Source organism: Pseudomonas sp. Sample_10, assembly GCF_004321495.1.
Taxonomy (GTDB): Bacteria; Pseudomonadota; Gammaproteobacteria; order Pseudomonadales; family Pseudomonadaceae; genus Aquipseudomonas.
Window position 1 is genome coordinate 115,129 of record NZ_RCOE01000063.1, and the last position, 57,671, is coordinate 172,799.

50 protein-coding genes and 1 pseudogene (2 of these 51 only partly in view) are annotated in these 57,671 nt (G+C 58.1%); 26 read left to right on the forward strand and 25 right to left on the reverse strand.

What is annotated here, in order from left to right; genetic code table 11:
* Together D8U18_RS05715 and D8U18_RS05720 are read right to left on the reverse strand one after the other, a co-directional pair.
* Positions 1 to 1,247 carry the 5' portion of a type II toxin-antitoxin system HipA family toxin gene (locus D8U18_RS05715; protein ID WP_131107252.1) on the reverse strand. 22 nt of this gene lie to the left of the window's left edge, so only the first 1,247 of its 1,269 coding nucleotides appear in the window; it begins with the start codon at positions 1,245 to 1,247; the stop codon falls past the left edge of the window.
* Positions 1,240 to 1,557: a helix-turn-helix transcriptional regulator gene (locus tag D8U18_RS05720; protein ID WP_056855396.1), complete on the reverse strand. Its 318-nt coding sequence runs from the start codon at positions 1,555 to 1,557 to the stop codon at positions 1,240 to 1,242. The genes D8U18_RS05715 and D8U18_RS05720 overlap by 8 nt, the downstream gene beginning before the upstream one ends.
* A gap of 294 nt (positions 1,558 to 1,851) precedes the next feature.
* Here D8U18_RS05720 and D8U18_RS05725 point away from each other — a divergent pair, with 294 nt between their 5' ends.
* Complete coding sequence (locus tag D8U18_RS05725) at positions 1,852 to 4,029, forward strand: ATP-binding protein (RefSeq protein ID WP_131107253.1); 2,178 nt, start codon at positions 1,852 to 1,854, stop codon at positions 4,027 to 4,029.
* 73 nt (positions 4,030 to 4,102) lie between these two features.
* Here the strand turns inward: D8U18_RS05725 and D8U18_RS28985 are convergent, their stop codons facing one another.
* The gene (locus tag D8U18_RS28985) at positions 4,103 to 4,348 is read right to left on the reverse strand and encodes a KGG domain-containing protein (protein ID WP_347237897.1); all 246 of its coding nucleotides are present in this window, start codon (positions 4,346 to 4,348) and stop codon (positions 4,103 to 4,105) included.
* 24 nt (positions 4,349 to 4,372) lie between these two features.
* Positions 4,373 to 4,534 (reverse strand): annotated as a pseudogene (locus D8U18_RS28990) (general stress protein); the annotation flags it as partial.
* Positions 4,535 to 4,778: 244 nt separating this feature from the next.
* Here D8U18_RS28990 and D8U18_RS05735 point away from each other — a divergent pair.
* On the forward strand, positions 4,779 to 5,357 hold the full coding sequence (locus D8U18_RS05735) for an ATP-dependent Clp protease proteolytic subunit (RefSeq protein ID WP_082557618.1): 579 nt from the start codon (positions 4,779 to 4,781) through the stop codon (positions 5,355 to 5,357).
* Positions 5,358 to 5,390: 33 nt separating this feature from the next.
* Here D8U18_RS05735 and D8U18_RS05740 read toward each other — a convergent pair whose 3' ends face one another.
* The 3 genes from D8U18_RS05740 to D8U18_RS05750 all read right to left on the reverse strand — a co-directional run bounded on the left by D8U18_RS05740 (position 5,391) and on the right by D8U18_RS05750 (position 8,590).
* Entirely contained in the window at positions 5,391 to 6,320 is a 930-nt protein-coding gene (locus D8U18_RS05740) for a ZIP family metal transporter (RefSeq protein WP_131107254.1), read from the reverse strand.
* A gap of 292 nt (positions 6,321 to 6,612) precedes the next feature.
* On the reverse strand, positions 6,613 to 7,785 hold the full coding sequence (locus tag D8U18_RS05745) for a PAS domain-containing sensor histidine kinase (RefSeq protein ID WP_131107255.1): 1,173 nt from the start codon (positions 7,783 to 7,785) through the stop codon (positions 6,613 to 6,615).
* The gene (locus D8U18_RS05750) at positions 7,775 to 8,590 is read right to left on the reverse strand and encodes an alpha/beta hydrolase (protein ID WP_131107256.1); all 816 of its coding nucleotides are present in this window, start codon (positions 8,588 to 8,590) and stop codon (positions 7,775 to 7,777) included. Before D8U18_RS05750 ends, D8U18_RS05745 begins: the two co-directional genes overlap by 11 nt.
* A 298-nt stretch (positions 8,591 to 8,888) precedes the next feature.
* Between D8U18_RS05750 and mexE the strand changes: the two genes are divergently transcribed.
* The 3 genes from mexE to D8U18_RS05765 are packed head-to-tail and all read left to right on the forward strand — an operon-like array spanning position 8,889 to position 14,767.
* Positions 8,889 to 10,142 (forward strand): multidrug efflux RND transporter periplasmic adaptor subunit MexE, encoded by a 1,254-nt coding sequence (gene mexE / locus D8U18_RS05755; protein ID WP_056855403.1) that lies wholly within the window; start codon positions 8,889 to 8,891, stop codon positions 10,140 to 10,142.
* Between the two features lie 15 nt (positions 10,143 to 10,157).
* A complete protein-coding gene (locus D8U18_RS05760; protein WP_056855404.1) occupies positions 10,158 to 13,346 on the forward strand; it encodes an efflux RND transporter permease subunit in 3,189 nt (1,062 codons plus the stop codon).
* Positions 13,346 to 14,767, forward strand: a complete 1,422-nt coding sequence (locus D8U18_RS05765) for a TolC family protein (RefSeq protein ID WP_056855405.1) — start codon at positions 13,346 to 13,348, stop codon at positions 14,765 to 14,767. The genes D8U18_RS05760 and D8U18_RS05765 overlap by 1 nt, the downstream gene beginning before the upstream one ends.
* A 202-nt stretch (positions 14,768 to 14,969) precedes the next feature.
* On the opposite strand, the gene D8U18_RS05770 is transcribed toward D8U18_RS05765, so the two are convergent.
* From D8U18_RS05770 to D8U18_RS05780, 3 genes are read right to left on the reverse strand one after another with little or no spacing between them, the layout of a single operon-like run.
* Positions 14,970 to 15,944, reverse strand: coding sequence for an HlyD family secretion protein (locus D8U18_RS05770; RefSeq protein WP_056855406.1), 975 nt, complete (start codon positions 15,942 to 15,944; stop codon positions 14,970 to 14,972).
* Between the two features lie 4 nt (positions 15,945 to 15,948).
* Positions 15,949 to 16,149, reverse strand: a complete 201-nt coding sequence (locus tag D8U18_RS05775) for a DUF1656 domain-containing protein (RefSeq protein WP_056855407.1) — start codon at positions 16,147 to 16,149, stop codon at positions 15,949 to 15,951.
* Positions 16,139 to 18,274, reverse strand: a complete 2,136-nt coding sequence (locus D8U18_RS05780; protein ID WP_131107257.1) for an FUSC family protein — start codon at positions 18,272 to 18,274, stop codon at positions 16,139 to 16,141. The genes D8U18_RS05775 and D8U18_RS05780 overlap by 11 nt, the downstream gene beginning before the upstream one ends.
* 154 nt (positions 18,275 to 18,428) lie before the next feature.
* On the opposite strand from D8U18_RS05780, the gene D8U18_RS05785 reads away from it, so the two are divergent.
* The 3 genes from D8U18_RS05785 to D8U18_RS05795 all read left to right on the forward strand — a co-directional run bounded on the left by D8U18_RS05785 (position 18,429) and on the right by D8U18_RS05795 (position 22,808).
* Entirely contained in the window at positions 18,429 to 19,484 is a 1,056-nt protein-coding gene (locus D8U18_RS05785) for a tetratricopeptide repeat protein (RefSeq protein WP_131107258.1), read from the forward strand.
* Positions 19,485 to 19,638: 154 nt separating this feature from the next.
* Positions 19,639 to 21,141, forward strand: a complete 1,503-nt coding sequence (locus D8U18_RS05790) for an ATPase domain-containing protein (RefSeq protein ID WP_056855410.1) — start codon at positions 19,639 to 19,641, stop codon at positions 21,139 to 21,141.
* A complete protein-coding gene (locus D8U18_RS05795; protein WP_131107259.1) occupies positions 21,141 to 22,808 on the forward strand; it encodes an ATP-binding protein in 1,668 nt (555 codons plus the stop codon). Before D8U18_RS05790 ends, D8U18_RS05795 begins: the two co-directional genes overlap by 1 nt.
* Positions 22,809 to 22,826: 18 nt before the next feature.
* On the opposite strand, the gene D8U18_RS05800 is transcribed toward D8U18_RS05795, so the two are convergent.
* The 5 genes from D8U18_RS05800 to D8U18_RS05820 all read right to left on the reverse strand — a co-directional run bounded on the left by D8U18_RS05800 (position 22,827) and on the right by D8U18_RS05820 (position 29,369).
* Complete coding sequence (locus D8U18_RS05800) at positions 22,827 to 23,204, reverse strand: response regulator (RefSeq protein ID WP_056855412.1); 378 nt, start codon at positions 23,202 to 23,204, stop codon at positions 22,827 to 22,829.
* Between the two features lie 77 nt (positions 23,205 to 23,281).
* The gene (locus tag D8U18_RS05805; RefSeq protein WP_056855413.1) at positions 23,282 to 24,463 is read right to left on the reverse strand and encodes a hybrid sensor histidine kinase/response regulator; all 1,182 of its coding nucleotides are present in this window, start codon (positions 24,461 to 24,463) and stop codon (positions 23,282 to 23,284) included.
* Complete coding sequence (locus D8U18_RS05810) at positions 24,457 to 25,050, reverse strand: chemotaxis protein CheB (protein WP_056855414.1); 594 nt, start codon at positions 25,048 to 25,050, stop codon at positions 24,457 to 24,459. Before D8U18_RS05810 ends, D8U18_RS05805 begins: the two co-directional genes overlap by 7 nt.
* Positions 25,047 to 25,880: a protein-glutamate O-methyltransferase CheR gene (locus D8U18_RS05815; protein WP_056855415.1), complete on the reverse strand. Its 834-nt coding sequence runs from the start codon at positions 25,878 to 25,880 to the stop codon at positions 25,047 to 25,049. The genes D8U18_RS05810 and D8U18_RS05815 overlap by 4 nt, the downstream gene beginning before the upstream one ends.
* The gene (locus tag D8U18_RS05820; protein WP_131107260.1) at positions 25,881 to 29,369 is read right to left on the reverse strand and encodes a response regulator; all 3,489 of its coding nucleotides are present in this window, start codon (positions 29,367 to 29,369) and stop codon (positions 25,881 to 25,883) included.
* A 257-nt stretch (positions 29,370 to 29,626) separates the two neighbouring features.
* On the opposite strand from D8U18_RS05820, the gene D8U18_RS05825 reads away from it, so the two are divergent.
* The 11 genes from D8U18_RS05825 (at position 29,627) to D8U18_RS05880 (ending at position 41,773) form a co-directional block, all read left to right on the forward strand.
* Positions 29,627 to 29,998 carry a response regulator gene (locus D8U18_RS05825; protein WP_130905586.1) on the forward strand — a complete coding sequence of 124 codons (372 nt, stop codon included), beginning with the start codon at positions 29,627 to 29,629 and terminating at the stop codon, positions 29,996 to 29,998.
* A 129-nt stretch (positions 29,999 to 30,127) separates the two neighbouring features.
* On the forward strand, positions 30,128 to 31,432 hold the full coding sequence (locus tag D8U18_RS05830; protein WP_131107261.1) for a glycosyltransferase: 1,305 nt from the start codon (positions 30,128 to 30,130) through the stop codon (positions 31,430 to 31,432).
* A 23-nt stretch (positions 31,433 to 31,455) separates the two neighbouring features.
* Entirely contained in the window at positions 31,456 to 32,361 is a 906-nt protein-coding gene (locus tag D8U18_RS05835; RefSeq protein WP_130907277.1) for an AraC family transcriptional regulator, read from the forward strand.
* Between the two features lie 326 nt (positions 32,362 to 32,687).
* Positions 32,688 to 33,998 carry a sugar ABC transporter substrate-binding protein gene (locus D8U18_RS05840; RefSeq protein WP_130905589.1) on the forward strand — a complete coding sequence of 437 codons (1,311 nt, stop codon included), beginning with the start codon at positions 32,688 to 32,690 and terminating at the stop codon, positions 33,996 to 33,998.
* Between the two features lie 199 nt (positions 33,999 to 34,197).
* Positions 34,198 to 35,097, forward strand: a complete 900-nt coding sequence (locus D8U18_RS05850; RefSeq protein ID WP_236708491.1) for a sugar ABC transporter permease — start codon at positions 34,198 to 34,200, stop codon at positions 35,095 to 35,097.
* An 8-nt stretch (positions 35,098 to 35,105) separates the two neighbouring features.
* Positions 35,106 to 35,936: a carbohydrate ABC transporter permease gene (locus D8U18_RS05855; RefSeq protein ID WP_007936731.1), complete on the forward strand. Its 831-nt coding sequence runs from the start codon at positions 35,106 to 35,108 to the stop codon at positions 35,934 to 35,936.
* Positions 35,937 to 36,065: 129 nt separating this feature from the next.
* Positions 36,066 to 37,169, forward strand: coding sequence for a sn-glycerol-3-phosphate ABC transporter ATP-binding protein UgpC (gene ugpC, locus D8U18_RS05860; RefSeq protein WP_056855423.1), 1,104 nt, complete (start codon positions 36,066 to 36,068; stop codon positions 37,167 to 37,169).
* 16 nt (positions 37,170 to 37,185) lie between these two features.
* Positions 37,186 to 38,658: a mannitol dehydrogenase family protein gene (locus D8U18_RS05865; RefSeq protein WP_131107262.1), complete on the forward strand. Its 1,473-nt coding sequence runs from the start codon at positions 37,186 to 37,188 to the stop codon at positions 38,656 to 38,658.
* A gap of 205 nt (positions 38,659 to 38,863) precedes the next feature.
* On the forward strand, positions 38,864 to 40,360 hold the full coding sequence (xylB, locus tag D8U18_RS05870) for a xylulokinase (protein WP_131107263.1): 1,497 nt from the start codon (positions 38,864 to 38,866) through the stop codon (positions 40,358 to 40,360).
* A 13-nt stretch (positions 40,361 to 40,373) separates the two neighbouring features.
* The gene (locus D8U18_RS05875) at positions 40,374 to 41,312 is read left to right on the forward strand and encodes a carbohydrate kinase (protein ID WP_056855426.1); all 939 of its coding nucleotides are present in this window, start codon (positions 40,374 to 40,376) and stop codon (positions 41,310 to 41,312) included.
* A 191-nt stretch (positions 41,313 to 41,503) separates the two neighbouring features.
* Positions 41,504 to 41,773, forward strand: coding sequence for a DUF2790 domain-containing protein (locus D8U18_RS05880; protein ID WP_130930947.1), 270 nt, complete (start codon positions 41,504 to 41,506; stop codon positions 41,771 to 41,773).
* A 93-nt stretch (positions 41,774 to 41,866) separates the two neighbouring features.
* Here D8U18_RS05880 and D8U18_RS05885 read toward each other — a convergent pair whose 3' ends face one another.
* Positions 41,867 to 42,139: a DUF1652 domain-containing protein gene (locus D8U18_RS05885; protein WP_130905595.1), complete on the reverse strand. Its 273-nt coding sequence runs from the start codon at positions 42,137 to 42,139 to the stop codon at positions 41,867 to 41,869.
* 291 nt (positions 42,140 to 42,430) lie between these two features.
* Between D8U18_RS05885 and eco the strand changes: the two genes are divergently transcribed.
* Positions 42,431 to 42,913, forward strand: coding sequence for a serine protease inhibitor ecotin (gene eco / locus D8U18_RS05890; protein WP_130930946.1), 483 nt, complete (start codon positions 42,431 to 42,433; stop codon positions 42,911 to 42,913).
* Between the two features lie 149 nt (positions 42,914 to 43,062).
* Here eco and D8U18_RS05895 read toward each other — a convergent pair whose 3' ends face one another.
* Positions 43,063 to 43,986 carry a magnesium transporter CorA family protein gene (locus D8U18_RS05895; RefSeq protein ID WP_056855430.1) on the reverse strand — a complete coding sequence of 308 codons (924 nt, stop codon included), beginning with the start codon at positions 43,984 to 43,986 and terminating at the stop codon, positions 43,063 to 43,065.
* Positions 43,987 to 43,993: 7 nt separating this feature from the next.
* The gene (locus D8U18_RS05900; RefSeq protein ID WP_131107264.1) at positions 43,994 to 45,592 is read right to left on the reverse strand and encodes a RimK family protein; all 1,599 of its coding nucleotides are present in this window, start codon (positions 45,590 to 45,592) and stop codon (positions 43,994 to 43,996) included.
* A gap of 92 nt (positions 45,593 to 45,684) precedes the next feature.
* Between D8U18_RS05900 and rimI the strand changes: the two genes are divergently transcribed.
* Complete coding sequence (gene rimI, locus D8U18_RS05905; RefSeq protein ID WP_131107265.1) at positions 45,685 to 46,779, forward strand: ribosomal protein S18-alanine N-acetyltransferase; 1,095 nt, start codon at positions 45,685 to 45,687, stop codon at positions 46,777 to 46,779.
* A 79-nt stretch (positions 46,780 to 46,858) separates the two neighbouring features.
* Here the strand turns inward: rimI and D8U18_RS05910 are convergent, their stop codons facing one another.
* Together D8U18_RS05910 and D8U18_RS05915 are read right to left on the reverse strand one after the other, a co-directional pair.
* Entirely contained in the window at positions 46,859 to 48,010 is a 1,152-nt protein-coding gene (locus D8U18_RS05910; RefSeq protein WP_131107266.1) for a PQQ-dependent sugar dehydrogenase, read from the reverse strand.
* A gap of 52 nt (positions 48,011 to 48,062) precedes the next feature.
* The gene (locus D8U18_RS05915) at positions 48,063 to 48,416 is read right to left on the reverse strand and encodes a hypothetical protein (protein ID WP_130905601.1); all 354 of its coding nucleotides are present in this window, start codon (positions 48,414 to 48,416) and stop codon (positions 48,063 to 48,065) included.
* 189 nt (positions 48,417 to 48,605) lie between these two features.
* Between D8U18_RS05915 and D8U18_RS05920 the strand changes: the two genes are divergently transcribed.
* Positions 48,606 to 49,466, forward strand: a complete 861-nt coding sequence (locus D8U18_RS05920) for a Ku protein (RefSeq protein WP_056855593.1) — start codon at positions 48,606 to 48,608, stop codon at positions 49,464 to 49,466.
* Between the two features lie 69 nt (positions 49,467 to 49,535).
* Here D8U18_RS05920 and lpxO read toward each other — a convergent pair whose 3' ends face one another.
* A complete protein-coding gene (gene lpxO, locus D8U18_RS05925; protein WP_130907271.1) occupies positions 49,536 to 50,435 on the reverse strand; it encodes a lipid A hydroxylase LpxO in 900 nt (299 codons plus the stop codon).
* A gap of 371 nt (positions 50,436 to 50,806) precedes the next feature.
* Between lpxO and D8U18_RS05930 the strand changes: the two genes are divergently transcribed.
* Positions 50,807 to 52,393: an ABC-F family ATPase gene (locus D8U18_RS05930; protein WP_033044478.1), complete on the forward strand. Its 1,587-nt coding sequence runs from the start codon at positions 50,807 to 50,809 to the stop codon at positions 52,391 to 52,393.
* Positions 52,394 to 52,581: 188 nt separating this feature from the next.
* Positions 52,582 to 53,772 (forward strand): MFS transporter, encoded by a 1,191-nt coding sequence (locus tag D8U18_RS05935; protein WP_056855436.1) that lies wholly within the window; start codon positions 52,582 to 52,584, stop codon positions 53,770 to 53,772.
* Positions 53,773 to 53,789: 17 nt separating this feature from the next.
* Here D8U18_RS05935 and D8U18_RS05940 read toward each other — a convergent pair whose 3' ends face one another.
* Together D8U18_RS05940 and D8U18_RS05945 are read right to left on the reverse strand one after the other, a co-directional pair.
* Positions 53,790 to 54,827, reverse strand: a complete 1,038-nt coding sequence (locus D8U18_RS05940; RefSeq protein ID WP_056855437.1) for a dienelactone hydrolase — start codon at positions 54,825 to 54,827, stop codon at positions 53,790 to 53,792.
* 167 nt (positions 54,828 to 54,994) lie between these two features.
* Positions 54,995 to 55,606: an FMN-dependent NADH-azoreductase gene (locus D8U18_RS05945; RefSeq protein ID WP_056855438.1), complete on the reverse strand. Its 612-nt coding sequence runs from the start codon at positions 55,604 to 55,606 to the stop codon at positions 54,995 to 54,997.
* Positions 55,607 to 55,738: 132 nt separating this feature from the next.
* Between D8U18_RS05945 and D8U18_RS05950 the strand changes: the two genes are divergently transcribed.
* Both D8U18_RS05950 and D8U18_RS05955 read left to right on the forward strand, forming a co-directional pair.
* Positions 55,739 to 56,647, forward strand: a complete 909-nt coding sequence (locus tag D8U18_RS05950; protein WP_056855439.1) for a LysR substrate-binding domain-containing protein — start codon at positions 55,739 to 55,741, stop codon at positions 56,645 to 56,647.
* Entirely contained in the window at positions 56,644 to 57,003 is a 360-nt protein-coding gene (locus D8U18_RS05955; protein WP_056855440.1) for an MmcQ/YjbR family DNA-binding protein, read from the forward strand. Before D8U18_RS05950 ends, D8U18_RS05955 begins: the two co-directional genes overlap by 4 nt.
* Here the strand turns inward: D8U18_RS05955 and D8U18_RS05960 are convergent.
* Complete coding sequence (locus D8U18_RS05960) at positions 57,000 to 57,428, reverse strand: DUF1294 domain-containing protein (RefSeq protein WP_131107267.1); 429 nt, start codon at positions 57,426 to 57,428, stop codon at positions 57,000 to 57,002. The two genes, D8U18_RS05955 and D8U18_RS05960, sit on opposite strands and share 4 nt — an antisense overlap.
* On the reverse strand, positions 57,425 to 57,671 hold the 3' end of the coding sequence (locus D8U18_RS05965; RefSeq protein WP_056855442.1) for an undecaprenyl-diphosphate phosphatase. Its footprint extends 584 nt past the window's final position; 247 of the gene's 831 nt are visible here — the last part of the coding sequence; the start codon falls outside the window, past its right edge — the gene reads right to left on this strand; its stop codon occupies positions 57,425 to 57,427. The genes D8U18_RS05960 and D8U18_RS05965 overlap by 4 nt, the downstream gene beginning before the upstream one ends.

The following is a 57,671-nucleotide window of genomic DNA, read 5'->3' on the forward strand; positions in this document are numbered from 1 at the left end:
GCTACGTTCTGATCGATGCGGTCTTGGATCGTGCGCAAGGTGTCTCGAGTAATAACCTGTGGATACAGGTTCTCGGCGATGCTTTCAAACTGGCTCGCCACATCACAAATGCCATCAATCATTCTGCCTGCAATCTCCGGGGGCACCTCGGCTTCCTCGGCCAGCCGAAGCATTTGCGTGCGGGAAATCGACAGTGCTTCCCCCATCACATCCATCTGGTGATATCCACTTGGCCCCTCGCAGAAGGTCACGTCGTAAGCCGGTGACAGTCTCCACTGACCGTCTTGCGACATGATGTAGGCGAAGTTCTTGGGATGATCGTCTCTGTTGTTGAACGCAACGTTGAAGACTGCACGTTCGAACGCCCGCGCCATTTCTCGCACGTCGTTGGTACACATCTGTGTTGCCCGCAGGAAGTTGACGTAGTCCAACACTCCCGGGGAGCGGTAATTTGCCCCCGTAAACGCCGCGAGGCTTTGCATGGGTACGCGTAGACCATCCCGACGGTCAAATCGCTTACTGGCGAACGCCGCCAACCCATCAGGCAGATTGAAATACTGCGTGTCAGGGGTCTCGATACCGCACATGCGCAGGCATTCGGCGTAGACCATTTCGACAGCGCACACTTCGGCATGTTCTTCTTTGGCCGGGAACTTGATCAACCATGCTTCAAAGCCCGGCGTGGCGGCAGTGGTAAATCCGCCAGTTTCTGGATCGCGATAGACGAGGGCCTTAGGCCTTGCGCCTTGAGGCGAGCCGCCCACCAGCAGCAACGTCTGCAGGAACTCGCCACCGTCTCCATGGAGGACTTTCTGTACTTCGGCGGCAAGCTGCTGCAGCGGGATGTGGACGTCAGATTCCTGCCCTTCGGGTGCCACGGGCTCAAACGTCATGGCCCCCATTGCATTGCTACCAATGTAGGCCAGCCGTTCCAGTGAACCGATGCGTGCTGTGGTGAGCCCGCGACGCCTGAACAAACGGTCCATCAGCAACATGCCCCACCCATCCGGCAAGGCGTCGTAAACAGGCCCTGGCAAGTACAGTTGGTGCTCTGGAAAATCTCGGCGCAAGTTAGCCCCCCCCAACGGCAGCGTGTAGGAGGACAGTTCCAAGCCCCTTTGCCTGGCTTCATTGCTGTACTCGAACACGATCAACGGGCGACCGGTAAGGGCAGTCGTGGAGACCAGCGTGCCCCATTGCCATCGATCACCCCATCCCTCGTAGAAGACGTTCACCTGCTCAAGCATTGCCGGACTTCCTTTTTGTACGGAGACGATTGGCGCTGTTTTCGTAGCGCCGAATGTCCTCGATGCTGTCCAGTCTAGGCAGAAACAGGCCTTCCAGTTCCTTGGTTCGGCCAAGAGCCATCGCCACCCGAACGACGTTCTCGAATCCGACATTGCGCCCGGCTTCAAGGTTGGAGACTGTATTTGTGCCGATGCCGGCACGTCCGGCCAAGTCGGCTTGTGTCATATCCTGCGCCAAGCGCTCTGTGCGCAAGCGATCGCAGAGGCGCTTGACGACCTCGCTCGGCTTGCTGAAGCTTAAATCCAACATAGAGTGCACCAAGCCTGTTCTGTGCCAGTTAATTCCCAAAATTATAGAATTAACGCCCAGCCCTATCAAGCAACTTAATTCCCTGAAGTTGTGTCTTATCGCCTAATTTCTAGCTTTAGACACAGTTCAAAGGATTTACATATCACCTGTGATCGGCCTGTTGAACTCGCCTGAGATCCCTGTCTGGTTTGACTGAACGCACTGCAGGAAGCAAAGACAAACTGCGTTTGATCACATCGTTTGAACCTAGGCCAGTGCCCGACCCTCGGATACTAAAACCCCATAGGTGATGACATGGCAATCGAGGAGACGCTTCTGCGCCAGCGCAAGGTGCTTGCCAAATTTGGCGAGCTGGCCTTGGCGTCAGATGATTTGGAGCAAATTCTCGATGAAGCTTGCCGCTTGGTCGGCGACGGGCTCGGAACCAACATGGCGAAATTCATGCTGTTGTTGGAAGACGAGATCACTTTTTTTGTGCGAAATGGTGTGGGCTGGGCACCCAATGTCGTCGGGAAGGTGAAAGTAAAAGCCTGCGAGGGAACCCCTGAACGTCACTCTCTGGACACGAACGGCCCGGTCATTTCAACGGATATTGCAACGGAAACCCGCTTTCGCTATCACGATTTTCAAATCGAAAACGGCGTTAAAGCGTTCGTCAATGTACTCGTGCACGGTGCCGATGGAGAACGTCCATTCGGCATTTTTGAGGTGGATAGTCGAATACCTCGCCAGTTCACCGACAGCGATATCGATTTTCTTCGCGGTTACAGCAATTTGCTTGGCGCAGCTTTAAAGCGTTTCAAAACCATGCAAGCCATGCGTTTGACCGAAAAGAAACTACGCGAAAGTGAAAGGCACTATCGAATAGCGGCTGAACTCAATCCGCTCTGGCCCTGGACGGCCAACAAGAACGGCAATCTCATTTCCATCGATCATCGCTGGTATGAATACACCGGCCTGACACCTGAGCAAACGTTGGATCGTCAATGGTCCAACGCGGTGCATCTTGAGGACAAGACGGCGTTGATTGTGCTCTGGGATCAATCATTGACCACCTTGCAGCCTTTCGACTCTCAAATCCGCTTACGCAAAGGCACCGGAGAATATCGTTGGTTCCGCGTCCGCGCGTTGTGCAGCCTCGGTATCGACGGTCATTGCGAGCAGTGGTACGGCACCATTGAAGACATCGACGATCGGGTTCAGCTAGAGAACGCATTGCGAGATTGGAACGAGCTGCTGGAGGACCGAATCAATCAGCGCACTCAGCAGTTGGAAGCCGAACAACATGAACGGGCGATGGCGGAGCTCAAGCTTCGGCAGAGCCAGAAAATGGAAGCGGTAGGTCAATTGACCGGTGGCATCGCCCATGATTTCAACAACCTGTTGGCGGGCATTATCGGTAACCTGGAACTGATGCAGCGTCGAATTGATGCCGGTCGCCATGACAAACTGGCCCGTTACAACTCGATTGCCATGACCGCAGCGTCTCGCGCAGCCGCCTTGACGCAACGTCTGTTGGCGTTTTCGAGACAGCAATCACTTAACCCCGAAATTATCGAACCTCGCAAAGTAGTGGCCGATTTTGAAGACATGATCCGCCGTTCGGTCGGGCCGAGCATTGTAGTGGGGTGCTCGTTCAAGACCAGTGATCGTATCAAGTGCGATCTCAATCAGCTGGAAAATGCCCTGCTCAATCTTGCCATCAACGCAAGAGATGCCATGCCTAATGGCGGTACGCTGGATCTTTCGGTCGACCGATGCGTGATCGATGATGCGTCGTCTTCCGAGAAAATGATGCCTACAGGATCCTATGTGAGCATATCCGTGACAGATTCCGGCACCGGGATCAAACCGGAACTGTTGTCGCGCATTTTCGATCCGTTTTTTACCACCAAGAAAATCGGCGAAGGTACCGGTCTGGGTCTTTCAATGATCTATGGATTTACCCAACAATCCGGTGGGCAGGTGCGGGTCCACAGCAGCGTCGGCGTCGGCACCACCGTAACCCTGTATTTTCCAGTGGACAATTCTGAACCCGATAAGACCCAAGCCCATTCCGAATCAGGTTCGACGGAGCCAGTGGGGAACGGCGAAACTATTTTGCTGGTGGATGACGAAGCTGCGGTACGCCAGATGGCCTCGGAATTATTGAGCGAAACAGGTTACTGCGTAGTAGAGGCGGTCGATAGCGTATCGGCAATAAAGCAGGCAGAAAAGCTCGGTCACCTGGATTTGCTCCTGACTGACATTGGTCTGCCCGGCATGATGAACGGGATCAGCCTGGCGGCTGAACTGAAATTGAAATTCCCGCAAATGAAGGTGCTGTTCATCACCGGTTTCGCAGGTGGCTCCAGCCTGATTTCTGTCGATGCCACTACCAAGGTGCTGACCAAACCCTTCAGCCTGAATGAACTCAGTTCGCGTGTTCATGCTTTGATTCAGGTGAGTGCGGCAGACAGTGGTGCTTCGTAAATAAAGATCAGAGGGTCACCTGGGAAACTTTAGACCAAGCCCCGAAAAATCGGGGCTTGGTGATTAAAAGGCATCAGGACTGACGCCCTCCGCCACCATTGTTTTCTCCTCCTTTGCGGCCTGCTTCAGACGCCTTGTCCCTGTCATCGGCAAAATTGCCGCCGCGTCCACTTTGCTGACCACCACCGGTGGATTGATCAGCCTCGTTGGATTGCCGTCCACCCGATGCCTGTCCGCCTTTCTGTCCAGGCTTGTTCATGTCCTCCATGTCATCGGTGAACTCTCCACCGCGTTGGGTACCCTGCCCGCCTCCGGACATACGATCAGCATCTCTCGATTGTTGTCCACCTGATGCCTGGCCACCTTTTTGGCCGGCTTCAGATGCTCGTTGTGGATCATTGGCGAAATTACCGCCTGAAGCTTGGCCACCTTTCTTGCCAGCTTCGGATGCCTTATCTCGGTCATTAGAAAAATTGCCGGGATTGTTATTTCCTGTATTGGCCATTTCAATCACCTCTGAATCGTTGACACGAGCAGTCGCCCGTTTAATTCGGATGGCATGGGAAATCGAAAGTTTGAACAAAAAAAAGGCTTCGCGACCAGTGGATTTACGACGTTAGTTCAATGAAAAATAAAGACTTTCGACTGACGGAACAGGCACTCAAAAACCGGTTGATAAAGTCGAATATTTCGCTAACGAAAGGTCAATATTTACTAGACTGCATAGCGCATACGCAGCTTTACAAATAATGGATTTCGGAGGTCGGGCCATGACCGAACATATCGTGCATTTTCATTGCCAGATCGACCAGGCAACCACCGAGCGTTTCAGGGATTGCTGTCTCGAAGCCATTGATCAAGGTGCCACGTCTTTACTGTTGAACCTGTCCACATCCGGGGGCAGTACCAATTTCGGTTTCACGCTTTATACCTTCCTGAAATCGCTGCCAGTGCCATTGTGTGCAATCAATGCGGGGAACATCGAATCGATGGGCATCATCATGTTCCTGGCCGCAGGGCGCCGGATCACCTCTCCCCACTCGCGCTTTCTGATCCACCCGATGAATTGGTATTTCAGTCAGAAATCCGTTGATCACCAACGTCTGCGTGAATACCTGTCGAGTCTCGACAATGACCTTGCGCGCTACGTGCAGATTTTCGCGCTGGAAACCGCTGAAGCGCAGACCAAACTCGATATCTTCCATTGCTTGTCCGCGGAGGAAAAAGTCATCGCAGCCCATGAGTCTCTCGCATACGGCATTGCTCACGAGATGAGGCAAATGGTGTTTGCCGATGATGTTAAACACTGGAAAGTCAGTGGCGGATGATCTGGCCAATGCAGAAACAATAACGCGAGTGTTTTATCCCAGCGCAGTATCGAGAAACATCATGACGCCAAAGCCCAGCATCAGGCCCAGTGTTGCCGGTGTTTCATGACCATTGCGATGGGTCTCGGGAATGACTTCATGGGACACCACAAAGATCATGGCGCCGGCGGCAAGGCCGAGTGCGATGGGGTAGCCAAGGGCAAAGCTGTTGGAAATACCGAGGCCGACCAGGGCGCCAAAAGGCTCCATCAAGCCTGATCCGACGGCAATCAGCGCCGCGCGCAGTGCCGTAATACCGGTCACTCGCAAAGCCATTGCAACCGCCAGGCCTTCGGGTATGTCCTGAAGGGCGATCGCCGTGGTCAGCGGTATTCCCACCTGCATGTCGCCTGTTGCAAAGCTGACACCGATCGCCATGCCTTCGGGCAAGTTGTGCAACGTGATGGCCAGGACGAACAGCCATACCCGATTGATCCGTTTGGCTTCTGGGCCGCGCCGGCCGCTTTTTTCGTGCTCGTGAGGCACAAATCGATCAAGACCGATCATCAAGGCAACGCCCAGTGCCAAACCCAATACGACAATACCGGCTGCCAGTAACCCATTGCCGCTCAGTTGCCGAGCCGCCTCGATGCCAGGAAGAATAAGCGAGAAAGAGCTGGCGGCCAGCATCATCCCGGCAGCAAAGCCGAGCATGATGTCCTGGGTGCGAGCCGCAATGTCGCGAAGCGCAATCGCCACCACTGCGCCGAGCGCCGTTGCGCCGAATCCGGACAATCCCCCGAGTAAAGCGAAACGCAGATTGTCCTTGCTGCCCCCGACAACAGCGCTGTAACCGCTAACCAGCAGCAACGCCATCACACAGGCCAACACCAGCCAAAACGCCATGCCTCCCCGCCCAGAACGGGTCAACTGTGTAAAGAAAGCACGCAGAGGAGCTACCAATGAAGAAGTCGACTGAGCCATGCAAGCCCCTTGGTTTTAAACACCGCGCGCTCTACAGCACGCGGTAAACATGTCGGATGGCACTCGATAGTAAAAGCAGCCCGGATGCCAGGCCACATTTATCTGAAACAAATGCATCGGGTTGATTTCAACACCCTGCCCCCAATGACAACCCGGTACAGCCTGGCCTTTGCTGTGCTCCGTGGAGCTCGGGCCTTGGTTGATCCCGCGGGGTCCTGCGATTCGCCAAACAATCAATCGAAACTCTGGAACACAACACCACGTCGATCATTGGTAATTTGTTGACCGGCCCTTATTCAGGATGGGGAAGATGCACGCTGAACCGAGTGCCCTCCTCGGCCGTCGAGCTGACCGCAACCTCCCCGCCATGGGACCTGGCTATTTCTCTGACGATGAACAAACCAAGCCCCACGCTTCGCCCATCACTGTCGGTTTCGGTGCCACGGGTCATGGGTTCGAACAGAGCGGCCACTAATGCATCCGCAATTGCCGGGCCGTGGTTATGGACCGAGATCACCGATTGATCGTCACCCCATTCGGAAACAATAGTGATCGGATGCGCCAGATCACCATACGCCACGCTGTTGGCGACCAGATTGCCAATGACCTGCTGCACCCGGTCAGCATCCAGATAAGCGCGGCCAGAACCGTTGGACGTGTGCAAGAGTGTGGCTTGCGGAAAAGCGACACGCAGTTCATCAATGCTTTGGCTGATGAATCGATGCAAATCCAGCCAATCGGGATTGACCGCTATACCCCGCCCAATGCGCGCCAGGGCAAAGTCCAGCAAATCTCCGATCATGCGCTCGGCGCGGTCGGTCGAGCGACTGATGTGCTCGAGCATCTTGCTTTCTTTTGCGCTGCGCTCGGATTGGGCGAGGATGTCGGAAGCCATTCTGATAGCCGTCAAAGGGTTCTTCAGATCGTGGCTGACAATCGCGACCATTTGTTCGGCGAATGAAGCGCGGCGCTGGGATTTTTCGTAAGCGTCGTTCAACGCTGTTTGCGCCTGTTGCAGGGCCGTTTCGGCTGCTGTTTTTTCCCGCAGCAAAGCTTCTGCAGTTCGCCGGGCGTTGAGCAATTCGCGCTCGTACTTGTCGCGATCGGTGGTGCCGAACAGCGCCAGTTCATAAAACGCGCCACTTTCGTGCTCTCGTCGCACGCCGTTGAGCAGCATAGTGATGATGCGTTTGTCTCGGTGCAGCAGATCGAGCTTCACTTCGGCCACCGAACCCTGCATCTGCATCAGGGGCGCCCAGTGGGTCTGGTGGAAAATCCGCCCACCCATCGTCAACAGGTCCTGGAAACGCCGACCGACCAAATCAGGGGCATCGCAGCCGATCCAATGGCTGAAGGTCTGATTGCTACGCACAATGGTGCCATCTTCCCTGGTGACGACCAGCCCGCAGGGAGCCCCGTCGAACAGTACTTGCGGATCGAGCAAAAACGGTATGTCAGCCGGCATTGGCAGCCGTCCACGGCAACAAGAAGTTGTCGATAGCTTCAGTACAGGCGCTAGGTACACTCATGTGCGGGCAATGACCGACGTTGGCGACGATGCACAGTGTGCTGTTGGGCATTACGGCTTCCAGGTACTTGCCGACCGCAATGGGGGCGATCAGATCATCGGTCGATTGCAGAATCAATGTCGGGGTGGTCAATCCGGCAACATCCTTGCGATTGTCGGACATGAACGTCACCCGTGCGAACTGCTTGGCGATCTCAGGCTCGGTACGACAAAAGCTGTTGGTCAACTCTTCGCTCAGCGCCGGCTGGCCGGGTGCGCCCATGATGACCGGGGCCATGGTGCTGGACCAGCCCAGATAGTTGCTGTCCAGGGTATCAAGCAGCGAGTGAATGTCTTCAAGCTTGAAGCCACCCACGTAGTTGTCGGAATCGATATAGCATGGCGACGGGCCGATCATCACATGCGCGTCGATTTTCCCGGGGGACATGCGGTCAGCCAGGACACCGATCATACTGCTGACGGAGTGGCTGACCACGATCACTGGCCCGCAGGCATACTCATCAATGATGTCACCCAGATCCTGAGCGTAGCCCGCCAACGAGTCGTATTTTTGGCGATCATAGGCCCCGAGGTCCGATTGACCCGCGCCTACCAGATCGTACAGCACGACTTTGAAATGCCCGGTGAAGTGATCGACGAGATAACGCCACATGGTCTGGTCGCAGCCAAAGCCATGGGAAAAAATGAGCGTCGCCGAGCCCTCACCGATCACTTTTACATTGTTGCGACTTTGAAGGGACATGCTTGTTATCCAGGGCGGGCCGGAATCAACTCCGATAGCGGGCAGTGTAGATACTCGACAGTGTCCGGTCACGCTTAACTGCCTGCCGGTGGCGTTGACTCATGCCCTTTGATGCATTTTCGGCAACACTGAATTGCTATTGACTCAATTGATAGTCCGCTGATCAGAGGTGCATGCTAGAGGGCTGCATGGAGCCTCATATCATTCCGGATGATAGTTACCTTCGGCTCATTCGATTCGTGCCATACAACCTCGCCGAGCATCATTCGCCAATCTAAACACATTGGCGGATGCATCCATGGAACAGTCATTCAAACATTTGCGCTTCCCGTTGGCTTTATTGGCCATGGTGGTGATCAGCGCTTGCGGCAAGGCACCGGAAACGGCCGCTACGATGCCGGCGGCGAAAGTCAGCGTCGCCAAGGTGCTCGAGCAGCCGGTCAACGAGTGGGACGAGTTCACCGGGCGCCTTGAGGCACCGGAAACCGTAGAGATCCGCCCACGGGTCTCCGGCCAGATCGATGAAGTGGCGTTCACCGAGGGTGCCCTCGTCAAGAAAGGCGACCTGTTGTTCCAGATTGACCCGCGCCCGTTCCAGGCCGAGGTTCGCCGCCTCGAAGCGCTGGTCTCTCAGGCCCGCGCCACCGCCACCCGCAGCGAAAACGAAGCCCAGCGCGGTGAGCGCCTGCGTACCAGCAATGCGATTTCCGCCGAACTGGCCGATTCGCGAACCAGTGCCGCCCAGGAAGCCCGCGCCGCAGTCGGCGCCCTGCAAGCTCAACTGGACCTGGCCAAGCTGAACCTCAGCTTTACCCGCGTCACCGCGCCGATCAGCGGTCGCGTCAGCCGCGCCGAGATCACCGCCGGTAACCTGGTGACCGCCGATACCACCGCGCTGACCAGCGTGGTGTCCACCGACAAGGTCTATGCCTACTTCGACGCTGACGAGCGTGTGTTCCTCAAGTACACCCAACTCGCACGCCAGGGTAAACGCGGCGCCACCACCCCGGTTTACATGGGCCTGTCCAACGAAGACGGCAACCCGCACCAGGGCGTGATGAACTTCGTCGACAACCAGGTCAACCCGAAAACCGGCACCATCCGTGGTCGCGCCGTGTTCGACAACAGCGACGGCAGCTACACCCCGGGCCTGTATGCACGCCTGAAACTGGTAGGCAGCGGCACCTACAACGCCATGCTGATCAATGACGAAGCAGTCGGCACTGACCTTGGCAAAAAGTTTGTGCTGGTGATGGATGCCGACAACAAGACCGCCTACCGCGCCGTTGAGCTGGGGCCGAAGATCGAAGGCTTGCGCATCGTGCGCAACGGCTTGAACAAGGACGACACCATCATCGTCAAGGGCCTGCAACGGGTACGCCCCGGTTCGCCAGTCACCCCTGAAGTGATCCCGATGGCCAGCGAACAAACGCTCGCGGCCCTCGCACAACAACGACAAGCGCTGGAAGCCAGCAACCTGCCACAAGTCGCACCTGCCAAGGTTGCGCCGGGCACGGCTGTGAAACTGGCTGCAGCGACCCCACGCGGTTAAGGGATAACGACTCCGATGAATTTCTCCCAATTCTTCATTTCACGGCCGATCTTCGCAGCGGTGCTTTCGCTGCTGATCCTGATCGCCGGTGCGATCTCGCTGTTCCAGTTGCCGATCAGCGAATACCCGGAAGTGGTGCCACCGACTGTTGTGGTTCGTGCGAACTTCCCGGGTGCCAACCCGAAAGTCATCGGTGAAACCGTAGCCGCTCCCCTGGAGCAAGCGATCACCGGCGTCGAGAACATGCTCTATATGTCCTCGCAGTCGACCGCCGACGGCAAGATCACCCTGACCATCACCTTTGCGCTGGGCACTGACCTGGACAACGCTCAGGTGCAGGTGCAGAACCGCGTGACCCGGACCGAGCCGAAACTTCCCGAGGAAGTGACGCGCATCGGCATCACCGTGGACAAGGCGTCGCCCGACCTGACGATGGTGGTGCACTTGACCTCGCCGGACAAACGCTACGACATGCTCTACTTGTCCAACTACGCCCTGCTCAACATCAAGGATGAGCTGGCGCGTCTTGGCGGTGTCGGCGACGTGCAACTGTTCGGCATGGGCGATTACTCGCTGCGGGTGTGGCTCGATCCGAACAAGACCGCTTCGCGCAACCTGACTGCAACGGATGTAGTGACCGCGATTCGTGAACAGAACCGCCAGGTAGCGGCCGGTGCCCTGGGCGCCCCGCCTGCGCCGAATGCCACCGCGTTCCAGCTGTCGGTCAACACCCAAGGTCGTCTGGTTTCCGAGGAAGAGTTCGAGAACATCATCATTCGCTCGGGCGACAACGGTGAAATCACTCGCCTTAAAGACATCGCTCGGGTCGAGCTGGGTTCCAGCCAATACGCCCTGCGCTCGTTGCTCAACAACCAGCCGGCGGTGGCGATCCCGATCTTCCAGCGTCCGGGTTCGAACGCGATCGAAATCTCCAACGAAGTGCGGTCGAAAATGGCCGAGCTGAAGAAGAGCTTCCCCGAAGGCATGGACTTCAGCATTGTCTATGACCCGACGATCTTTGTACGCGGTTCCATCGAGGCAGTGGTGCATACCCTCTTCGAAGCGCTGATCCTCGTGGTGCTGGTGGTGATCCTGTTCCTGCAAACCTGGCGCGCATCGATCATTCCGTTGGTGGCGGTGCCGGTATCGTTGATCGGTACGTTTGCGGTGATGCACTTGTTCGGATTCTCGCTGAACGCCCTGTCGTTGTTCGGCCTGGTATTGGCGATCGGTATCGTGGTCGACGATGCGATCGTGGTGGTGGAGAACGTCGAGCGCAACATTGAACTCGGACTGACGCCGGTCGAAGCGACCAAAAAAGCCATGGGCGAGGTCACCGGCCCGATCATCGCCACGGCGCTGGTGCTGTGTGCGGTGTTCGTACCGGCGGCGTTCATTTCTGGCCTGACGGGTCAGTTCTATAAGCAGTTCGCCTTGACCATTGCGATTTCGACGGTGATTTCGGCCTTCAACTCGCTGACCCTGTCGCCGGCACTGGCTGCGGTATTGCTCAAGGGCCATGACGCACCGAAGGATCGTTTCTCCAAGGTGCTGGACAAGATGTTTGGCGGCTGGTTGTTCCGCCCGTTCAACCGTTTCTTCGAAAAGGCCAGCCACGGTTATGTTGGCACCGTTGCCCGTGTGATCCGCTCAAGCGGTATCGCCCTGCTGCTGTATGCCGGCCTGATGGTCCTGACCTTCTTCGGTTTTTCCAGCACCCCGACCGGTTTCGTACCCGGCCAGGACAAGCAATACCTGGTGGCCTTCGCGCAATTGCCGGATGCGGCGAGCCTGGACCGTACCGAAGACGTGATCAAGCGCATGTCCGACCTGGCGCTGAAACAGCCTGGCGTGGAAAGTGCCGTGGCCTTCCCTGGCCTGTCGATCAACGGTTTCACCAACAGCCCGAACGCCGGCATCGTGTTCGTGACCTTGAAACCGTTCGACGAGCGCAAAGACCCGAGCATGTCCGCCGGTGCCATCGCCGGTGCCTTGAACGGCCAGTACGCCGGGATTCAGGAAGCCTACATGGCGATCTTCCCGCCACCACCGGTACAAGGCCTGGGCACCATCGGCGGTTTCCGCCTGCAGATCGAAGACCGGGGCAACCTGGGCTACGAAGAGCTATACAAAGAAACCATGAACATCATCAACAAGAGCCACAGCGTGCCGGAACTGGCCGGGTTGTTCACCAGCTACACCGTGAACGTGCCACAGGTCGATGCCGCCATCGACCGTGAGAAAGCCAAGACCCACGGCGTGGCCGTCAGCGACATCTTCGACACCCTGCAGATCTACCTGGGTTCGCTGTATGCCAACGACTTCAACCGCTTCGGTCGCACCTATCAGGTCAACGTTCAGGCCGAACAACAGTTCCGCCTCGAATCCGACCAGATCGGCCAGCTGAAAGTGCGCAACAACAAAGGCGAGATGATCCCGCTGGCGACCTTCATCAAGGTCAGCGACACCTCGGGACCTGACCGCGTGATGCACTACAACGGTTTCATTACCGCTGAAATCAACGGTGCGGCAGCCCCCGGCTACAGCTCCGGCCAGGCCGAAAAAGCCATCGAGAAACTGCTCAAGGAAGAACTTCCGAACGGCATGACCTACGAATGGACCGACCTGACCTACCAGCAGATTCTGTCCGGCAACACCGCGCTGTTCGTGTTCCCGCTCTGCGTACTGCTGGCGTTCCTGGTGCTCGCCGCACAATACGAAAGCTGGAGCCTGCCACTGGCGGTGATCCTGATCGTACCGATGACCCTGCTGTCGGCCATCACCGGGGTGATCGCCTCCGGTGGCGACAACAACATCTTTACCCAGATCGGTTTGATCGTACTGGTGGGGCTTGCCTGTAAGAACGCGATTCTGATCGTCGAGTTTGCCAAGGACAAACAGCTCGAAGGCATGAGCCCGCTGGCGGCGGTACTCGAAGCGTGCCGTCTGCGTCTGCGGCCGATCCTGATGACCTCCTTCGCGTTCATCATGGGTGTGGTGCCACTGGTGTTCTCCAGCGGTGCCGGTGCCGAGATGCGTCATGCGATGGGTGTGGCGGTGTTCTCCGGGATGCTCGGGGTGACCTTCTTCGGTCTGCTGCTGACGCCGGTGTTCTACGTACTGATCCGTAACTTCGTCGAACGCGGTGAAGCGCGCAAAGCCGCCAAGGCGCTGAAACTGCAAAATCAGCTGGAGTCGCATTGATGAGTTTGAAAGCTTTCCTGCCGAGCCTGCTGGTACTGGCACTGAGCGCCTGTGCCGTCGGCCCGGACTACAAGACCCCAGCCACAGAACCGGCCAACATCACCACCGCCACCGACGGTGCGGCCGGTCAGAAGAATTTTGACCGCTCGCGTTTCGAAGGCATCTGGTGGCAGCAGTTCGAAGACCCGACCCTCAACCAGTTGGTGACTGAATCGCTCAAGGGCAACCGCGATCTGCGCGTTGCCTTCGCCCGCTGGAAAGCGGCGCGGGCGATCCGTGACGACGTCAGCAATGACGCGATGCCGACGATCACCAGCCGGGTCAGCAGTGACCTGGGCAAGGGCCAGATCCCTGGCGAAACCACTGACCGGGTCAATAGCGAACGCTACGACCTGGGCCTGGACATGGCCTGGGAGATCGATCTGTTTGGCCGCATCCAGCGCAATCTGGAATCGGCCAACGCCGAGCAACAGGCACTCGAGGCTGATCTGTACCAGCTGCAAGTGACCATGATCGCCGAACTGGTGGATGCTTACGGTCAACTGCGCGGTGCCCAGCTGCGGGAAAAGATTGCCCTGGCCAACCTGGAGAACCAGCAGGAATCGCGCAAGATCACCATCAGCCTGCGTGATGCCGGTGTTGGCGATCAGCTCGATGTCGAGCGCGCCGATGCGCGCCTGGCCTCGGTCGAAGCCAGCGTGCCGCAATTGCAGGCGGAGCAGGTGCGGCAGAAAAACCGCATCGCTACCCTGCTCGGTGAACGCCCGGACAAGCTGACTGTGGACCTGAGCCCCAAAGACCTGCCGGCGATTGCCAAGGCGCTGCCGATTGGTGATCCGGGTGAACTGCTGCAACGCCGTCCGGATATTCTCAGTGCCGAACGCAAACTGGCCTCGGCCACGGCGCGCATCGGCGTGGCCAAGGCGGATTTGTTCCCGCGTGTCAGCCTCAGCGGCTTCCTCGGCTTCACCGCCGGGCGCGGTTCGCAGATCGGCTCCTCGGCGGCCAACGCCTGGGCGCTTGGCCCGAGCATTACCTGGGCGGCCTTCGATCTGGGCAGCGTGCGTGCCCGTCTGCGCGGCGCGGATGCCGATGCCGAAGGCGCACTGGCGACCTACGAGCAACAAGTCTTGCTGGCCCTGGAAGAGTCGGAGAATGCCTTCAGCGATTACGGCAAGCGCCAACAGCGGCTTATTTCGTTGATTCGCCAGAGTGAATCCAGCCGCTCCGCAGCCGATCTCGCCGAGATTCGCTACCGCGAAGGCACCGCCGATTTCCTCGTGCTGCTGGATGCGCAGCGCGAACGTCTGGCGGCTGAAGATACCCAGGCCCAGGCTGAGGTCGATCTGTATCGCGGCATCGTCGCGATCTACAAGGCCCTGGGCGGTGGCTGGCAGCCGGAGACGGTCGCCAGCAAGTAATTCGGTTTACTAAAGAGCTCCTTTGGTTGGCCGCAACCAACCAAATTTTTTGCCCCGCGTATCATTCGGTCGCGGGGCTTTTTTTTGCATTTTTTCAGCCAAACAACATGGATCCTGTAGGAGCTGAGCTTGCTCGCGATGACGGTCGCAACTTCAACATTGATAGTGGCTGACATGACGCTATCGCGAGCAAGCTCGGCTCCTACGGGGGGTAGCGCTGGTCTTCGGAATTTTGGGATTGCTGCACGGTCACGGTGGCTGTTGTTCCGGCGCGCAGTTTGTCCTTGCCCGCATAATCCTCGTCGATCCGTATCCGCACCGGCACCCGCTGCGCCAGTTTCACCCAGGTATAACTGGGGTTGATGTTGGCCAGCAAACGCCCGCCCGGCAGGTTTTCACGGTCGGCGATGGCGAAGGCGATGCTTTGCACGGTGCCGCCAAATCGCTCGCCACTCATCAACTCGATAGCGACCCGGTCGCCCTCCCCGATTCGCGGCAATTTGGTTTCTTCGAAGTAGCCGCTGATATAAAACGAATCGCTGTCCACCAGCGCTACCAAGGGTCCACCCGCCGTTGCATAGTCACCCTGGCGGGTCAGCAGATTGGTGACGTAGCCGCTGACCGGCGACTCGACCCGGGTGCGTTCAAGATCATGTTCAGCCTCGGCCAGCGCAGCAATCGCCAGTTGCACGTTGGCCTGGGCAAACCCCAGATTGGCCTGGTTGCGCAGCAAGTCAGCTTCTGCCACCGATACATCGGTGTTGGCTTTTTCCCACTCTTCGCCGGAGATTGCCGAGCGTTCCTTGAGGGTCCGCCGACGGCGTTCTTCGCTCTGGCGCTGGCGAAGCAGTGCCTGGCTGGCGACAATCGTCGCTTGCGATTGCCCCAGTGAGGCCTTGGACACCTCCACCGCGCGCTTGGCGTGTTCCACTGCCAGGGTGTAGCGCGAGGGATCGATCTCCAGCAGCAACTGGCCCTTGTCCACGTGCTGGTTATCCTGCACGTTGAGTTTGACGATGCGTCCGGCGACATCAGCGGACAACGTCACCACATCGGCACGTACCCTGGCGTCCCGGGTCCACGGCGCGCGCGTGTAATGCTCCCAGGCAAACCAGCCGAGCACAAACGCCAGCGCTACCACGGCTAACGTCGAGAGTCGGGCAAGAATCGTCTTCAAGGCATCAGGCTCCCATCCACAGAATCAGTGTCGCGCACACGCAGGCGTACAGCGCGCCTTCGAACAACGCTTCATGCCAGACCAACCGCAGCACGCCGAGGCGGCGCAGCAGCCAGTCCAGCAGCAAAAATATCGGCAGCCCCAGCAACAGTGCCTGGGCAATCGGCGGCAGATAAACACCGCCTATTTCCAGATCAATGGGCAAGTGTCGGTTCTCCTTGGGGTGCTGTGGATTCAAAGTGGCCGCGGTGTCGTTCCAGGAATGACACGACGATCAGCAGCGCTACGCGCATGCGGAACACCGACCATAAATGTTCATGCACGCTTGAATGCAACGCGTCCAGTTCATCACCCAAGCTGTGCAGGCTGCCTAGCACGCGATCGACATCGATATTGGCCCGGCCGGCGACCAGGCGCCCGGTTTCCCGAACCGTGGCGAACAAACGCTCCTGCGTCTGCGGGCTCAACAACACGTTGTTTTGCCCCTGCTGCCTGAGCTGATTCAAGGCAATGCCCAGGGCCATACTGCCAAGGCTGACTTCGAACAGTTCCCGCGAAGACGAGTCCTCGATGGCTGGCAACAAGCCCAGCATCATGGTCAGGCGATCGACCATGCGGCTTTCGAAAGCAAACTGGTTTTCATCGGTGGCCGCAGCTTTCAGCAAGGCGTAGACCTGTTCGCAGTTTTCCTGGTGCAACCGACGCATGCGCAGGCCGGGCCTGAAGGGGAAAATCAAGGCATAGACACTCAAGGCAAGAGCGGCAGCGCACACGTAAGCACCGGCAAATTCGAACCATTGAATCGCGGTGTTCTGGCCCAAACCGGTGTTTTGCGGACCTAACAGCAAAAACGTGGTCAGCCCCAGACCGATCCCGGTCCCTGTGGTCGGCGGGCTGGACAACCCGACGGCGACCGCATACAGCAATGGCCCCAATAACAAAGCGAGCAATTCGAAGCTGCTGATCATCGGTACCAGGGCGAACTGAAGCACCGCCGACACGACCAACGCCAACCCCAACCCTCTGGCGTAACTCTGGACTGCCAGCAATGGCCGGGGAAATGTCGCCATCAACGAACAGAGAATGCCGGTCACGATCATCCCGCCCCGCGCGCCGTCCCAGCCGGTTTCGATCCAGATCAGGCCCGCGACCATCAGCGCGCTGTAGGCGCGGATAGCGTTCATCGCCGCCAGCGTGTAATCCAGATGCAAGGGATTCTTCTGCCCACGAAACATGCTGCTGGCGCCGCGCCCGCTCTGGATCGCGTCGCTCAACTCAAGGATGGTTTCCAGCTGCTGCAGCATTCGCGCCTGTTCCCAGCGCAAAGACCATGATAGCGAGCGCAATGTCGCCTTGAGCGGTTCGGTGAGCTGTTCCGAGCGATAAGCCAGCGCATCAAAACGCTTTTGCAATACCGCAAACTGCCGTCGTTGCTCAGCCGGAAGTGCGCGCCCTTGCCGGGCCAATTCATCGAGAAACTCCAGTTCTTCGGTGAGCAACTGCCGAATCTCCAAGGGAATCTCACCCTCCCAGCGCTCCAGCAACAATTCGCGCTGATGGCGCAACGCAGTCAGCCGTGCCGTCAACAGCACCAGTTGGTTGCCCAACAATTGCACCAGATCGTCGGCACTGCGCAACCGCGGCGCGTCGTAATAGAGGTGTCGGCGTACGCCTTCCAATGCACCAATCTGCGCAAGCAGCTGCATTTGTCGCCGATGGAACTCGGCCTCGCTTTCTTCGGTCCGGATGACGGCGCTGGCGTGCGTGGCCAGCAGCTTGATCACTTGATCGATCCGCGCGAAGTAATCCTTGGCCACGGCTTCCGGGCGTGCGGTCAATAGACTCACCACGCAAACACAGGCCACCGCGAGCAATGTTTCGGTGACACGGGTGACGGCCAGCAAAAATGTGCCGTCAGGTTCCGGCACGGCCAGCAAACCGACGACCACCGCCGTATACCCGCTGAGTACGAATGCCTGCGAACTGGTGTAGCGCAACAAGGTGCCACCGGCAGTACACAACGCCAGCCACAGGGACAGCGTGATAAGAAACGGCACCGGCGCCTGGGGGAAAATCGCCATGATCAGCACCGCCACAGCCGCGCCAAGCGTAGTGCCGATGACCTGGCCGAAACTGCGGGCCAAGACCATGCCGGCCAAGGGCTGGCTAATGATGACCACGGCCATGATCGACCATTTGGGTTGCTCAAGATCGAACACAAATGCCAGGTACAGCGTCAGCAACCCGGCCGCAATGGTTCGCAAGGCAAACAGCAACACCCCGGGGCCGGGGTGAAGGATCGCCTTGAAGTACTGCAAAAACGGCTGCATGGAACGCTCGTTGATTGCTATTCAGCAAGCGTAGACACTGCTTCGCAACCTCGACAACCTGAAGAAAGCGCTTTGCAAGCGCCCAAGGTTTGACTCACAGCCCTGCCTGACCGAAGCTGATCACTTTGCAAAAGCTTGCCAGCCCGGATTCTGCATGCCCAAGTCCCGCCGTTACCTGCTAATCAGCCTCTGTGTCCTGTTCGCCATCGGTCTTGCGTGGGCGTTTCTGCGCAGTACAACCCCTGTGATACCAGAGGCCATCAAGCGTGGTTACAGCGAAGCTCTGGAAAAGGCCCGGGCCGGCCAACCGGGTGCGGCACGGGTGCTTTACCAGCAACTGGCCCGGCCTGACATTTCGCCGAAACGACGCGTCTGGCTGCATGCCGAACTGCCCAACTATCCGAGCTCCGTCGCGCTGAAACTGGCTGATGCGGATTTGCAGCATGAATCAGCGGACGTGCGTATTGCCGCGATCAAAAGCATCAGCGGGCTGGTGTCCAGTGGCCAACGCACTCTGTTGCTGGGGCCATTGCTCGATGACCCCGAGCAAAGCGTACGCCTGGCCGCGGTCAACGCATTGCTCGGGCTTTCACCGGATGACCTTGGTCTGTATTTCGCGCCGCTGGAGCAGGCCATCGATGCCTGGCAGCAAACGCTCAAAAGTGCGCCGCAGAGTGCCGAAAAACAATATCAATTGGCGCGGTTGTATCTGCACAATGCCCAATTCAAAGAAGCCCAGCAGGCTCTTGAAAATACTTTGCGCCTTGCCCCGGACAATTTGCCGGCGCTGGTGATGCAGATCGAGGTGCTGGATAAACTTGGTCAGAACGACGCCGCTCGCCAGTTGCTGGCCAAACAACTGAAGGCGCAGCCCGATTCAGCTTATTTGCAACATGCACTGGGGATGTGGCTGTTGCATCACGGACAAAGCGAGTTCGCCCTGCTCGGACTGTCCAAGGCCGTGGAGCTTGAACCGGACAACAAGGATTACCGCTATGACCTGGCCACCACGCTGCACGGTGAACAGGAACTGGCAGCGGCGCAGAAGCAATTGCAGGATATCGTGCAGCGACACCCCAACGATCGCCGGGCGCGGGTGCTGCTGATCAACTACTGGAAGGAAAGCGGCCAGTTGCAAAACGTACAGATCCTGCTGGCCCAACTCGAACAGCTCAATCCGGATGATCCGGCCTTGCAGCAAGGTCTGTAAGGACGCGCTCTCTGCGGTGTTTCCTTATACGCATCAACCGCCCATAGCAGAAAAGGTTGAACCGTCGTCTCAACAAAGGGTCAAGTGAAACAGGCAGCCTATAATGGCCATCGTGCCAGCAGCCTCGTTTCCCCTATTCAAGAGAGGGCATTATTTGTCTATATCCAACGAGTTGATCAGCACAAAAGCGGCCACAGGTATTGAAGGCCTGGATGACATCCTCAATGGTGGATTGTCCCGCGGCCATGTGTTTTTACTTGAAGGCGAACCAGGTACCGGCAAGACCACTGTCGCATTGCATTTCCTCATGGCTGGCGCTGAAGCCGGCGAGCGTTCGTTGTACATCACCCTGTCTGAAACCGAACACGAGTTGCGCCAGGGTGCCCGTTCCCACGGTTGGGAGCTGGGCGAAAACGTCCATATCTTCGAACTGACGCCGCCCGAAAGCGTGTTGAACGCCGAGCATCAGCAATCACTGCTGTATTCCTCCGATCTGGAGCTGGGTGAAGCCACACGACAGATCTTCGAAGTGGTCGAGCGGGTCAAACCGACCCGCGTAATCCTCGACAGCCTGTCTGAAATCCGCTTGTTGGCGCAGAGTTCACTGCGCTACCGCCGCCAGATCCTGGCGATCAAGCATTACTTCGTGCGCTACGATGCCACGGTGTTGTTGCTCGACGACCTGACCACCGAATCTTTGGATAAAACCGTGCACAGTGTGGCCCACGGTGTGATTCGCCTGGAGGAGTTGACGCCCAATTACGGTGCCGAGCGCCGCCGTATCCGCGTAGTGAAATACCGCGGCCAGAAATACCGTGGCGGTTTCCATGACTTCACGATCATGACCGACGGCGTGCACGTGTTCCCGCGCCTGGTGGCCGCCGAACATCGCGGCAACTACGTCCGGCGGCAGTTGACCAGCGGCATTGCCGAAATGGACGCGCTGCTCGGTGGCGGCATCGAAACGGGTTCCAGCACGCTGATTCTCGGCCCGGCCGGCACTGGCAAATCGCTGATTTCGATGCTGTTCGCCGCCGCCGCAGTGGCTCGGGGCGAGAAAGCAGCCCTGTTCATCTTCGACGAAGAGCTTGGATTGCTGTTCGAGCGGATGAAGAACATCGGTATCGATCTGCAGGCGTTGCAGGATGGCGGGAACCTGCTGATCGAGCAGGTGGATGCCGCCGAACTGTCCCCTGGCGAGTTTTCCCACCGGGTGCGGCGATGCGTCGATCAAGGCAACATCAAGACCGTAGTGATCGACAGCATCAACGGCTATCAAGCGGCGATGCCAGAGGAGAATGCCCTGGTACTGCACATGCACGAGTTGTTGCTTTACCTCAACCGCAAAGGCGCTGCGACCTTCATGACCGTTGCCCAGCATGGACTGGTCGGCGACATGCAGGCCCCGGTGGACATTACCTACCTGGCCGACTCAGTGATTCTATTGCGCTACTTCGAAGCCTTGGGCAAAGTCCGCCGGGCCATTTCAATCATCAAGAAACGTACCGGCAGCCATGAAGCAACTATCCGCGAATACCGCATCAGCGCCAAAGGCATGACCATCGGCGAACCGTTGGAAGCCTTCCAGGGCGTACTGCGCGGCGTGCCGACCTATATGGGCGCGAGCATTCCATTGCTTGGGGATGAAGGCCTGTGATGACCCAAGCTGCGACATCCGAACGCGCAATCATTCTCGCCCCGCTGGGGCGAGACAGTCAGATTGCGATGATGTTGCTCAAAGAAGCAGGGTTCGACGGGATCATCAGCCAGGATTTACCGCAACTGTGCAGCGAACTGGAGCAAGGCGCCGGTTTGCTGCTGATCTCTTCCGAAGCGCTGTTGCGCAGTGATCTGGGTCCGCTGTTGACCCTCATCGATCAACAACCGGCCTGGTCGGACTTGCCGATTGTTTTGCTGACGCACCACGGTGGCCCGGAACAGAACCCCGCTTCGCGCTTCGGGCCGCAGTTGGGCAACGTCACGTTCCTGGAACGTCCTTTTCACCCGGAGACATTGATCAGTCTGGTGACCACCGCCTTGCGCGGCCGTCGACGACAGTACGAAGCCAGGGATCGGCTGGTCGACTTGAGCCAAAGCGAACTGCGCCTGCAAAACACCCTGGAAACCCTGGAACAACAGGTCGAAGAGCGCACCGCGCAATTGCGCCACAACGAAGAAGCTTTGCGTCAATCCCAGAAGATGGAAGCGGTTGGCCAACTCACCGGCGGTATCGCCCATGACTTCAACAACATGCTCACCGGCATCATCGGCAGCCTTGAGCTGCTGCGCCGGCGCCTGGCCCGCGGCCGCATCGAAGACCTGGACAGCCTGATCGATCTTGGCGTGACCTCGGCCAACCGGGCCGCCGGCTTGACCCATCGCCTGCTGGCGTTTTCTCGCCGGCAGTCGCTCGATTCCAAACCCGTGGAAATGAATACGCTGGTGGTTTCCATGGGTGAACTGTTGCAACGCAGCATCAATGAGAGCATTCGCCTGGACATGCAGTTGAGCGAACAACTGTGGGTGGCCGAGGCCGACCCCAATCAACTGGAAAGCGCCCTGCTCAACCTGGTCATCAATGCCCGCGACGCCATGCCCAACGGCGGCAAACTGGTGGTGACCACCTCGAACCAACATCTGGAAAACACCTTTACCGACCTGCACAGCAATCTCGAACCCGGTGATTACGTGACGCTCAGCGTCACCGACAATGGCTGCGGCATGCCGCAAAGCACCATCAACCGCGCGTTTGACCCTTTCTTCACCACCAAGCCGATCGGCCAAGGCACCGGCCTTGGATTGTCGATGATCTATGGCTTCAGCAAACAATCGCGGGGCCACGTCGCCATTCAAAGCGAAGTGGGTGAAGGCACCACGGTGAGCATTTATCTGCCGCGTTACGGTGGTGATCTGCCGCAGGATCCGCCGGTGGACAGTCACCACCCGCTCTTCGCGCAGAATGGCGAAACCGTCCTGATCGTTGAGGACGACCCGGCTGTACGGGTGCTGGTCAGCACGGTGCTCAGTGATTTGGGCTATGCCTTCGTCGAAGCGTGCGATGCCGACAGCGCCCTGCCGATCTTTGAATCCGCGCAACGCATCGACCTGTTGATCAGCGATGTCGGACTGCCCGGCATGAACGGCCGGCAACTGGCAGAAATCGGCCGGCAGTTCCGGCCCGGCCTGAAAGTCCTGTTCATCACCGGTTATGCCGAACACGCGGCCGTACGCGGCGGATTCCTCGATCCGGGCATGCAGATGATCACCAAGCCATTCACGTTTGACCTGTTGACGGCCAAAGTGAGGGAGATGATCAGCGCCTGAAGCGGCTTCTGCCGGGATTCAGGAGAGCATGTCCTGCATGATTTCCTGTAACACGTCCAGGTCGAATGGCTTGGCCAGTATCGGTGCCGAGCGGGTGATCGGGCTGTCTGTTTCACGGATTTCCTGCGGGTAGCCGCTGATGAAAATCACCTTCAGCTCCGGTCGCAGTTTTACCGCGGGCTCGGCGATCTGCACGCCGGAAATCCCACCCGGCAGGCGGAAGTCAGTGATCATCATGTCCAGGTGCGGCTTGCTGGCGAGAATCTCAAACGCTTGCTCGCCATTCTCGGCCTGCAACACCCGGTAGCCCTCCCCCGACAGATAGGCCGACAGGACCATCAGAATCGAGGGGTCATCTTCGACGATCAGTACGACGTCTTGTGCATCTTCACTCATGGGAAGCCTTTGTTCGGTCAATAGCTGCTGATACGACCGTAGGGTCGATCAGAGGTTGCGTTTATCGGGCTGTTTTCCTACAGCGGCAGACAAACGCGAAACAGGGCGCCTTCGCCAATCCGGCTTTCGACGGTAATGGTACCGCCATGGGCGGTGACAATCTGTTCGGAAATAAACAATCCCAAACCCAGTCCGGCGACGGCGTGCTTGGCCGACACCCGCTCGAACTGCTGGAAAATCCGTTGCTGGTTTTCTTCACTGATGCCGATTCCGCAATCACGGACTTCTATCCGTGCTTCGCCGTGCTCACTGTACACCTTGACGCTGATCGGACTCTTGGCGCCGTAGCGCAAGGCATTGGTCAACAGATTGGAAACTACCTGCTCAATGCGGAATTCGTCCCAATTGCCGACCACCGGTTGTTCGGCTTCAAGTGTCACGGTCGCTTCGGCGGCTTCGATCTGTTGGGCAAAATTTTCCAGCAGGGCGCGCACCAGGGCCGAAAGATCAAACCGCGTGGGGCGAATCGACAATTTGCCGGTGCGGATGCGTGACACATCGAGCATGTCTTCGATCAACCGGATCAGGCTTTTGATCTGCCGTTCGTCGCGATCGACCATGGCGTGCATTTTGTCGAGGGTGAATGCGGAGGCGTTATCCCGGGCCAGGTGCATCTTGCGCAGTTGGGTTTCGAGGATCAGGCCGTTGAGCGGCGTGCGCACCTCATGGGCGACAATCGACATGAAGTCATCGCGCATGCGTACCGCCTGTTGCAATTCCAGCTGGGTGCTCTGCAATTGCTTGAGCAGCGCTTCCTGCTCGCGGCGACTTTGCTCGAGTTCTTCAACTTGCTGTTTCATCGCCTTGCTCTGGCGGAACAGCTCGACGAAAACGTTGACCTTGCTCTTGACCGCATGGATGTCCAGCGGTTTGTGCAGGAAGTCCACAGCGCCGCTTTCGTAGCCCTTGAACGCGTAATTGAGCTCACGACCGGCGGCACTGACAAACACGATTGGAATGTTCTTGGTTTTTTCCGTACCGCGCATCAACTCGGCCAGTTCGAAGCCATTCATCCCGGGCATCTGTACATCGAGAATGGCCATGGCGAATTCGTGTTGCAGCAACAGCGACAAGGCCTCGTCGGCAGATTGCGCTTTGTAGACGGTACGGTCTTCACGCTTGATCAGCGCTTCGAGTGCCAACAGATTCTCCGGCAGATCGTCCACGATCAGCAGTTTGGCCTGGATATTACTTAGCATGCGATTCGTTCCAGCTCGACAAGCAGACGGCCGATGCCGCGGATAGGGAGAATGTGGTCAGGTTGGTGAATATCCAATGCTGCCTGGGGCATGGTTGCAACCTGGGCTTCCTGCGGGTCTTGCACGATGGTCAGACCGCCGCGCTGCTTGACCTGCGCCAGACCGTTCGCACCGTCACGGTTGGCGCCCGTCAGCAAGACTGCCGCCAGGCTGGGACCGTAGGCGTCGGCGGCAGACTCGAACAGGTAATCGATGGCCGGCCGCGAATGATGAACGCGGTCTTCCAGGCTCAGGGAAAAGCTGCGGTCCTGCTCCACTGACAAGTGATAGCCGGGCGATGCGAAATACAGGGTGCCGGACACCACCGGAGTCTTGTCGCTGGCTTCCTGAACCGGCAGCGACACTCGCCGGGCGAACACTTCCGCCAGATGGCTGCGACGCTGTTCCGGCAAGTGCAACACGACAATGATCGGCAACACGAAGCCTGCACGCAGCGGGCCGAGAATACTCAGCAGCGCCTCGACCCCACCGGCCGAAGCGCCGATCACGATCGCTTCTACTGAAGGCAAACCCGTTGCGCTGTTCATGATTTGCGATAAATCCGTTCTTGTTTGACCAGCGGTTCGAACTGGTTGCCGAAGGCTGAAAAATCCGGGGTTTCCTTGCTGCCCAGCACCAGGAAACCACGGTGGCACAGCGACTCATGAAACAAACCGAAAGCCCGATCCTGAAGTTTTTTATTGAAATAGATCAATACGTTACGACACGAAATTAATTGTGTTTCTGAAAATACACTGTCGGTAGCCAGGCTGTGGTCGGCAAAGGTCACGTTCTCGCACAGCGACTTGTCGAAAATGGCGTAGCCATACGCCGCCGTATAGTAGTCGGCGAACGAGCGTTTACCACCGGCTTGCTGGTAGTTGGAAGTGTAGGCGCGGACATTCTCCATCGAGAATATTCCCTGCTTGGCCTTGTCCAGCGAGCGCGGATTGATGTCGGTTGCATAAATGATGGTGCGCTCAAGCAAGCCCTCTTCACGCAGGAGGATGGCCATCGAATAGACCTCCTCCCCCGTGCTGCAGCCAGCAATCCAGATCTTGATCGACGGGTACGTCTTGAGGAGCGGCACCACTTCCTGGCGGATGGCCAGGAAGTGCGAAGGGTCGCGGAACATTTCACTGACCGGAATCGTCAGCAATTGCAGGAGCTGCATGAAGGCCATCGGGTCATGCAGGACTTTTTCCTGGAGGGCCGAAATGGTGTTGCATTCGAACTGACTCAGCGCATGGCTCACCCGGCGCTTGATGGAAGCGCCTGAATAATCACGAAAATCGTAGCTGTACTTGAGGTAGATGGCCTCGATCAACAACCGCAACTCTATCTCGCTGATTCGTTCCCCTGAATAATTGCGCTCCACTTAGATACGTTCCATCTTTGGCAACCACACACGGATCAACGAAAACAACCGATCCAGGTCGATGGGCTTGGCCAGATAATCATTGGCGCCTGCTTGCAGGCAGCGTTCCTGATCGTCCTTCATGGCCTTGGCCGTCACCGCGATGATCGGCAACTTGCGCCAGCGCGGGTCCTTGCGGATCTCGATGGTGGCTTCAAAACCATCCATCTCCGGCATCATCACGTCCATCAACACCAGATCGATGTCTTCCACTTCATTCAATCGCTCAATCGCTTCCCGGCCGTTACGGCCGATGACCACGACCGCACCTTTATGCTCCAGCGCGCTGGTGAGGGCGAAGATGTTGCGTACATCGTCGTCCACCAACAGCACTTTGCGTCCCTCGAAGACTTTGTCGCGGCTGCGGGCAGTCTTGAGCATCTTCTGTCGCTCATGGGACAACCGCGATTCGACTTTGTGCAGAAAAAGTGTCACCTCATCCAGTAAACGCTCGGGCGAGCGCGCGCCCTTGATGATGATAGAGCGCGAATACTTGCGCAGTTCCGCCTCTTCATCCCGGGTGAGGTTGCGTCCGGTATAGACAATCACCGGCGGAAACGAGCAGATATCTTCGGTAGACATGCGCTTGAGCAAGTCATTGCCGAGCATGTCCGGAAGCTTCAGATCGATGATCATGCAATCGAACACCGTGCTTCGCAGCAACTGCAGAGCATCCTGGGCCAAGCCGACCGCGGTGATCTCGATGTCATCGTCGCCAATCAACCGGGAAATACTGTCACGCTGCAAATCGTCGTCTTCAACCAGCAAGACGCGCTTGACCTTCTGGGTCAGTTTGGCTTCCAGACGCGAAAACACGTCCTTGAGTTCTTCACGGGTGGTCGGTTTGACCGCATAACCGATCGCGCCCATGTGCATCGCCGCTTCGACCCGGTCCTCGACCGAAATCACGTGCACAGGAATGTGCCGGGTTTCGGCGTGTTCCTTCAAACGTTGCAGCACGGTCAAGCCGGAATGGTCCGGCAGGCGCATATCCAGCAGGATGGCATCGGGAATGAACTCCCGGGCCAGGTCGTAACCTTCGTCGGCACCGTGAGCCACCAGGCAGTGGTAGCCCAGTTCATGCGCGAGATCGAAGAGGATGTGCGCAAAGTTCGGCTCGTCTTCCACCACCAGGATGCAACGCGAGGTGAACGGCGCCTTCTGCCGGTCATCATTGAAACGCGGAATATCCTGCGCCACCACCGACGCCACGGTAGCTGGCGCAACATAAGGTGCAATCGCCACCGGCGCGGCACGCATCGGTTCGACGGGTTCTTCTCCGGGCTCAATGTACTGCTGCGGCAAGACCAGGGTGAATACACTGCCCTGCCCCGGCGTGCTGCTCACGCTGATGGAGCCACCGAGCAGGGCCGCCAGGTCGCGGGAGATCGACAGCCCCAGACCGGTTCCGCCGTATCGCCTGTTGGTGGTGCCGTCGGCTTGGCGGAACGCTTCAAAAATGCTTTCGTGCTGATCGGCGGCAATGCCGATGCCGGAATCACGGACGCTGAAGGCTATGCCATTGTTCGGCGCTGCGGCGACGCTCAGGCTCACGCTGCCTTTTTCGGTGAACTTCACCGCGTTGGACAACAGATTCTTGATCACCTGCTCCAGGCGCTGACGGTCGGTGAACATCATCGCGGGCACGCCGTCCTGCAAATCGACATGGAATTGCAGCTGCTTGTCCGTTGCCAACGGCTGGAACATTCCGCGCAGGCCGTCCACCAGACGCGCAACACTGGTGTTCTCCGGGCGAATCTCGAGCTTGCCGGCCTCGACCTTGGAGATATCGAGAATGTCGTTGATCAGGTTGAGCAAATCGTTGCCGGCGGAGTAAATCGACTCGGCGAACTTCACCTGTTCGGCGCTGAGGTTTTCCTGAGGGTTTTCCGCCAGCAACTTGGCCAGAATCAACGAGCTGTTCAATGGCGTGCGCAGTTCGTGGGACATGTTGGCGAGGAACTCGGACTTGTACTTGCTTGAGCGCTGCAACTCTTCGGCGCGCTCTTCGAGCTGGATCTGCGCCTGATTGAGTTCAGTGTTCTTGAGGTCCATGGCGTCGCGTTGTTGGGCCAGTACTTCGGCCTGTTCGGCGAGTTGTTCATTGGTCTGTTCCAGCTCGACCTGTTGCGTCTCGAGATGGGCCTGGGATTCCTTGAGAATCCGCGACTGCTCTTCGAGTTCCTCGTTGGCGGTCTTGAGTTCTTCCTGCTGCACTTGCAACTCTTCGTTGAGTTGCTGGGTTTCGGCCAGCACTTCCTGCAAGCGCTGACGATAGCGCGCAGCCTCGATAGACGTGCCGATGTTACCGGCAATCAACTCCAGCAATTCGATGTCGCGGTCAACCAAGGGCCGCAGGAAACCCAGTTCGATGACACCGTTGACCCGGTCGTCATCACTGGTCGGCACCACCAGCACACTGCGTGGCAGCCCTTCACCGAGGCCGGAGCTGACCTTGAAGTAGTCGCTCGGTACGTTGTCGAGGCGAATCAACTTGGCCTGATGCGCAACTTGGCCAACGATGCCTTCCTCACTGTAGATATGTTGCTCAAGTGCTTCCTGTTCGCGCGAAAAACCGTAAGACGCAACTCGCCGCAGGCCACCGTGTTCTTCGCGCACGTAAATCGCCGCCACGGCGCTGCCCAGGTACTGCGCGCAGAATTGCAGGATGTTGCGCCCCAGCAAATTCAGGGACAGTTGCCCCAATACTTGCTCGGCCAGTTCGGTCTGGCCGTTGCGCAGCCACGCTTGTTGCTCCAGGCGCTGAGCACTGGCTTGCTGCGCAGCCAATGTCGCGGAGTAGCTTTGCGACAGGTTCAACAGATCACGACGGCCGATGTAGGCCAGCAACGCGCTGATGCCCGCGATAAACAGCAGATAAAGGCCAATGCTCCAGACAGTGGTGCGCCGCACCTCTTCATTGCGCGTGGCACGCAGTTGCTGCTCCATGTCGATCACGTCTTCGAACTGCTTGCGTATCTCGTCGGTCAGGCGCTTGCCTTTGCCGGCGCGGACCGCGCTGCGGTAATCGCCGCTCGATCGCTGCAGATCAATCATCGATTGCGCGTAATTGGCCCATTCTTGCTGCAACGACTGCAGGCGGTGCAAGCGATCGGTCTGGACCGGATTGTCCGCCGTCAGTTCGAGCAACGTATTGAGCACCACCTCGACCCGAGGCTTAGCCGTTTCATAAGGTTGGAGAAACTTTTCGTCGCCACTGAGCAGAAACCCGCGCATCCCGGTTTCCAGGTCGACCGTCAGCTTGACGGCCTCATTGGCGTTATTGATGACCCGATCGGTGTGCTCGACCCATTGGATCGTCGACAGCAGATAGGTAATCAATGACACGAAGAAAACAGCGCTGATGGCGCCGACACCCAGCGGCAGGCTGATATTGCGGCTCAGGAGTTTGCGGAATCGTTGCTCATCAACCAAAGACGCAGAGGTCATGGGGCAGGCCTTGTCGAACTGTCAGAATTGGGCGAGTTTGCCCCAAAACTGGCACATTGATCCATTTTTCTCACATGTTTTAACGCCAGGTCCTACATTCCCCTGCGCCAGTTGATGGACGCGGGTATCCTTGCCTGACATGTGCGACCAATCTTTTTCCGTCCCTCGGGAACTTGTCGGGAGCCGTCACTTACTCATGCAAGAGACCGGCGCTTTCGCAAGCCGGCAACCGCCAATCATTTTTCAGGAACCCCACTATGTCCACCGCCAATGCGTCCACCATTCTTGTCGTCGAAGACGATGCCATCGTGCGCATGCTGATCGTCGATGTGCTGGAGGAGTTGGAGTTCAAGGTACTTGACGCGGATGGTAGCGAACAGGCGCTGGAGTTCCTCAATGACGAGGACCAGCACATCGACTTGATGATGACCGACGTCGGCCTGCCGGTGATGGATGGTCGGGAACTGGCCATCCAGGCCCGGATGCTGCGCCCGCAGTTGCCCATCCTGTTCGCCAGTGGTTATGCGGAGAATATTGACGTGCCCGAAGGCATGTCGGTGATTGGCAAACCGTTTTCGATCGATCAGTTGCGAGACAAGGTCCAGGGAATTCTCGCGCAGTCGAAGTAAGCTGGTTTGGATGAACAACAATTGCTGGTGATCCGCATTCGATTCAGGTGACCTGGAAGGTTACGTACACTCTCACCTGTTTTTCCCTGGTATCGCCTTATTCTCGTTTGTAGCCTGGAACAATCGCCCATGAATCAACCTCGCCAAACCAAAGTCCTGGTCATCGGCTACGTCTGGCCCGAGCCCCGTTCTTCGGCGGCCGGTGGGCACATGATGCAAATTCTCGAGACCTTCTTGCAGCAAGGGTGGGACATCACCTTCAGCAGCCCTGCCGGTTATGGTGAGCAGCGCGCTGACCTGACGTCGCTGGGCATTCGCGAAGTGCCGATCGAATTGAACAACAGCAGCTTCGACACATTCATCCGCGAACTCGCGCCGGATGTGGTGCTGTTCGACCGTTTCATGATGGAAGAACAGTTCGGCTGGCGCGTGGAAAAACACTGTCCCGACGCCGTTCGCGTGCTGGAGACGTCGGACCTGCAGAGCTTGCGTGATGCCCGGCAGCAACGTCTCAAACAGCGTTTGAAGGCCAGTGACGACGCGAATGACTTCAGTGAACTGTTTGCGCCCAGCCTGCGTGAAGAGTTTGAGTTCATGGCCGATAACGATCTGGCCAAGCGTGAGATTGCCGCGATCTATCGTTGCGACTTGAACCTGATGATTTCCGAAGTGGAAATCCAATTGCTGATCGAACAGTTCAAATTGCCCGCTACCCTCTTGCATTGGTGCCCGCTGATGGTCGATCTGCCGAGTGTGGCGCCGGCCGCATTTGAAGACAGGGCGCACTTTCTCAGCATTGGTAACTTCCGGCACGCGCCCAATTGGGATGCGGTGTTGTGGATGAAAACCACGATCTGGCCGCTGATTCGCGAGCAACTGCCCGCGGCGCAACTGCACATCTATGGCTCATACACGCCACCCAAGGCAACAGCACTGCATAACCCGGCCCAGGGATTTCATGTCATGAACTGGGCAGAAGATGCCTTGCAAGTCATGTCGGCGGCTCGAGTGTGCCTGGCACCGCTGCGTTTCGGTGCCGGCATAAAGGGCAAAATTGTCGATGCGATGCTCTGCGGCACCCCCAACGTCACGACGCCCGTAGGGGCGGAGGCGATGCACGGCGACGAAGCCTGGCCCGGCGCCGTCGCCCGCACCGCTCGCGAGATTGCCAAGCATGCGGTGCAACTTTACACCGACAAGCCTCGCTGGCTTGAAGCACAGGCGCATGGCCAGACCTTGCTCGCCAACCGCTACCGGCAATCCTTGCATGGCCCGGCGTTGATTCAGCGACTGATGGAATGTCGACAGAATCTGGCGAACATTCGACGGGATAATTTCACCGGCAGCATGTTGCGCCATCACCACCACAAAAGTACCCAGTACATGGCGCAATGGATTGAGGCAAAGAACCGGAATACGATCGACGCCATGTAACCAAAACACAAAAGCGCCCTGCCATGACCCGAATCGCCAGAGTCACCGACCCTTCCTACGAATTGATGGACGACCACAACGGCTTGTCCATCATCTATCGTCAGCACGGTTTTCCTTGTCCGTTGGTGCGCTGGCATTTCCACAAGGAATACGAACTGCACCTGATCGTCGCCAGCTCAGGCAAAGTATTCATCGGCGATTACATTGGCAATTTTTATCCCGAAACCCTGTTTCTGACTGGCCCTAACCTGCCCCATAACTGGATCAGCCAGGTCGCCGAAGACGAAGTCGTGCCCAAACGCGACATGCTGGTCAACTTCACTGACGAGCTGTTCGACAGTGGCTATCAGGTCTTCGCCGAACTCAAGACCCTCGCGCCACTGCTGGAGCGCGCCAAGTACGGCATCGAGTTTCGTGGCAAGCAGACGATTGGCCGAGCGATGGACCTGATGCAACGCATCGCCGATAGCACCGGCGTGACCCGGCTCGGGCACTTTTTCATCCTACTGGAATTGCTGGCCGCTACTGATGACTATCAGTTGCTGTCCGGCGCAACCACGCCGCAACTGGCCGACGAACACAATATTGATCGCACCAACCGCGCGGTGGATTACATTTTTGCCCATTACGCCCGGGACTTGACGCTGGAGGAAGTGGCCGAGCATCTGGGCATGAAACCGACCTATTTCAGCCGAGTGTTCAAGCAGGCCACCGGGCGCAACTTCATCGAGTTCGTCAATCGCCTGCGTATCAGCAAGTCCTGCGAGTTGTTGGCCGATGGTGATAAACCGGTGACCGACGTTTGCTTCGAGTCGGGCTTCAACAACATTTCCAACTTCAACCGACGCTTCCAGCAGCTCAAGGGCATGACGCCTTCGCATTACCGGCGGTTGGTGGTGCACAGATTGACCGAACAAAACCTCAGTTAAATAGAAGCTTTTGTAGGAGCAAGGCTTGCCCGCGATGGCGTGTTTGAGGTCGGCATCGCGGGCAAGCCTTGCTCCTACGGGATGTTTGGCGACCTTGGGGTAGCGAAGACCTGTACGGATTCAATACCCCTGCCTCGCTGGAACCCCCTTCCCTGCGTCTACATCGCCAAACAGCAGTGCAAAAAAGTATCGATCCCAGTGCGATGGATGATTTGTCTCGCCCGCCATTGAAGGCTGTAATCAGCACAGATTCTTCCAGCCTTCGGAAGACACAAAAACAATAACTGTCCTTCTGTTGCCCTTCGGGTGCAGAAAAGGAGTGCTCGATGCAACCTTCAGTCAAAGCTCTGCTTGCCCTCACCTGCATGACCCTCAGCAGCGTCACCCTCGGCGCCCAGACCCTGACCATCGCCACCGTCAATAACAGCGACATGATCCGCATGCAGAAACTCTCGAAGACCTTCGAGGCCGAGCATCCAGAGATCAAACTCAATTGGGTGGTGCTGGAAGAAAACGTTCTGCGCCAGCGTCTGACCACCGACATCGCCACCCAGGGCGGGCAGTTTGACGTGCTGACCATCGGCATGTACGAAGCGGCACTTTGGGGAGCCAAAGGCTGGCTGGAGCCGATGAAGGACCTGCCGGCCAGTTATGACCTCGACGACGTGTTCCCGTCGGTGCGTGAAGGCCTTTCGGTGAAAGGCTCGTTGTACGCCCTGCCGTTCTACGCCGAAAGCTCGATCACCTATTACCGCACCGACCTGTTCAAGGACGCCGGTCTGACCATGCCCGAGCGCCCGACCTGGACCCAGATCAGCGAATTCGCCGGCAAACTCACCAACAAGGACAAGGAACAGTACGGCATCTGCTTGCGCGGCAAGGCCGGCTGGGGCGAGAACATGGCGTTGATCACCACCGTGGCCAATGCCTACGGCGCCCGCTGGTTCGATGAAAAGTGGCAACCGGAATTCAACGGCCCCGAATGGAAAAACGCGCTGAACTTCTATGTCGATACCATGAAAAAGTTCGGTCCGCCGGGCGCATCGAGCAACGGCTTCAATGAAAACCTCGCGTTGTTCAACAGCGGTAAATGCGCGATCTGGGTCGACGCCAGCGTTGCCGGTTCGTTCGTCACCGACAAGACCCAGAGCAAGGTCAGCGATCACGTCGGCTTCACCTACGCGCCCCATGAAGTCACCGACAAAGGCTCGGCCTGGTTGTATTCCTGGGCGCTGGCGATCCCGACCAGTTCCAAGGCCAAAGACGCGGCAAAAACCTTCAGCACCTGGGCCACTTCCAAGGAATACGGGGCACTGGTGGCCGAGAAAGACGGCATCGCCAACGTGCCGCCAGGCACTCGGGCCTCGACCTACAGCGAGGCCTACATGAGCGCCGCGCCATTCGCCAAGGTCACACTCGAATCGCTCAAGGCAGCAGATCCGAGCAAGCCGAGCGCCAAACCGGTGCCGTACATCGGCATTCAATTGGTGACCATTCCCGAGTTCCAGGGCATTGGCACCCAGGTCGGCAAATCCTTCTCTGCGGCGCTGATCGGCCAGACCACAGTCGACCAGGCCCTGGCCGCCGCCCAGCAAACCACTGAACGAGAGATGAAGCGCGCCGGTTATCCCAAGTAACCCGTAAACATCCATTTTTGTGGCGAGGGAGCTTGCTCCCGCTGGGCTGCGAAGCGGCCCCTGCGATCTAACAGTCGCAACGTGCGAACCGGTTTTACGACGGCTTCGCCGCCGAGCGGGAGCAAGCTCCCTCGCCACAGAGAACTCGTCGGACAACGAGCAAGTGATCACCATGAATACTTCAACTGCCAAAGCTCACATGGAAATGCCCCAACCGGTACGCAAGAGCCGGTTGGTCAACCCCGGCTGGTTTCTCGTCAGCCCTTCGGTAGCGTTGCTGCTGTTATGGATGATCGTGCCGTTGGGAATGACCGTCTACTTCTCGACGATTCGTTATAACTTGCTCAATCCCGGCGAGAACGAGTTCATCGGGCTGGAAAACTTCACCTATTTCCTAACCGATTCGGGGTTCCTGCCCGGTGCCAGCAACACTCTGTTGCTGGTGGGCAGTGTGCTGCTGATCAGCGTGGTGTTCGGCGTGTTGATCAGTGCATTGCTGGAGGCCAGCGAGTTTTTCGGTCGCGGCATCGTGCGGGTGTTGCTGATCTCACCGTTCTTCATCATGCCCACGGTTGGCGCGCTGATCTGGAAGAACCTGATTTTCCATCCGGTGTCGGGGATCCTCGCCTACGTCTGGAAGCTGTTCGGCGCGCAACCGGTGGACTGGCTGGCGCACTACCCGCTGCTGTCGATCATTATCATCGTCTCGTGGCAATGGCTGCCGTTCGCGATCCTGATCCTGATGACCGCCATGCAGTCCCTCGATCAGGAACAAAAAGAAGCCGCGCGCCTGGACGGTGCCGGGCCACTGGCGATTTTCTGGCACCTGACCCTGCCGCACCTGGCGCGGCCGATTGCGGTGGTGGTGATGATCGAAACCATCTTTCTGCTCTCGGTGTTCGCCGAAATCTTCACCACCACCAACGGCGGCCCCGGCTACGCCTCGACCAACCTCGCCTACCTGATCTACAACCAGGCGCTGGTGCAGTTCGATGTCGGCATGGCCTCGGCTGGCGGCTTGATTGCCGTGGTGATCGCCAACATCGCGGCCATCGTGCTGGTGCGGATGATCGGCAAAAACCTGACTGACAAAGCCTGAGGCCTGCCATGACCCTTCAACAATCACGCCGTCTGCAAAGCCTGCTGCTCGGCACCCTGGCCTGGGCCATCGCGATCCTGATTTTCTTCCCGATCTTCTGGATGGTGCTGACCAGTTTCAAAACCGAAATCGACGCGTTCGCCACGCCGCCGCAGTTCATCTTCACGCCGACGCTGGAGAACTACCTGCACATCAACGAGCGCAGCGACTACTTCAGCTTCGCCTGGAACTCGGTGGTGATTTCCTTCAGCGCCACGGCCCTGTGCCTGCTGATCGCGGTGCCGGCCGCTTACTCGATGGCGTTCTACGAAACCCAGCGCACCAAGGGCACGCTGCTGTGGATGCTCTCGACCAAAATGCTGCCGCCGGTGGGCGTGCTGATGCCGATCTACCTGCTGGCCAAGAGTTTCGGCCTGCTCGACACGCGCATCGCGCTGATCGTGATCTACACCCTGATCAACCTGCCGATCGTGGTCTGGATGATTTACACCTACTTCAAGGACATCCCCAAGGACATCCTCGAAGCCGCCCGCCTCGATGGCGCAACGCTGTGGCAGGAAATGGTCCGCGTGCTGCTGCCGATCGCCAAGGGTGGCCTGGCCTCCACGGTTTTGCTGTCGCTGATCCTGTGCTGGAACGAAGCCTTCTGGTCGCTGAACCTGACCTCATCGAAAGCGGCGCCGCTGACCGCCTTGATCGCTTCGTATTCCAGCCCCGAAGGGTTGTTCTGGGCCAAGTTGTCGGCGGTCTCGACCCTGGCCTGCGCGCCGATCCTGATCTTCGGCTGGATCAGCCAGAAGCAATTAGTGCGCGGCCTGTCGTTTGGCGCCGTGAAATAAACGGTTCGCCCCTTGTAGGAGCCAGGCTTGCCGGCGAAGGCGCCCGTCAAATTGCCTTCGCCGGCAAGCCTGGCTCCTACGAAAAGCCGTCCGGTTTAAATGAATAAAAACATGCGGAGGCCCATCACCATGGCCAACCTGAAAATCAAGAACCTGCAAAAAGGCTTTGAAGGCTTTTCCATCATCAAGGGCATTGACCTTGAAGTGAACGACAAGGAATTCGTGGTCTTCGTCGGCCCATCGGGCTGCGGTAAATCCACCCTGCTGCGGTTGATCGCCGGGCTGGAGGAAGTCAGCGGTGGCACCATCGAACTCGATGGCCGCGACATCACTGAAGTCAGTCCAGCCAAGCGAGACCTGGCGATGGTGTTCCAGACTTACGCTTTGTACCCGCACATGAGCGTGCGCAAAAACATGTCGTTCGCCCTTGATCTGGCCGGCGTGCCCAAGGCCGAAGTGGAAAAGAAAGTCGGCGAAGCGGCGCGCATCCTGGAGTTGGGACCGATGCTCGAGCGCAAGCCCAAGCAACTGTCCGGCGGGCAACGCCAGCGTGTGGCGATCGGCCGGGCCATTGTGCGCAACCCGAAAATCTTCCTGTTCGACGAACCACTGTCCAACCTCGACGCGGCGCTGCGGGTGCAGATGCGTCTGGAGTTGCTGCGCCTGCACAAAGACCTGCAAGCGACGATGATTTACGTGACCCACGACCAGGTCGAAGCCATGACCATGGCCGACAAAGTCGTCGTGCTCAACGGCGGCAAGATCGAGCAAGTCGGCTCGCCACTGGATCTGTATCACCAGCCGGCCAACCTGTTCGTCGCCGGTTTTCTCGGCACGCCGAAAATGGGCTTCCTCAAAGGCCGGATCACTCAGGTCAATGGCCAGGGCTGTGAAGTGCAACTGGACGCCGGCACCCGCATCAGCCTGGCGCTGAGCGGCGCCAAGCTGAGCGTCGGCGGTGCGGTGACGCTGGGCATTCGCCCCGAGCACCTGGAATTGGCCAAACCCGGCGATTGCACACTGCAAGTCACCGCCGATGTCAGCGAACGCCTGGGCAGCGACACCTTCTGCCATGTTCGCACCGCTTCCGGCGAAGCCCTCACCATGCGTGTACGCGGTGACCTCGCCAGCCGTTATGGCGAAACCCTGAGCCTGCATCTGGATGCCGAACACTGCCATTTATTCGATGCCGACGGCGTGGCGCTGACCCGTCCTTTGCGCGTTGCTGCCTGATTTGCGAGAGTGTGTGATGAAACTGAATAAACAGAACCTCAACCGCCTCGCCCCCGAAGTGGCACTGCCCGCCTACGCCCTGAGCGACACGCGCCAAGGTATCGCCCACATCGGCGTCGGCGGTTTCCATCGCGCCCATCAGGCGTACTACACCGACGCGCTGATGAACACCGGCGAGGGCCTGGACTGGGCGATCTGCGGCGTCGGCCTGCGTGCCGAAGACCGCCGCGCCCGCGACGATCTCAAGCAACAGGATTGCCTGTTCACCCTGTTTGAGCTGGGTGATACCGATGACACCGAAGTCCGGGTAATCGGCGCCATTCGCGACATGCTGCTGGCAGAGGACGGTGCGCAAACGCTGATCGACAAACTCGCCGACCCGCAGATTCGCATCGTCTCGCTGACCATCACCGAGGGCGGTTATTGCATCGATGACAGCAACGGCGAGTTCATGGCGCACCTGCCGCAGATCCAGCACGACCTCGCCAAGCCGGACTCACCCAAAACCGTGTTCGGTTTTCTTTGCGCGGCACTGGCCAAGCGCCGGGCCGCAGGTATACCCGCGTTTACCTTGATGTCCTGCGATAACCTGCCGCACAACGGCGCGGTCACTCGCAAAGCACTGCTGGCATTCGCCGCGCTGCGGGACGCCGAGTTGCGCAACTGGATCGAGCGCAACGTGACGTTCCCCAACGCCATGGTCGACCGCATCACGCCGATGACCAGTACTGAGCATCGCCTGCTGCTGGCGGACAAACATGGCGTCGATGACGCCTGGCCGGTGGTCTGCGAACCCTTTGTGCAATGGGTGCTGGAAGACAAGTTCGTCAATGGCCGGCCGGCCTGGGAAAAGGTCGGCGTGCAGTTCACCGACGATGTCACGCCCTATGAAGAGATGAAGATCAAACTGCTCAATGGCAGTCATCTGGCCCTGACCTATCTAGGGTTCTTGAAGGGCTATCGCTTCGTTCACGAAACCATGAACGACCCGCTGTTCGTGCGCTACATGCGTGCCTACATGGACCTCGACGTCACGCCGCAACTGGCGCCAGTGCCAGGCATTGACCTGACCGATTACAAGAACACGCTGGTCGAACGCTTCTCCAATCAGGCCATTGCCGATCAACTGGAACGTGTGTGCTCGGACGGGTCGTCGAAGTTTCCCAAGTTCACCATTCCGACCATCAACCGCTTGATCGCCGATGGCCGCGAGACCAAGCGTGCGGCGCTGGTGGTGGCCGCATGGGCCTTGTACTTGAAAGGCGTGGATGAAAATGGCGATACCTACTCGATACCGGATCCACGGGCGGCGTTCTGTCAGGCGTTGGTGGCCGACGACGTATTGATCACCCAGCGCTTGCTGGAGGTTGAGGAGATTTTCGGCACCGCGATCCCTCGCTCGGCAGAGTTTGTCGCGGCGTTTGAGTGGTGTTGCAACAGTTTGCGCGAGGTGGGTGTGACGCGCACGCTTGAGCGGGTTCTGGCGTAAGCATGCGGTGAATCTGCTGCCGTCATCGCGGGCAAGTCGAATCGTCGCACCGCCGCTCCCACAGTGATTTCTGATCGTTCCCACGCTCTGCGTGGGAATGCAGCCCGGGACGCTCTGCGTCCCCATCCAGAAGCAGACGCGGAGCGTCCATTGAGGCGTTCCCACGCAGAGCATGGGAACGATCTTCATACACCAAGGACCCACCATGGCAGACCAACAATTATTCCTCGGCATCGACTGCGGCACCCAAGGCACCAAAGCCATTATCCTCGATGCGGTCAGTGGTGCCGTGATTGGCCAGGGCGCCGCTGCCCACACCATGATCAGCGGCGCCAACGGCCGTCGCGAGCAGGACCCCGCTCAGTGGCTGGATGCTTTCGCCAGCGCCACTCGCCACGCATTGCTGGCGGCCGGTGTCGATGGCCAATCGATCCTCGGCATCGGTGTGTCCGGACAACAACACGGCCTCGTCCTGCTCGATGATCAGGGCCAGGTCCTGCGCCCCGCCAAACTCTGGTGCGACACCGAAACCAGCGCCGAGAACGATCGCCTTCTCGAACGCCTGGGCGGTGAAAAAGGTTCGCTGGAGCGCCTTGGCGTGGTCATCGCACCGGGTTACACAGTCTCTAAGCTGCTCTGGACCAAAGAACAGCACCCGGCGGTATTTGCCCGAATCGCCCGCATTCTGTTGCCCCATGATTACCTGAATTTCTGGCTCACCGGCCGCAGTTGCAGCGAGTACGGCGATGCTTCCGGCACGGGCTATTTCAACGTGCGCACTCGCCAGTGGGATTTACAATTGCTGCGCGACATCGATCCGAGCGGGCGCCTGCAAGCGGCATTGCCGGAGCTGATCGACGCGCACGCAGCGGTCGGTACGATCTTGCCGGCGATCGCTGGACGATTGGGTATCAATCCGCAAGCCCTTGTTTCCAGCGGCGGTGGCGACAACATGATGGGCGCCATCGGCACCGGCAATATTCGGCCAGGCGCCATCACCATGAGTCTCGGCTCATCCGGCACGGTGTACGCCTATGCCGATCAACCGATCGTCAGCCCGGACGCTGGAGTCGCCACATTCTGTTCTTCGAGCGGTGGCTGGTTGCCCTTGATTTGCACCATGAACCTGACCAATGCCACCGGGGTGTTCCGTGAGTTATTCGAGCTGGATATCGATCGCTTCAATGCACTCGCGGCCCAGGCACCGATCGGTGCCGAAGGCGTTTGTGTGCTGCCGTTTTTCAATGGTGAACGCGTACCCGCCCTGCCCCACGCTACCGGCAGCGTGCGCGGCTTGACCATGACCAACCTGACCCAGGCCAATCTGTGCCGTGCAGTGGTTGAAGGCACGACCTTCGGATTGCGTTTCGGTGTGGACCTGCTGCGGCAAAATGGCTTACAAAGCCGCAGCATTTGCCTGATCGGCGGCGGCTCGAAAAGTACGGTATGGCGCCAGGTAGTCGCGGACATCATGAACACTGCGGTGGTCTGCACTGAACAAAGCGAAGCCGCGTCCCTTGGGGCGGCAATTCAGGCGGCGTGGTGCAAGTCCCGGGAAAGCGGCCGAGAAGAGAGCCTGGCGGATCTGTGCGAGCGCTGCGTGAAGCTCGACCCGGCGAGTGAAACCTTGCCCATTGCACAAAACGTCGTGGCTTCGCAGCAAGCCTACGAACGCTATCAACAGCATGTCGCAACCCTTTGAAGAGTGAGCAATTATGTATCTGGTGTGTGGCGAAGCGCTGTTTGATTTTTTCAGTGAAAACGATGCCAGTGGCCTGGCTTCAAAAGTGAATTTCAAGGCGATTGCCGGCGGTTCGCCGTTCAATGTCGCGGTGGGTTTGCGCCGTTTGGGTGTGAACGTGGCGCTGTTTGCCGGGTTGTCCACCGATTACCTTGGCCGACGACTGTTGCAAGTGCTGCAGGACGAAGGGGTACAAACCGGCTATCTACGGGATTTCGCCGCACCAACCACGCTGGCGATGGTTGCGGTGGGTGCTGATGGTTCGCCACATTACAGCTTCCGTGGCGAAGGTTGTGCCGATCGGCAATTGAAAGTTGAGCATCTGCCGGAACTTGGGCCTGACGTACGCGGCTTGCACATCGGCTCGTTTTCGCTGGTGGTGCAACCGATTGCCGACACGCTGCTGGCGTTGGTGCGACGGGAAAGCGGTAAACGCCTGATCAGCCTCGATCCGAACGTGCGCCTCAACCCCGAGCCAAATATCGAGTTGTGGCGTTCGCGCGTGGCCACGCTGGTCGAACATGCCGACCTGATCAAGGTCAGCGATGAGGATTTGCGCCTGTTGTATCCCGAACAGGACCCTGCGCGGGTCATCGAGGGCTGGCTGCAGCACCGTTGCCAGTTGGTGTTCCTGACGCGCGGTGGCGAAGGCGCGACGGTGTTCAGCCGGGTCCATGGTTCGTGGTCGGTGCCGGCCTGCGCGGTCAAAATCGCAGATACCGTGGGCGCTGGCGATACTTTTCAGGCGGCGTTGATTGCCTGGTTGACTGAGCAACAACTGGATTCAATCGAGGGATTGCGTGAGCTCAGCCGCGAGCAGATCGAAGCGATGATGCGGTTTGCGGTTCAGGCAGCGGCACTGACTTGCGGCAAAACCGGGCCGGACCTGCCCTATCGAAAACAACTGGCATAACGCACCTGATGGTGTGGTCGTCCGCCGAACGGTAGTGGCAAAGCGACAGGTGGCATTCAGGAGAATTAACCAATGCTTAATCGTGCAGTCCAACACTTACTGGACCGCACGCCCTCAGAGTTCTCTGACGCCCAGTGCGGCAGGTTCGACGATCCGTCGAGCTGACTTCCGTCTGCACTGGAGATTGCCCCATGAACTCGCGCGTTTTGCTCGTTTCTTCAGCTCTTGTCTGTGCCAGCTTTTCAGGTTTTACCGTAGCGGACACCACCGTCGCCGACGCGATACCCTCGTATCATTACGGGATGCCCCTGCACATTGGCAAAGTGATTGCCCTGACCGAACCCACGACGATGGATTGTGAAGTGATCACGGCAACGATGACGTATATCGATCAGCAGTCGGGCAAACCCGCGGAACTCGCCTACCGAAAACTGTCGGACGCTTGCAGTTATCAAAACTGACTCATCGCACAAGTTGCATTTATGCGTTCGATCTGGCGCTGGGCCTGGTGTTTTGATCCAGGCCCGCAGCGCACGGCAGATTCAAACGTTGGGCTACAGCGCTTTGCCCAGCACCTCACGGTGCTCGTTTTCCCCGTGATGGTGGTAAAGGTCTGAGCGCAGCCCCGCAATCAACTCATGGATTTCCCTGCAGCTGTTCAGATGCTGGGCATCGATATCTGTCCTCAATAGATCGAGGGTATCAGTGCCATCCTCCGCGAAGACCTTGACGGTCATCTTGAGGTCCGGAGAGAGCGAGCATTGGCAGCGTTTCGGCAGGAAACTGCTTTCAATGATGTTGCGAAGTTCCAAGGCAGAAAGAAACATGGCGACCCTCTCCTTTGTGAGACTGCCAACGGTTATCGATGGCTGACTCGTGTGCGATCCCGGTCAGCTTAAGAACATCTACAGCATAAAACATGCCTTGAATTCAGCTATGCAGCTCATCGGTAAATCAGAGGTTTAGGTTAACAACCTGTAACAACCGTCATGCAAATTGCACTATCGGCCTCAGATAGCCCTGCAAATTGCACACAGCGTGAGTTTGCATCGAGTGCCCGTGGCAGGGAGAATGCGCGCAGGCGATCGTTCGCTTCTGTTTACCTGCAAGGAGGCACCATGAGTCCTTTAATTGTTCGCACATCCATCGGCGTTATCGCGGCTGCACTGTCGGGCGTCATCCACGGGGCAACGCTGGAAAAAACCGCGCCATTTCCAAAAGCCGAGGACGGCTTCAGTCGCCAGGTCATTCACTTGGCACCGCAAACCCGGGAAGACGATTTCCAGGTCGAAATCCTCGCTGGCAAGACCCTTGCCGTCGACTGCAACCGCCAACGCCTGGGCGGCATGCTTGAGGAAAAAAACCTCGAAGGCTGGGGTTATCCGTTTTACCGACTGGAAAAAGTCATCGGCCCGATGAGCACCCTGATGGCCTGCCCGGACGGCAAGCGCAAACAGGATTTCGTGCCCGTGGTGGGTGACGGTTTCATGCTGCGCTACAACAGCAAACTGCCGATCGTGCTCTATGTACCTGAGGATGTAGAGGTACGTTACAGGATCTGGTCGGCGTCGACCAAAGTCGAAAAAGCCGTTGCCGAATAATCCTTGCACATCATGCCAACGCGTCGCCAAACGCGGCGCGCTCGGCCGCATGGATGCGGTTCAACAGCTCTGATCCGGACATTTTGGCGATTTGGAAGCGGCTATCGCGAGCAGGCTCGCGCCCACAGGCCTGGTGAACATCACCCGATTCATTTCGCCAAGCGCTTGAGCCCCAGCACCATCACCCCTGCCCCCAGCAGCATCGCGCTCAAGAACAACGGATAAGAAATCCACCACGGCGTGCCTGCCGTCATCATGCTGAATTCGGACATTCCGCCGATGCTTGCGATCAGGTTCAGCGGCAAAAACACCACATTGATCAACGTCAGTTTGCGCAACAGGTTGTTCATGCTGTTGTTCATCAGATTGCCCCGCGCGTCGATCAGCCCGGAGAACACCGTCGAGTAGATTTCCGCCTGCTTGTAGCACTGGTTGTTTTCTATGATCAGGTCGTCGATCAGGCTGATGGCATGGGCATTGAAGTGTTGCTTTTCTGCGTGGTTGCGCAGTCGGGTGAGGACCGCGCCGTTGCTGTGGATGGCGTTGATGTAATAGATCAGGCTTTCGCTGAGGTTGAACATCTGGATCAGGTGCTGATTCTGCATCGACGCATTGAATTTCTGCTGCAGCTCCCGGGCAACCAGTTTGATCACCTTGAGGTGACCCAAGTAGTGATGGATGTTGTTGAAGAGCAGATCGAGCAACACATCCAGCGGCGTGTTCAGCGCCTGACGCTTGCCCAACCCGCTCAGCGGCGCGTCATCGGTGGCGATCACCAGCAAGCGGTCCGGGCAAAACAGCAAGCCACAGGATGACACTTCAAACGCCAGGCTCTGCGAGCCGGAGTAGTTTTCCGGGCGTTTCCAGATCAGGAACAGGTTGTCGGGGTGAAACTCGATGCGCGACACCTCGTCAGGGTCGAGTGCCGACGCCAAGGCGTGTTCATCGAGTTTGAAATGGCTGTGCAACAGGTCGCGCTCGGCCACATCGGGATTGCTGAACAGCACGACCGGGGCATCCAGCCGATCGACGGCGTGCAGAGCGCCGTGGGTCAATTCAAAGCCCTTGATCATCGGCTGATCACCAGGCCTGGCCGCGACGTTTCAGTTCCAGGCGTCGCACGAACTCTTCCAGCACCAGTGAATACAGGTCGTCTTGCAAATACGCGTCTTCGATGCCTGCGTCCATGTTCGGGTTGTCGTTGACCTCGATCACCACCACTTTGTCCCCCGACTGCTTGAGATCAACGCCGTACAGACCATCGCCGATCAGGTTGGCGGTCTTCACTGCCAGTTCCACCACCGCTCGCGGCGCTTCGTGGACGGCCAGGGTTCGGCACTCACCGTTGATATCCTGGCCTTTGGCCTTGTGGTTGTAGATTTGCCAATGGCCCTTGGACATGAAGTACTGGCAGGCAAAGATCGGCTTGCGGTTCAGCACGCCAATGCGCCAGTCGTACTCGGTGTAGAAAAACTCCTGCGCCAGCAATAACACCGAATGCTCGAACAATTCAGCGGTAGCTTCGAGCAAGGCTTGCTGGCTTTCCACCTTGATGACACCCCGGGAAAAACAGCCGTCGGGGATCTTCAGCACCAACGGAAACCCCAGGCGTTCGCCCACCCGCTCGAAATCTTCCGGTCGTTCCTTGTAGAGTATTTCGGTAGCGGGCATGCCCAGTTGGTGACTCTTGAGCAAGTCGGTCAGGTACACCTTGTTGGTGCAACGCAGAATCGACGCCGGGTCGTCCATCACTACCAGCCCTTCACTTTCGGCCTTCTTGGCGAATCGATACGTGTGGTTGTCGACGCTGGTGGTCTCGCGGATCAGCAAGCCGTCGTATTCGGCAATTCGCGAATAGTCCTTGCGCTCGATCAGATCAACGTCGATCCCCAGCGTCCGGCCGACCCTGACAAAATTATCCAGCGCCTTGGCATTGGAGGGCGGCAAGGCTTCCTGGGGGTCATGCAGAATGGCCAGGTCGTATCGGGCCAATCGCCGGGATCGCGGCTGGCGCCAGATTTTTCGACTGAAACTATCCAGGGATTGTGCAAACTGATCTTCCTGATCTTCGCGCAACTTATGCAGTGCACCCGACTTAACGCCTTCGATGTGCCAGCCGTTAGTTCGACGAAATTCAACTAACAGAATCGGGCAGGCAAATACTTCAAATAATTGCCGCGCCAAATCCTGCAACGGCTCGATATTGGTCTTGCCGAAGTAAAGTGTCAGGGTAAAACCTTCGGTATCGCTGTAAGCATGATGACTAAGCGCTTTTTCCAGGGTTTTATCCAAGTCATCCAACGCTAGACCGTACAAGGATTTACGGGTGAGTTCACTGATGGTTCGCACAGAGGGAATGACCTTGTGCCCACGGGCCTCTGCCAGCAGCGAGCAGTAGTACCCGTGCCCCAGATACTTGTAGCTGCGGCACAGGTTGATGACCTGAACCCGCTTGCCCTGATCGTTGTTGCGGGTTTGTTCCAGGTATTCCTGGGCCGTGACAATGTCCTCGCTGGGAAAGTAGGAAGCCCAGTCCTCCCTGCGTTCGACGATGATAATCAACTGGCTGGAAGTTCTACCCGACTCATTTGAAGAACCTTTTAAATAAGTTTCAGAAGTGATTGCCGCCGGCAAAGTTTGCTCGGATACTTCGCGCCAATGACCTTGTACCGCTGACATAGTGATCGATCCGTTGGTGAACAAGACCTTTCCTATTAAGCACGATGTTTTTCGAAAGTCCCGTTTCGTTACGCAACTTTTACGGCGGTCGTATGAATACATTATTTCGTTTGGCGGTATTGCAAGACTTGCCTCAGTTATTGCAACTGGAAGAGCAGTGTTTCACCACCGATCGGCTCAACAGTCGCAGCTTTCAATGGATGATTACTCGTGCCCACGGGCAACTGTTGGTAGCACAGCACGGTGAGCATTTGCTGGGTTACGCCGTGGTGCTATTTCATCGAGGTACGTCGCTGGCACGACTGTATTCGATCGCCATCGCCGCCCAGGCGCGAGGCAACGGATTGGGTAAAAAATTGCTCGATCGCGTCGAGGCCTGCGCTCTGGAGCACGACTGTGCTTATTTGCGGCTGGAGGTGCGTATCGACAATCCTGCGGCGATTGCCTTGTATGAACGCAACGGCTACCGGCGCTTCGCCGTGATTCATGACTATTACCAGGACCATGCCGATGCGCTGCGCCTGCAAAAACGCATCCTTGAGCATCGCGAGTCGCGTAACGTTCAAGTGCCTTATTACGCACAAACCACCGAATTCACCTGCGGTCCGGCTTGCCTGATCATGGCCATGGCCGCACTGCAGCGTGACCAATATCCGCAACGCCGCGAAGAACTGCAGATCTGGCGCGAGGCGACTACCGTTTTCATGACCTCCGGCCACGGTGGCTGCAGCCCTCAAGGCTTGGCGTTGGCGGCCTGGCGCCGCGGGTTTCGGGTGCGTCTGCAACTGAGCATGAGCGGGCCGTTGTTTCTCGACGGCGTGCGCAACGAGCATAAAAAAGACGTAATGCGTCTGGTGCACGAAGCGTTCACTGAACAGCTGCTTGCCAGCGACGTCGAGTGCGAAATCGGCGGACAGCTGGACCTCCCACGGCTGCTGGAGCAAGGCGGTCAGCCTTTGGTACTGATCAGCAGCTATCGCCTGACTCGCTCCAAATCACCGCACTGGGTGATCGTTACCGATTGCGACGACGAATTCGTCTATCTGCACGATCCCGATGTGGACCACAGCCAGCATCGACAAACCATGGACTGCCAGCATGTGCCGGTCAGCCATGGGGAATTCGAGAAGATGTGCAGCTTTGGTCGGGACAAGTTAAGGGCGGCGGTGATCCTGCATAACCGTTGAAAAGATCGCAGCCTGCGGCGGCGCCTCCAGGTCGCGCATGCTCATGCAGGCGCTGCAGCAGGCTGCGATCTTTTTTGCGTTACTTCAATCCGACTTTATACAACGCGCCGTCCTCTTCATCGGTCAACACATACAAGTAACCATCCGGCCCTTGCCGCACATCGCGGATGCGCTTGTTCAGCTCCCCCAGCAGGCGCTCTTCGTGAACCACCTTGTCGCCGTCGAACTGCAAACGGATCAGTTCCTGCGTGACGAGCGCACCAATGAAAACGTTGTGTTGCCAGGCCTTGAAACGATCGCCGTCGTAGAACGCCATGCCGCTCAACCCTGGAGATTTTTCCCAGAAATGCCGTGGCCCGACGGTGCCTTCAGCGGTTTTGCCCTGGGCTTCAGGAATGGGCAGCCCGGAATAGTTGATGCCGTGAGTCGCCAATGGCCAACCGTAATTCTTGCCGCGCTCAATCACGTTGATCTCGTCCCCGCCCCGAGGCCCGTGTTCGTTTTCCCACAGTGTGCCGGTCCATGGGTTGAGTGCCGCACCTTGCGGATTACGCACCCCGTAGGACCAGATCTCGGGACGCACACCGGACTGACCGACAAATGGGTTGTCTTCCGGTACCTTGCCGTCGGGATAAATGCGTACGACCTTGCCTTGGAGTTTGTCGAGGTCTTGTGCGGTTGGCCGGTCGTTGTTTTCCCCGAGGGTAATGAACAGATAGCCATCACGGTCAAATACCAGCCGTGAGCCAAAATGGTTGCCGACGGATAGCTTGGGTTCCTGACGGAAAATCACCGTGAAATCCCTGAGGCTCGTCAGGTCTTCGGACAGCCTGCCGCGACCGACGGCCGTACCGGCCTTGTTACCCTGACCACCACCCTCGGCGTAGGACAGATAGATCAAGCGGTCTTGCTTGAAGTCGGGTGACAGCGCCACATCCAGCAAGCCACCCTGCCCTTTGGCCCAGACCTTGGGCACGCCGCTGATCGGTGTCGACACCTTGCCCTGCGTGTTGACCAGGCGCAGATTACCGGGCCTTTCTGTCACCAGCATGCCCTGGCGATCCGGCAGAAACGCCACGGACCAGGGGTGCTCCAGCCCCTCGGCGATGGGGGTGACTTCAAGCGTGCCCAGTTCACTTTTCATCGCCTGTGCGGACGCGGCAAGCGCAGGCGGCGTAACGGTCAACATTGCACTGGCACAGAGAGCGGTCAGAAGAGATTTACACAACATGCACGATTCCTTTTGTCATGAGAATGGCGGGGAGAAATGCAGATTTTGCCGTTCAACGAATGGGAGTACCCCGCGCTGGCGGGTTGGGTATGAATCTGGGAGAGCTGGCGGGAGCCGCTGGCGTCTGCGGGTAGCGATTGCCGATGCCACCGTTGTCGAGGGTTGGCGGACGTGGCACAGGGACCGTATTCGGTCCTCGGATCGCCGGGGCACTGGGTTGCGTGCCTTGCATGCTGTTGGGATTGGCCCGGCGAATCGGGCTGTTGTAGGGGTTGTTGTTACCGCTGTTCGGCAGGCTCTGCGCCAAAAGCAACGGCGCGTGAGTCGAAGGGACTTGCGCCTGGGCCAGCGGGCCGAGAATGCTGCTCGAGGCCAACAGGATGAAGCCGAGGATGCATCTGTTCATGGGTTGCCTCTGGGCACGCGCGATTAAGGTCTTCGATAGCACGCTACGCCCCGGGTTCGGATTTGTTAATCAAAACCTCAACGGCAAGGTGTAACACGAAGTTGATCTTGCGCGAGAGACGGCTGCAGGCCGCTGAAACTTTTGCTCGAGGCCTACGGTCACCTGATCATCACTCGCGAGAACACGACCATGGCACGGGCAATCTGGAAAGGCGCGATCAGTTTCGGACTGGTGCATATCCCCGTGGCGCTGGTCTCGGCGACCTCTTCCCAAGGGGTGGACTTCGACTGGCTCGACAGCCGCAGCATGGAGCCGGTGGGCTACAAGCGTGTGAACAAGGTCACCGGCAAGGAGGTGACCAAGGAACACATCGTCAAAGGTGTAGCCTACGAAAAGGGTCGTTATGTGGTGCTCAGCGAAGAGGAAATTCGCTCAGCGCACCCCGTATCCACGCAGACCATCGACATTTTCGCCTTTGTCGACGGCGAACAGATTCCGCTGCAAAACATCGATACGCCCTATTACCTGGCACCGGATAAACGTGGCGGCAAAGTCTACGCGTTGTTGCGCGAGACGTTGACCAAAACCAAGAAAGTCGCGTTGGCACGCGTGGTGTTGCATACCCGCCAGTACCTCGCGGCATTGATGCCACTGGAATCGGCGCTGGTACTGGTCAAACTGCGTTGGCCGGCGGAAGTCCGCAGCCTTGACGAGCTGGCGTTAGGGCCGGACGTCACCAAAGCAGAACTGGCCAAAGGTGAACTCGACATGGCCAAACGCCTGGTGGAGGACATGAGCGCAGAATGGACGCCCGAAGATTACCGGGATGAATTCGAAGACAAGATCATGGCCCTGGTCGACAAGAAGGCCCATGAAGGCAAGATCGAAGACGTTGAAACGGCGACTGGCGAAGAAGAGCGCAAGACCGCGGATGTCATCGATTTGACCGAACTGCTCAAGCGCAGTCTTGGGGGCAGGAGCGCCGACAAGGCGCCTGCGAAGAGCAAATCAGCGAGCAAACCGGCTGCGCGGAAGAAAGTCAGCAAGTGATGCGGTGAATGTTCCGGCCTCATCGCGGGCAAGCCCGCGATGACGTCAGCAGCAGCACTGACAAGAGATTCAGACCAGGACAAAAATCGCCAGCAGACCACCGAAGAAGGCCCATTTCTGCAAGTAATAGAGCTTGCGATTACGCTTCTTCAATTCCTTGCCGCGCAGACGAATCTTGTAAATCTTGCCGAACAGGCGATTGATGCCACCCGTCTTGTCGCCCGCCTCGTTGGGCGCGCCGGCAGCCGACATCACCGTGCGGCTGAACCAGCCATTGAACGCGGCTGCCCAGCGATACTTCATCGGGCGCTCGATATCGCAGAACAGAATGATGCGGTTCTGTTGGGTGGTGTTTTCCGCGTAATGAATGAAGGTCTCATCAAACATCACGGCTTCGCCATCACGCCAGTGATAGTTCTCGCCATCGACGTTGATGTAGCAACCGGCATCATTAGGCGTTTCCAGTCCCAGGTGATAACGATAGGAACCAGCATACGGATCACGGTGACGAACCAGTTTGGAGCCCGGCGGCAACTCGGCGAACATCGCGGCCTTGATCGAGCCGATGCTCTGAACCAACTCAGTGGTGCGCGGGCACAGTTTCATCGCCGACGGGTGATTGTCGCCGTACCACTTGAGATAGAAGCGCTTCCAGCCCGTCTTGAAAAACGAGTTGAAGCCAACATCATCGTATTGGTTGGAACGCTTGATCTCGCCGGCACGCAGCAGGTTCTGGCCTTCGGCGCGGATTTCCTGCCAATGGGTTTGCAGGGGCGTCAGGTCGGGAAAGTCCGCCGGATCCAGGTAGGGCTTGTTGGGGACTTTCGAGAACAGATAAAGAAAGCAATTGATCGGCGCCAGAAACGTCGAGTGATCGCTCAACTGGCGCCCCAACTTGTGGCGCACGCGACCGCGCAGATGGACGTACGCAATGGATACAACGTAGACAGCGGCAATGATCAGTTTCACGGAAATCGTCACACATCAGAAGTGAACAAACTGCGCCCCTTGCCAGCCAGCGGCGTGTGGAGGCTTGTGCAGCGTCTTTTGGCCCGTTTTCGAGCCAGGCCGTATGTCGGCCTCGGTGAGAGATGGCATTTTAGCCACACTTTGTAACCAATAGTTAACCTATAACATTGAAAATGCGCACTGCTACCGCCAAAACGACGGTGTGGCCTCCATTGCCCTATCGTTTAAAGAGCCAGACCAGTACAATCGCCGCCAAACTTTACGCGCCACTCGTTGATGACGGAAAAAAACCGTTTCAGCGCACCTTGACTCGGGTCAAGCGCGGTCCAGCCGCCACCCTGGCTACTCTGAATGCTTCGCAGGAAAAACCTTTGATCTCTACAGCTAACATCACGATGCAGTTCGGCGCCAAGCCGCTATTCGAAAACGTTTCGGTCAAATTCAACGGTGGCAACCGTTACGGCTTGATCGGCGCCAACGGCTGCGGCAAGTCGACTTTCATGAAGATTCTTGGCGGTGACCTCGAACCTTCGGGTGGTCAGGTCATGCTCGAGCCGAACGTGCGCCTGGGTAAATTGCGCCAGGACCAGTTCGCCTACGAAGAATTCACCGTGATCGACACCGTGATCATGGGTCACGAAGAGTTGTGGAAGGTCAAGGCCGAGCGCGACCGCATCTACTCGCTGCCGGAAATGAGCGAAGAAGACGGCATGGCCGTGGCCGAACTGGAAACCGAGTTTGCCGAAATGGACGGTTATACCGCCGAGTCCCGTGCCGGTGAGCTGCTGCTGGGCCTGGGCATTCCGCTGGAACAGCATTTCGGCCCGATGTCCGAAGTCGCTCCAGGCTGGAAGCTGCGCGTATTGCTGGCCCAGGCGCTGTTTTCCGATCCGGAAGTGCTGTTGCTCGACGAACCGACCAACCACCTGGACATCAACACCATTCGCTGGCTGGAATCGATTCTCACCGTGCGTAACAGCACCATGATCATCATTTCCCACGACCGTCACTTCCTCAACAGCGTGTGCACCCACATGGCTGACCTGGACTACGGCGAACTGCGCCTGTTCCCGGGCAACTATGACGAGTACATGACCGCGGCGACCCAGTCCCGCGAGCAACTGCTGTCGGACAACGCGAAGAAGAAAGCCCAGATCGCCGAACTGCAAACGTTCGTCAGCCGCTTCTCGGCCAACGCCTCGAAAGCCAAGCAGGCCACTTCCCGTGCCAAGCAGATCGACAAGATCCAGCTGGCCGAGGTCAAGCCATCGAGCCGCGTGAGCCCGTTCATTCGCTTTGAACAGACCAAGAAACTGCACCGCCAGGCTGTCACCATCGAGCAGATGTCCAAGGGCTTCGACGGCAAGACGCTGTTCAAGAACTTCAGCTTCACCGTTGAAGCTGGCGAGCGCGTAGCGATCATCGGCCCGAACGGTATCGGCAAAACCACCCTGCTGCGCACCTTGATGGGCGAGCTGACCCCGGACGCCGGTTCCGTGAAGTGGACCGAAAGCGCGGAGCTGGGCTATTACGCCCAGGACCACGCCCACGACTTCGAAGACGACGTCAGCCTGTTCGACTGGATGGGCCAGTGGACACAGGGCGAGCAGATCATTCGCGGCACGTTGGGCCGGATGCTGTTCTCCAACGACGAGATCCTCAAGTCGGTCAAGGTCATCTCCGGTGGTGAACAAGGCCGCATGCTGTTCGGCAAGCTGATCCTGCAAAAGCCGAACGTACTGGTGATGGACGAACCGACCAACCACCTGGACATGGAATCCATCGAAGCGCTGAACCTGGCGCTGGAGAACTATCCAGGCACGTTGATCTTCGTCAGCCACGACCGTGAATTCGTTTCCTCCCTGGCCACTCGCATCATCGAGCTGAGCCCGAATGGCGTGACCGACTTCAGCGGTACCTATGACGATTACCTGCGTAGCCAGGGCGTAGTGTTCTAAGCGTCCGCTTTAATCGAAAAGCCCTGTCCTTGTGACGGGGCTTTTTGCATTTTGCGACCTGATCGTTCCCACGCTCTGCGTGGGAACGATCAGGATCACGACCTGGAAAACATAGTTAGCCAGCTTTCTTTTATCCCGCGCCCAAGCCATCATGCAGCTCTCCCTCCGCCGCCCGCGAACGAGCCCTCATGTCTGCGCAGCAACAGCCACCGCACAGTTCCATGGCGATCACCCTGCAGATCGTCTCCATCGTTTTCTACACTTTTATTGCCTTCCTCTGCATCGGCTTGCCCATTGCGGTGTTGCCGGGGTATGTCCATGAACAACTGGGGTTCAGTGCTGTAATCGCGGGGCTGACCATTGGTTCGCAGTACCTTGCGACCCTGCTCAGTCGGCCCATGGCCGGACGCATGTCCGATAATGTCGGGACCAAACGGGCGATCGTTTACGGGTTGTCAGGGATTGTGTTGAGCGGTGTGCTGACGCTGCTGTCGACCTTGCTGCAAGGGTTTCCGTTGTTAAGTTTGTCGATCCTGATCGCCGGCCGCTTGTTGCTGGGGATCGCCCAAGGCTTGATCGGCGTCGGCACCATCAGTTGGTGCATGGGCCAGGTTGGCGCGGAGCACACGGCACGTTCGATTTCCTGGAATGGAATAGCTTCCTACGGTGCGATCGCCATCGGAGCGCCGTTGGGGGTGGTGATGGTCGCTCAGTTGGGGTTCGCCAGCCTGGGCATTGCCCTGTCGATACTGGCCTTGGCGGCGCTACTGTTGATTCGCAACAAACCGTCGGTGCCAGTGGTGCGTGGTGAGCGCTTGCCGTTCTGGGCGGTGTTCGGGCGCATTGCACCGTTCGGTGCGAGCTTGAGCCTGGCGTCCATTGGCTACGGCACCCTGACCACCTTCATTACCTTGTACTACTTGAACCGCGGCTGGAGCGGTGCGGCGTACTGCCTGACGGTGTTCGGCGTGTGCTTTATCCTCGCGCGATTGTTGTTCATTTCCAGCATCAGCCGGTTTGGCGGATTCAGCTCGGCCATTGCCTGCATGACCATCGAGACAGTCGGCCTGGTGCTGCTGTGGCTCGCACCCTCAACCGGGTATGCCTTGATAGGTGCCGGGTTGACCGGGTTTGGCCTGTCGCTGGTTTACCCCGCGCTCGGTGTCGAGGCGATCAAACAAGTGCCCAACTCCAGCCGTGGCGCGGGACTGAGTGCTTACGCAGTATTTTTCGATCTGGCATTGGCGATTGCCGGCCCGCTGATGGGGGCCATTGCGCTGAACATGGGGTACTCGTGGATTTTCTTCAGTGCGGCGCTGTTGTCGATCAGCGGTCTTGGATTGACGCTGCTGCTCAAGCAGCGTTCGATGGCCCAATAAACTGTGGGAGCGTTGAGCTACTGATCGGCGGTTTGCATCCCGGCCCGGGTTGCCTTGCCCAGGGTACGCGAGAAAAAACGTCCAGCCTCGGCAATCAGATTGCGATGAATGTCTTCGCGGTCGACGCCATCAGCATCGGTGCAAAGTGCCGGCATGATCGCGATCTGTTCGTCATTGCAAGGTGCCATGAACACGAAGTGCCCTGCCCCGGACAATAATCTGAAGTCCGGTGCGATGGGCAGTTTGCGCGCCAGCGCTGCGGCGTTCTTGTCAAAGGCCACCAATTTGTCGCCGTCACCGCTGTAGAGCAGCACCGGCACATGCACATCGGCCAACGTGTGTCGGCCGAACTTCAGGCTCAGCGGCGCCATCAGCAGTAACGCATGGACCCGAGGGTCAGCCACCGGTTGCAAATCATCACGGTCGACAATCAACTCACCCTGGGTATTGCAGGCGTCACGGTCATCCGGACGCTCCTGGCAGTAACGGCGCAGGCGATCGAGATCGGGCGTCGCGCCGGACAGAATCAACGCGGTCTCCCCGCCGGCTGAATAACCGATAACGCCCACCTGCTCGGCATTGACGAACGGCGCGAGCATACGATCGCCCAACGTCGCGGTGATGGCTTCGGAGATCTGGATCGGCCGCCCGTACAGGTTGCTCAAGGTGCCGAGTCGGCTGTGGTCCCTGGAATTGTCCCCGGGGTGAATCACCGCCACCACCACAAACCCTTTGCGAGCCAGCGACGTGGCCAGATCGTGCAGCGCCAACGGAGTGCCGGTATTGCCGTGGGAGAGCATCAGCATCGGGAAGCGGCCCATGGCGACCCTGGTGTCTTCGCCGGCTTCGACCGTGTAGCCCTCAAGCTTGCTGGAATGTTCTTTTTCGCTGGAGGGATAGAACGCGATGGCGCGCATCGGCTGCAGATCGAGCGGGTCGAGAAAACTCATCTCGTGATAACCGACGCTCCAGTGAGGATGTGGCGCGGGGGCGGCGTGCACCGAATTCAGGCTGCTCAACAGGCATAACACTAAGGTTGCACAAAGACGCATCATGGGATGCCCACCTTGTTACCGGACCATGGAGGTAAACCCTCGATTGCATATCTTGGGCCACAACCCGTAACGACCAGAAACAAAAAACTCCGCACCTGGTACTTGCATATCCAGAATACAGAGTTTTTTGGGGCTTTACCTGAACGGTTTGCTGCTTTACGCAAGCCTTACGCAGCGGCGAACAGTTGCTCGCTGATTTGCGTCTGGGCGTCGTTCATGGCTTTGGTACGCACTTCATCACCATAGGCGAGGCCGTGGGCGCGAACGAACTCGATATCGGTGATGCCGATGAAACCGAACAGCACTTTCAAGTACTCTTCGTGGGCTACGCCGGTCGCCTGACCTGCGTGCAGGCCGCCGGACGTCGAAACGATCACCACTTTCTTGCCACCGCACAGGCCTTCAGGACCGGCTTCGGTGTAACGGAAGGTCTGACCGGCCACGGCAATGCGGTCGATCCAGGCCTTGAGCTGGGTTGGAATGGTGAAGTTGTACATCGGCGCGGCAATCACTACTGCGTCGGCAGCGAGAAATTCAGCGAGGGTTTGGGCGCTCAGTTCGGCTTCGTGCTGTTGTGCGGCATTGCGCAGTTCAGCGCTGGTCCCGGCAGCAACCAGCGTCGTCGCGGAAAAGTGGCTGATGGCATCAGCGGCCAGATCACGATAGGTCACCACAGCGGATGGCTCGGCAACTTGCCAGGCTTTGACCACTTCACCGCTCAGCTGACGGGAAGCCGAGTTGTCACCAAGAATGCTCGAATCGATATGCAGCAGTTTCATGTGGGATCTCCAGGTGAGGATCGCCCACAAGGGCGATCTGATGGAAACAATCCTACAGACGAAACCAATAGCTGATTAGCATGCAACAATGCGATAGTTTGTCTCACTGATAGAACAATCGAGCACACACGCATGCAAGACCTCAATGACCTTTATTACTTCGCCAAAGTTGTCGAGGCTGGCGGCTTCGCAGCGGCCGGGCGCTCGCTGGGGATTCCCAAATCGCGCTTGTCGCGGCGCATTGCCGAACTGGAGGAGCGTCTCGGCGCACGTCTGCTGCAACGCACCACCCGCCAGCTCAAGCTGACGGCTGTAGGTGAACGCTACCTGCGACACTGCCAGGCAATGCTGCTCGAAGCGGAAATGGCTGATGAGGCTGTGGCCAGCATGTCCAGCGAACCACGCGGTCGTTTACGGGTGTCTTCGCCGGTCGGATTGGCCCATGAAATGTTGCCGGGTGTGATCAGCAATTTCCTCGAAAAATTTCCCCAGGTGCAATTGGAAGTGATGCTGGTCAACCGCCGCGTCGATCTGGTGACCGAAGGCGTGGACGTCGCTTTACGTGTACGCGAGCCCGGCGACGAAGACCCGCTATTGGTTACACGCCGACTGCGTCAGGCGCAAATGCTGATGGTGGCCAGCCCCGCGTTCCTCAAGGGACATGACATCAGTCATCCCGATGACCTGAAAAGCCTGCCAGTGCTGGGTGCACTTGAACCCGATCGAATGGTGCACATTCGTCTGGTTGATCGTCAGGGTAAAAGTTACGAGCTGTCCCTTGAAGCACGACTGGGCATTGATGACTTCATCGTGCGCAAGACCTGCGCCCTCGCCGGCCAGGGCTTTACCACATTGCCGATGATGTACTGCGAGCAGGAACTGGCAAACGGCTCTCTGGTGCAGTTGCTGCCCGAGTGGTCCTTGCCGGGAGGCTGGCTGCAAGCAGTCTACCCTCATCGACGTGGGGTGATGCCGGCGGTTCGCGCCTGGCTTGACCATTTGATCGAAACATTCAATGCCTGCGGAGATCGCTTGATATGAAGGCTGGGCGCATGAGCGAAGACGAGGTCGCAGCATTCTGCCTCGCACTGCCGGGTGCACGGGAAGACTACAAATGGGGCGGCGTACGGGTGTTTTCGATTGCCGCAAACAAGATGTTCGCCCTGCAGAACCTGCGCGGTGCGTCACTGGCGTTCAAGGTCGACAAGGATTTGTTTCTCGGTCATTGCGATCGCCCGGGAATTCATCCGGCGCCTTATCTGGCACGCGCCCAGTGGATCATCATGGCCACGCCCTATCCGCTGGGCGGCGAGGAATTGCAGGCGCTGCTACGGCGCTCCCATCAACTGGTCGTCAGCAAATTGCCCAAGCGCAGCCAGGTCGGCTTACTGCTTTAGAACAGCGCGAACAGGTGTGCGCCGAGGAACAAGTGGTCGATCCAGAACACCTGGTGCATCAGCACGATCAACCAGAACACCACTTGGAACGAAACCTTGCGCGTCTTGTGCCGAGACGCCTGTTGAGCCAACAAGGCGCCCGGCCAGCCACCGGCGAACTCCAGCGCATGCAGCACGTTTTCCGGGGTTCGCCACTGATCGGCGCGGGCCTTGCGCTTGTCGCTCCAATACAGCAAAAACGCCAGCACACTGACGATGCCATAGGCCGCCAGGGGAATCGTCGACACCCCATGCAGCCATAACGACGTCGAACCGAACAGAGGCAGCGCACACAGGATCGCAAACACCAGCCACTTCAGGCGAAGGTTTTGCACCCCTCCCCCGGATTGCCGACCGGGGTTGTTGCGTGCGCTGGAATCACTCATGGCTGGGCCGCTGTCCAATCGACCCAGCCGAACTGCCAGGTGGCCAGGATCAGCAGGCCGAAGGCAATGCGATACCAGGCGAACGCCGCATAACTATGGCTGGCGATGAATTTGAGCAAGCCACGTACGGCGATCATCGCGAAGATGAAAGCGGTGACGAAACCTATCGCGAACACCGGGAAGTCTGCCGGCACGAACAGGTCGCGGTACTTGTAGCCCGAGTACACCGCGGCACCGACCATG

Excerpts from the sequence above, each read along its gene's own strand:
- D8U18_RS05720 (WP_056855396.1), bottom strand. The coding sequence starts at position 1,557 with ATGTTGGATTTAAGCTTCAGCAAGCCGAGCGAGGTCGTCAAGCGCCTC.
- D8U18_RS05725 (WP_131107253.1), top strand. The coding sequence starts at position 1,852 with ATGGCAATCGAGGAGACGCTTCTGCGCCAGCGCAAGGTGCTTGCCAAA.
- D8U18_RS28985 (WP_347237897.1), bottom strand. The coding sequence starts at position 4,348 with ATGTCCGGAGGCGGGCAGGGTACCCAACGCGGTGGAGAGTTCACCGAT.
- D8U18_RS05735 (WP_082557618.1), top strand. The coding sequence starts at position 4,779 with ATGGATTTCGGAGGTCGGGCCATGACCGAACATATCGTGCATTTTCAT.
- D8U18_RS05740 (WP_131107254.1), bottom strand. The coding sequence starts at position 6,320 with ATGGCTCAGTCGACTTCTTCATTGGTAGCTCCTCTGCGTGCTTTCTTT.
- D8U18_RS05745 (WP_131107255.1), bottom strand. The coding sequence starts at position 7,785 with ATGCCGGCTGACATACCGTTTTTGCTCGATCCGCAAGTACTGTTCGAC.
- D8U18_RS05750 (WP_131107256.1), bottom strand. The coding sequence starts at position 8,590 with ATGTCCCTTCAAAGTCGCAACAATGTAAAAGTGATCGGTGAGGGCTCG.
- mexE (WP_056855403.1), top strand. The coding sequence starts at position 8,889 with ATGGAACAGTCATTCAAACATTTGCGCTTCCCGTTGGCTTTATTGGCC.
- D8U18_RS05760 (WP_056855404.1), top strand. The coding sequence starts at position 10,158 with ATGAATTTCTCCCAATTCTTCATTTCACGGCCGATCTTCGCAGCGGTG.
- D8U18_RS05765 (WP_056855405.1), top strand. The coding sequence starts at position 13,346 with ATGAGTTTGAAAGCTTTCCTGCCGAGCCTGCTGGTACTGGCACTGAGC.
- D8U18_RS05780 (WP_131107257.1), bottom strand. The coding sequence starts at position 18,274 with ATGCAGCCGTTTTTGCAGTACTTCAAGGCGATCCTTCACCCCGGCCCC.
- D8U18_RS05785 (WP_131107258.1), top strand. The coding sequence starts at position 18,429 with ATGCCCAAGTCCCGCCGTTACCTGCTAATCAGCCTCTGTGTCCTGTTC.
- D8U18_RS05795 (WP_131107259.1), top strand. The coding sequence starts at position 21,141 with ATGACCCAAGCTGCGACATCCGAACGCGCAATCATTCTCGCCCCGCTG.
- D8U18_RS05800 (WP_056855412.1), bottom strand. The coding sequence starts at position 23,204 with ATGAGTGAAGATGCACAAGACGTCGTACTGATCGTCGAAGATGACCCC.
- D8U18_RS05805 (WP_056855413.1), bottom strand. The coding sequence starts at position 24,463 with ATGCTAAGTAATATCCAGGCCAAACTGCTGATCGTGGACGATCTGCCG.
- D8U18_RS05810 (WP_056855414.1), bottom strand. The coding sequence starts at position 25,050 with ATGAACAGCGCAACGGGTTTGCCTTCAGTAGAAGCGATCGTGATCGGC.
- D8U18_RS05820 (WP_131107260.1), bottom strand. The coding sequence starts at position 29,369 with ATGACCTCTGCGTCTTTGGTTGATGAGCAACGATTCCGCAAACTCCTG.
- D8U18_RS05825 (WP_130905586.1), top strand. The coding sequence starts at position 29,627 with ATGTCCACCGCCAATGCGTCCACCATTCTTGTCGTCGAAGACGATGCC.
- D8U18_RS05830 (WP_131107261.1), top strand. The coding sequence starts at position 30,128 with ATGAATCAACCTCGCCAAACCAAAGTCCTGGTCATCGGCTACGTCTGG.
- D8U18_RS05835 (WP_130907277.1), top strand. The coding sequence starts at position 31,456 with ATGACCCGAATCGCCAGAGTCACCGACCCTTCCTACGAATTGATGGAC.
- D8U18_RS05840 (WP_130905589.1), top strand. The coding sequence starts at position 32,688 with ATGCAACCTTCAGTCAAAGCTCTGCTTGCCCTCACCTGCATGACCCTC.
- D8U18_RS05850 (WP_236708491.1), top strand. The coding sequence starts at position 34,198 with ATGGAAATGCCCCAACCGGTACGCAAGAGCCGGTTGGTCAACCCCGGC.
- D8U18_RS05855 (WP_007936731.1), top strand. The coding sequence starts at position 35,106 with ATGACCCTTCAACAATCACGCCGTCTGCAAAGCCTGCTGCTCGGCACC.
- ugpC (WP_056855423.1), top strand. The coding sequence starts at position 36,066 with ATGGCCAACCTGAAAATCAAGAACCTGCAAAAAGGCTTTGAAGGCTTT.
- D8U18_RS05865 (WP_131107262.1), top strand. The coding sequence starts at position 37,186 with ATGAAACTGAATAAACAGAACCTCAACCGCCTCGCCCCCGAAGTGGCA.
- xylB (WP_131107263.1), top strand. The coding sequence starts at position 38,864 with ATGGCAGACCAACAATTATTCCTCGGCATCGACTGCGGCACCCAAGGC.
- D8U18_RS05875 (WP_056855426.1), top strand. The coding sequence starts at position 40,374 with ATGTATCTGGTGTGTGGCGAAGCGCTGTTTGATTTTTTCAGTGAAAAC.
- D8U18_RS05880 (WP_130930947.1), top strand. The coding sequence starts at position 41,504 with ATGAACTCGCGCGTTTTGCTCGTTTCTTCAGCTCTTGTCTGTGCCAGC.
- D8U18_RS05885 (WP_130905595.1), bottom strand. The coding sequence starts at position 42,139 with ATGTTTCTTTCTGCCTTGGAACTTCGCAACATCATTGAAAGCAGTTTC.
- eco (WP_130930946.1), top strand. The coding sequence starts at position 42,431 with ATGAGTCCTTTAATTGTTCGCACATCCATCGGCGTTATCGCGGCTGCA.
- D8U18_RS05895 (WP_056855430.1), bottom strand. The coding sequence starts at position 43,986 with ATGATCAAGGGCTTTGAATTGACCCACGGCGCTCTGCACGCCGTCGAT.
- D8U18_RS05900 (WP_131107264.1), bottom strand. The coding sequence starts at position 45,592 with ATGTCAGCGGTACAAGGTCATTGGCGCGAAGTATCCGAGCAAACTTTG.
- rimI (WP_131107265.1), top strand. The coding sequence starts at position 45,685 with ATGAATACATTATTTCGTTTGGCGGTATTGCAAGACTTGCCTCAGTTA.
- D8U18_RS05910 (WP_131107266.1), bottom strand. The coding sequence starts at position 48,010 with ATGTTGTGTAAATCTCTTCTGACCGCTCTCTGTGCCAGTGCAATGTTG.
- D8U18_RS05915 (WP_130905601.1), bottom strand. The coding sequence starts at position 48,416 with ATGAACAGATGCATCCTCGGCTTCATCCTGTTGGCCTCGAGCAGCATT.
- D8U18_RS05920 (WP_056855593.1), top strand. The coding sequence starts at position 48,606 with ATGGCACGGGCAATCTGGAAAGGCGCGATCAGTTTCGGACTGGTGCAT.
- D8U18_RS05935 (WP_056855436.1), top strand. The coding sequence starts at position 52,582 with ATGTCTGCGCAGCAACAGCCACCGCACAGTTCCATGGCGATCACCCTG.
- D8U18_RS05940 (WP_056855437.1), bottom strand. The coding sequence starts at position 54,827 with ATGATGCGTCTTTGTGCAACCTTAGTGTTATGCCTGTTGAGCAGCCTG.
- D8U18_RS05945 (WP_056855438.1), bottom strand. The coding sequence starts at position 55,606 with ATGAAACTGCTGCATATCGATTCGAGCATTCTTGGTGACAACTCGGCT.
- D8U18_RS05950 (WP_056855439.1), top strand. The coding sequence starts at position 55,739 with ATGCAAGACCTCAATGACCTTTATTACTTCGCCAAAGTTGTCGAGGCT.
- D8U18_RS05955 (WP_056855440.1), top strand. The coding sequence starts at position 56,644 with ATGAAGGCTGGGCGCATGAGCGAAGACGAGGTCGCAGCATTCTGCCTC.
- D8U18_RS05960 (WP_131107267.1), bottom strand. The coding sequence starts at position 57,428 with ATGAGTGATTCCAGCGCACGCAACAACCCCGGTCGGCAATCCGGGGGA.